The organism is Limosilactobacillus avium (assembly GCF_947381485.1).
Classification (GTDB): Bacteria; Bacillota; Bacilli; order Lactobacillales; family Lactobacillaceae; genus Limosilactobacillus; species Limosilactobacillus avium.
Genome location: NZ_CANCWN010000001.1, coordinates 57,672 through 114,389 on the forward strand (window position 1 = coordinate 57,672; position 56,718 = coordinate 114,389).

66 protein-coding genes and 2 pseudogenes (2 of these 68 running past the window's edge) are annotated in these 56,718 nt (G+C 44.2%); 59 read left to right on the forward strand and 9 right to left on the reverse strand.

Annotated elements, in window-relative coordinates:
- The 4 genes from QOS01_RS00265 to QOS01_RS00280 form a co-directional block, all read right to left on the reverse strand.
- Window positions 1-1,079, reverse strand: partial view of a tyrosine-type recombinase/integrase gene (locus QOS01_RS00265; protein ID WP_283620569.1) — the 5' portion only. 85 nt of this gene lie to the left of the window's left edge; only the first 1,079 of its 1,164 coding nucleotides appear in the window; it begins with the start codon at window positions 1,077-1,079; its stop codon lies off the left edge, out of view.
- A gap of 217 nt (window positions 1,080-1,296) precedes the next feature.
- Window positions 1,297-2,202 (reverse strand): DUF5067 domain-containing protein, encoded by a 906-nt coding sequence (locus QOS01_RS00270; protein WP_283620570.1) that lies wholly within the window; start codon window positions 2,200-2,202, stop codon window positions 1,297-1,299.
- 9 nt (window positions 2,203-2,211) lie between these two features.
- Complete coding sequence (locus QOS01_RS00275; protein ID WP_283620571.1) at window positions 2,212-2,568, reverse strand: hypothetical protein; 357 nt, start codon at window positions 2,566-2,568, stop codon at window positions 2,212-2,214.
- Window positions 2,569-2,614: 46 nt separating this feature from the next.
- Complete coding sequence (locus QOS01_RS00280; protein ID WP_283620572.1) at window positions 2,615-3,259, reverse strand: LexA family protein; 645 nt, start codon at window positions 3,257-3,259, stop codon at window positions 2,615-2,617.
- Between the two features lie 150 nt (window positions 3,260-3,409).
- Between QOS01_RS00280 and QOS01_RS00285 the strand changes: the two genes are divergently transcribed.
- Window positions 3,410-3,613, forward strand: coding sequence for a helix-turn-helix transcriptional regulator (locus QOS01_RS00285; RefSeq protein ID WP_283620573.1), 204 nt, complete (start codon window positions 3,410-3,412; stop codon window positions 3,611-3,613).
- Window positions 3,614-3,715: 102 nt separating this feature from the next.
- On the opposite strand, the gene QOS01_RS00290 is transcribed toward QOS01_RS00285, so the two are convergent.
- Entirely contained in the window at window positions 3,716-3,940 is a 225-nt protein-coding gene (locus tag QOS01_RS00290) for a hypothetical protein (protein WP_283620574.1), read from the reverse strand.
- 148 nt (window positions 3,941-4,088) lie between these two features.
- On the opposite strand from QOS01_RS00290, the gene QOS01_RS00295 reads away from it, so the two are divergent.
- From QOS01_RS00295 to QOS01_RS00545, 51 genes and pseudogenes are all read left to right on the forward strand, one after another.
- Window positions 4,089-4,364, forward strand: coding sequence for a hypothetical protein (locus QOS01_RS00295; protein WP_283620575.1), 276 nt, complete (start codon window positions 4,089-4,091; stop codon window positions 4,362-4,364).
- 100 nt (window positions 4,365-4,464) lie between these two features.
- Entirely contained in the window at window positions 4,465-4,641 is a 177-nt protein-coding gene (locus QOS01_RS00300; RefSeq protein WP_283620576.1) for a hypothetical protein, read from the forward strand.
- A gap of 64 nt (window positions 4,642-4,705) precedes the next feature.
- Window positions 4,706-4,930, forward strand: a complete 225-nt coding sequence (locus QOS01_RS00305) for a hypothetical protein (protein ID WP_283620577.1) — start codon at window positions 4,706-4,708, stop codon at window positions 4,928-4,930.
- The gene (locus tag QOS01_RS00310; protein ID WP_283620578.1) at window positions 4,923-5,057 is read left to right on the forward strand and encodes a hypothetical protein; all 135 of its coding nucleotides are present in this window, start codon (window positions 4,923-4,925) and stop codon (window positions 5,055-5,057) included. Before QOS01_RS00305 ends, QOS01_RS00310 begins: the two co-directional genes overlap by 8 nt.
- Entirely contained in the window at window positions 5,057-5,545 is a 489-nt protein-coding gene (locus QOS01_RS00315) for a host-nuclease inhibitor Gam family protein (RefSeq protein ID WP_283620579.1), read from the forward strand. The genes QOS01_RS00310 and QOS01_RS00315 overlap by 1 nt, the downstream gene beginning before the upstream one ends.
- On the forward strand, window positions 5,545-6,045 hold the full coding sequence (locus QOS01_RS00320) for an ERF family protein (protein WP_283620580.1): 501 nt from the start codon (window positions 5,545-5,547) through the stop codon (window positions 6,043-6,045). Before QOS01_RS00315 ends, QOS01_RS00320 begins: the two co-directional genes overlap by 1 nt.
- Window positions 6,042-6,578, forward strand: a complete 537-nt coding sequence (locus QOS01_RS00325) for a single-stranded DNA-binding protein (protein WP_283620581.1) — start codon at window positions 6,042-6,044, stop codon at window positions 6,576-6,578. The genes QOS01_RS00320 and QOS01_RS00325 overlap by 4 nt, the downstream gene beginning before the upstream one ends.
- 42 nt (window positions 6,579-6,620) lie before the next feature.
- Entirely contained in the window at window positions 6,621-7,274 is a 654-nt protein-coding gene (locus QOS01_RS00330; protein WP_283620582.1) for a putative HNHc nuclease, read from the forward strand.
- Window positions 7,267-7,806 carry a hypothetical protein gene (locus QOS01_RS00335; protein ID WP_283620583.1) on the forward strand — a complete coding sequence of 180 codons (540 nt, stop codon included), beginning with the start codon at window positions 7,267-7,269 and terminating at the stop codon, window positions 7,804-7,806. The genes QOS01_RS00330 and QOS01_RS00335 overlap by 8 nt, the downstream gene beginning before the upstream one ends.
- A gap of 26 nt (window positions 7,807-7,832) precedes the next feature.
- On the forward strand, window positions 7,833-8,561 hold the full coding sequence (locus QOS01_RS00340) for a conserved phage C-terminal domain-containing protein (protein WP_283620584.1): 729 nt from the start codon (window positions 7,833-7,835) through the stop codon (window positions 8,559-8,561).
- A 5-nt stretch (window positions 8,562-8,566) separates the two neighbouring features.
- The gene (locus QOS01_RS00345) at window positions 8,567-9,346 is read left to right on the forward strand and encodes an ATP-binding protein (RefSeq protein WP_283620585.1); all 780 of its coding nucleotides are present in this window, start codon (window positions 8,567-8,569) and stop codon (window positions 9,344-9,346) included.
- A gap of 1 nt (window position 9,347) precedes the next feature.
- On the forward strand, window positions 9,348-9,857 hold the full coding sequence (locus QOS01_RS00350; protein ID WP_283620586.1) for a DUF1064 domain-containing protein: 510 nt from the start codon (window positions 9,348-9,350) through the stop codon (window positions 9,855-9,857).
- Window positions 9,858-9,870: 13 nt separating this feature from the next.
- Window positions 9,871-10,125, forward strand: a complete 255-nt coding sequence (locus tag QOS01_RS00355) for a hypothetical protein (RefSeq protein ID WP_283620587.1) — start codon at window positions 9,871-9,873, stop codon at window positions 10,123-10,125.
- The gene (locus QOS01_RS00360; protein ID WP_283620588.1) at window positions 10,103-10,636 is read left to right on the forward strand and encodes an HNH endonuclease signature motif containing protein; all 534 of its coding nucleotides are present in this window, start codon (window positions 10,103-10,105) and stop codon (window positions 10,634-10,636) included. The genes QOS01_RS00355 and QOS01_RS00360 overlap by 23 nt, the downstream gene beginning before the upstream one ends.
- 257 nt (window positions 10,637-10,893) lie before the next feature.
- Entirely contained in the window at window positions 10,894-11,358 is a 465-nt protein-coding gene (locus QOS01_RS00365; protein WP_283620589.1) for a helix-turn-helix domain-containing protein, read from the forward strand.
- The gene (locus QOS01_RS00370; protein ID WP_283620590.1) at window positions 11,355-11,552 is read left to right on the forward strand and encodes a hypothetical protein; all 198 of its coding nucleotides are present in this window, start codon (window positions 11,355-11,357) and stop codon (window positions 11,550-11,552) included. The genes QOS01_RS00365 and QOS01_RS00370 overlap by 4 nt, the downstream gene beginning before the upstream one ends.
- A gap of 330 nt (window positions 11,553-11,882) precedes the next feature.
- A complete protein-coding gene (locus tag QOS01_RS00375; protein WP_283620591.1) occupies window positions 11,883-12,200 on the forward strand; it encodes a hypothetical protein in 318 nt (105 codons plus the stop codon).
- A 656-nt stretch (window positions 12,201-12,856) separates the two neighbouring features.
- The gene (locus tag QOS01_RS00380; RefSeq protein ID WP_283620592.1) at window positions 12,857-13,678 is read left to right on the forward strand and encodes a hypothetical protein; all 822 of its coding nucleotides are present in this window, start codon (window positions 12,857-12,859) and stop codon (window positions 13,676-13,678) included.
- A 304-nt stretch (window positions 13,679-13,982) separates the two neighbouring features.
- Window positions 13,983-14,126, forward strand: coding sequence for a hypothetical protein (locus QOS01_RS00385; RefSeq protein ID WP_283620593.1), 144 nt, complete (start codon window positions 13,983-13,985; stop codon window positions 14,124-14,126).
- Window positions 14,127-14,265: 139 nt separating this feature from the next.
- A complete protein-coding gene (locus QOS01_RS00390; protein ID WP_283620594.1) occupies window positions 14,266-14,439 on the forward strand; it encodes a hypothetical protein in 174 nt (57 codons plus the stop codon).
- Window positions 14,439-14,975 carry an HNH endonuclease gene (locus QOS01_RS00395; protein WP_283620595.1) on the forward strand — a complete coding sequence of 179 codons (537 nt, stop codon included), beginning with the start codon at window positions 14,439-14,441 and terminating at the stop codon, window positions 14,973-14,975. The genes QOS01_RS00390 and QOS01_RS00395 overlap by 1 nt, the downstream gene beginning before the upstream one ends.
- Window positions 14,976-15,098: 123 nt before the next feature.
- The gene (locus tag QOS01_RS00400) at window positions 15,099-15,551 is read left to right on the forward strand and encodes a phage terminase small subunit P27 family (RefSeq protein ID WP_283620596.1); all 453 of its coding nucleotides are present in this window, start codon (window positions 15,099-15,101) and stop codon (window positions 15,549-15,551) included.
- A 148-nt stretch (window positions 15,552-15,699) separates the two neighbouring features.
- Window positions 15,700-17,577: pseudogene (locus tag QOS01_RS00405) on the forward strand (terminase large subunit).
- A complete protein-coding gene (locus tag QOS01_RS00410) occupies window positions 17,558-17,749 on the forward strand; it encodes a DUF1056 family protein (protein WP_283620597.1) in 192 nt (63 codons plus the stop codon). Before QOS01_RS00405 ends, QOS01_RS00410 begins: the two are co-directional and overlap by 20 nt.
- A 16-nt stretch (window positions 17,750-17,765) precedes the next feature.
- Window positions 17,766-18,935 (forward strand): phage portal protein, encoded by a 1,170-nt coding sequence (locus tag QOS01_RS00415; RefSeq protein ID WP_283620598.1) that lies wholly within the window; start codon window positions 17,766-17,768, stop codon window positions 18,933-18,935.
- Window positions 18,922-19,644, forward strand: coding sequence for a head maturation protease, ClpP-related (locus QOS01_RS00420; protein WP_456298552.1), 723 nt, complete (start codon window positions 18,922-18,924; stop codon window positions 19,642-19,644). Before QOS01_RS00415 ends, QOS01_RS00420 begins: the two co-directional genes overlap by 14 nt.
- Before the next feature lie 5 nt (window positions 19,645-19,649).
- Window positions 19,650-20,825 (forward strand): phage major capsid protein, encoded by a 1,176-nt coding sequence (locus QOS01_RS00425; RefSeq protein WP_283620600.1) that lies wholly within the window; start codon window positions 19,650-19,652, stop codon window positions 20,823-20,825.
- 14 nt (window positions 20,826-20,839) lie between these two features.
- Window positions 20,840-21,193: a head-tail connector protein gene (locus QOS01_RS00430; protein WP_283620601.1), complete on the forward strand. Its 354-nt coding sequence runs from the start codon at window positions 20,840-20,842 to the stop codon at window positions 21,191-21,193.
- Window positions 21,180-21,557 (forward strand): phage head closure protein, encoded by a 378-nt coding sequence (locus tag QOS01_RS00435; RefSeq protein ID WP_283620602.1) that lies wholly within the window; start codon window positions 21,180-21,182, stop codon window positions 21,555-21,557. The genes QOS01_RS00430 and QOS01_RS00435 overlap by 14 nt, the downstream gene beginning before the upstream one ends.
- Window positions 21,541-21,978 carry a hypothetical protein gene (locus QOS01_RS00440; protein WP_283620603.1) on the forward strand — a complete coding sequence of 146 codons (438 nt, stop codon included), beginning with the start codon at window positions 21,541-21,543 and terminating at the stop codon, window positions 21,976-21,978. The genes QOS01_RS00435 and QOS01_RS00440 overlap by 17 nt, the downstream gene beginning before the upstream one ends.
- Window positions 21,978-22,352, forward strand: coding sequence for a DUF806 family protein (locus QOS01_RS00445; protein WP_283620604.1), 375 nt, complete (start codon window positions 21,978-21,980; stop codon window positions 22,350-22,352). Before QOS01_RS00440 ends, QOS01_RS00445 begins: the two co-directional genes overlap by 1 nt.
- Before the next feature lie 37 nt (window positions 22,353-22,389).
- Window positions 22,390-23,013, forward strand: a complete 624-nt coding sequence (locus tag QOS01_RS00450) for a phage tail protein (protein WP_283620605.1) — start codon at window positions 22,390-22,392, stop codon at window positions 23,011-23,013.
- Window positions 23,014-23,081: 68 nt separating this feature from the next.
- The gene (locus QOS01_RS00455; RefSeq protein WP_283620606.1) at window positions 23,082-23,426 is read left to right on the forward strand and encodes a phage tail tube assembly chaperone; all 345 of its coding nucleotides are present in this window, start codon (window positions 23,082-23,084) and stop codon (window positions 23,424-23,426) included.
- Between the two features lie 230 nt (window positions 23,427-23,656).
- Complete coding sequence (locus QOS01_RS00460) at window positions 23,657-28,240, forward strand: tape measure protein (RefSeq protein WP_283620607.1); 4,584 nt, start codon at window positions 23,657-23,659, stop codon at window positions 28,238-28,240.
- A gap of 12 nt (window positions 28,241-28,252) precedes the next feature.
- Window positions 28,253-29,128, forward strand: a complete 876-nt coding sequence (locus QOS01_RS00465) for a phage tail domain-containing protein (protein WP_283620608.1) — start codon at window positions 28,253-28,255, stop codon at window positions 29,126-29,128.
- 12 nt (window positions 29,129-29,140) lie between these two features.
- Window positions 29,141-31,354, forward strand: a complete 2,214-nt coding sequence (locus QOS01_RS00470; protein ID WP_283620609.1) for a phage tail protein — start codon at window positions 29,141-29,143, stop codon at window positions 31,352-31,354.
- Window positions 31,347-32,705 (forward strand): annotated as a pseudogene (locus QOS01_RS00475) (NlpC/P60 family protein); the annotation flags it as partial. The gene QOS01_RS00470 and the pseudogene QOS01_RS00475, both read left to right, overlap by 8 nt.
- A gap of 178 nt (window positions 32,706-32,883) precedes the next feature.
- Window positions 32,884-36,189: a hypothetical protein gene (locus tag QOS01_RS00480; RefSeq protein WP_283620610.1), complete on the forward strand. Its 3,306-nt coding sequence runs from the start codon at window positions 32,884-32,886 to the stop codon at window positions 36,187-36,189.
- A complete protein-coding gene (locus tag QOS01_RS00485; RefSeq protein ID WP_283620611.1) occupies window positions 36,186-36,341 on the forward strand; it encodes a hypothetical protein in 156 nt (51 codons plus the stop codon). The genes QOS01_RS00480 and QOS01_RS00485 overlap by 4 nt, the downstream gene beginning before the upstream one ends.
- Window positions 36,341-36,604 carry a hypothetical protein gene (locus QOS01_RS00490; protein WP_283620612.1) on the forward strand — a complete coding sequence of 88 codons (264 nt, stop codon included), beginning with the start codon at window positions 36,341-36,343 and terminating at the stop codon, window positions 36,602-36,604. Before QOS01_RS00485 ends, QOS01_RS00490 begins: the two co-directional genes overlap by 1 nt.
- Window positions 36,605-36,617: 13 nt before the next feature.
- Entirely contained in the window at window positions 36,618-37,088 is a 471-nt protein-coding gene (locus QOS01_RS00495) for an alpha-amylase (protein WP_283620613.1), read from the forward strand.
- A gap of 11 nt (window positions 37,089-37,099) precedes the next feature.
- Window positions 37,100-37,285 (forward strand): hypothetical protein, encoded by a 186-nt coding sequence (locus QOS01_RS00500; protein ID WP_283620614.1) that lies wholly within the window; start codon window positions 37,100-37,102, stop codon window positions 37,283-37,285.
- Window positions 37,286-37,299: 14 nt separating this feature from the next.
- Window positions 37,300-37,788: a hypothetical protein gene (locus tag QOS01_RS00505; protein ID WP_283620615.1), complete on the forward strand. Its 489-nt coding sequence runs from the start codon at window positions 37,300-37,302 to the stop codon at window positions 37,786-37,788.
- An 11-nt stretch (window positions 37,789-37,799) separates the two neighbouring features.
- A complete protein-coding gene (locus QOS01_RS00510; RefSeq protein WP_283620616.1) occupies window positions 37,800-38,123 on the forward strand; it encodes a hypothetical protein in 324 nt (107 codons plus the stop codon).
- Window positions 38,124-38,128: 5 nt separating this feature from the next.
- Window positions 38,129-38,521, forward strand: a complete 393-nt coding sequence (locus QOS01_RS00515) for a phage holin, LLH family (protein ID WP_283620617.1) — start codon at window positions 38,129-38,131, stop codon at window positions 38,519-38,521.
- Window positions 38,514-39,959 carry a GH25 family lysozyme gene (locus QOS01_RS00520; RefSeq protein ID WP_283620618.1) on the forward strand — a complete coding sequence of 482 codons (1,446 nt, stop codon included), beginning with the start codon at window positions 38,514-38,516 and terminating at the stop codon, window positions 39,957-39,959. Before QOS01_RS00515 ends, QOS01_RS00520 begins: the two co-directional genes overlap by 8 nt.
- A gap of 12 nt (window positions 39,960-39,971) precedes the next feature.
- A complete protein-coding gene (locus QOS01_RS00525) occupies window positions 39,972-42,185 on the forward strand; it encodes a collagen-like domain-containing protein (RefSeq protein ID WP_283620619.1) in 2,214 nt (737 codons plus the stop codon).
- A 4-nt stretch (window positions 42,186-42,189) separates the two neighbouring features.
- Window positions 42,190-43,143 (forward strand): hypothetical protein, encoded by a 954-nt coding sequence (locus QOS01_RS00530; protein ID WP_283620620.1) that lies wholly within the window; start codon window positions 42,190-42,192, stop codon window positions 43,141-43,143.
- A 478-nt stretch (window positions 43,144-43,621) separates the two neighbouring features.
- Window positions 43,622-43,792, forward strand: coding sequence for a hypothetical protein (locus QOS01_RS00535; RefSeq protein WP_283620621.1), 171 nt, complete (start codon window positions 43,622-43,624; stop codon window positions 43,790-43,792).
- Between the two features lie 159 nt (window positions 43,793-43,951).
- Window positions 43,952-44,206, forward strand: a complete 255-nt coding sequence (locus QOS01_RS00540; RefSeq protein WP_283620622.1) for a hypothetical protein — start codon at window positions 43,952-43,954, stop codon at window positions 44,204-44,206.
- A 25-nt stretch (window positions 44,207-44,231) separates the two neighbouring features.
- The gene (locus tag QOS01_RS00545; protein ID WP_283620623.1) at window positions 44,232-44,441 is read left to right on the forward strand and encodes a hypothetical protein; all 210 of its coding nucleotides are present in this window, start codon (window positions 44,232-44,234) and stop codon (window positions 44,439-44,441) included.
- A gap of 817 nt (window positions 44,442-45,258) precedes the next feature.
- On the opposite strand, the gene QOS01_RS00550 is transcribed toward QOS01_RS00545, so the two are convergent.
- From QOS01_RS00550 to QOS01_RS00560, 3 genes are all read right to left on the reverse strand, one after another.
- Entirely contained in the window at window positions 45,259-46,680 is a 1,422-nt protein-coding gene (locus QOS01_RS00550; RefSeq protein WP_283620624.1) for a C69 family dipeptidase, read from the reverse strand.
- Window positions 46,681-46,784: 104 nt separating this feature from the next.
- Entirely contained in the window at window positions 46,785-47,885 is a 1,101-nt protein-coding gene (locus QOS01_RS00555; protein WP_283620625.1) for a M24 family metallopeptidase, read from the reverse strand.
- Window positions 47,886-47,998: 113 nt separating this feature from the next.
- Window positions 47,999-48,958: an L-lactate dehydrogenase gene (locus QOS01_RS00560; protein ID WP_047770466.1), complete on the reverse strand. Its 960-nt coding sequence runs from the start codon at window positions 48,956-48,958 to the stop codon at window positions 47,999-48,001.
- Window positions 48,959-49,302: 344 nt separating this feature from the next.
- Between QOS01_RS00560 and QOS01_RS00565 the strand changes: the two genes are divergently transcribed.
- The 6 genes from QOS01_RS00565 (at window position 49,303) to dtd (ending at window position 54,494) form a co-directional block, all read left to right on the forward strand.
- A complete protein-coding gene (locus QOS01_RS00565) occupies window positions 49,303-49,605 on the forward strand; it encodes a hypothetical protein (protein WP_047770464.1) in 303 nt (100 codons plus the stop codon).
- Window positions 49,606-49,672: 67 nt separating this feature from the next.
- Window positions 49,673-50,632 carry a 50S ribosomal protein L11 methyltransferase gene (gene prmA, locus QOS01_RS00570; RefSeq protein ID WP_283620626.1) on the forward strand — a complete coding sequence of 320 codons (960 nt, stop codon included), beginning with the start codon at window positions 49,673-49,675 and terminating at the stop codon, window positions 50,630-50,632.
- Between the two features lies 1 nt (window position 50,633).
- Window positions 50,634-51,389 (forward strand): 16S rRNA (uracil(1498)-N(3))-methyltransferase, encoded by a 756-nt coding sequence (locus QOS01_RS00575; protein ID WP_283620627.1) that lies wholly within the window; start codon window positions 50,634-50,636, stop codon window positions 51,387-51,389.
- A gap of 66 nt (window positions 51,390-51,455) precedes the next feature.
- Window positions 51,456-51,782, forward strand: a complete 327-nt coding sequence (locus QOS01_RS00580) for a hypothetical protein (protein WP_283620628.1) — start codon at window positions 51,456-51,458, stop codon at window positions 51,780-51,782.
- Between the two features lie 20 nt (window positions 51,783-51,802).
- Window positions 51,803-54,040, forward strand: coding sequence for a RelA/SpoT family protein (locus tag QOS01_RS00585; RefSeq protein ID WP_283620629.1), 2,238 nt, complete (start codon window positions 51,803-51,805; stop codon window positions 54,038-54,040).
- Window positions 54,041-54,056: 16 nt separating this feature from the next.
- Complete coding sequence (gene dtd, locus QOS01_RS00590) at window positions 54,057-54,494, forward strand: D-aminoacyl-tRNA deacylase (RefSeq protein WP_283620630.1); 438 nt, start codon at window positions 54,057-54,059, stop codon at window positions 54,492-54,494.
- A gap of 77 nt (window positions 54,495-54,571) precedes the next feature.
- Here the strand turns inward: dtd and QOS01_RS00595 are convergent, their stop codons facing one another.
- On the reverse strand, window positions 54,572-55,414 hold the full coding sequence (locus QOS01_RS00595; RefSeq protein ID WP_283620631.1) for a fructosamine kinase family protein: 843 nt from the start codon (window positions 55,412-55,414) through the stop codon (window positions 54,572-54,574).
- A gap of 352 nt (window positions 55,415-55,766) precedes the next feature.
- Between QOS01_RS00595 and aspS the strand changes: the two genes are divergently transcribed.
- Window positions 55,767-56,718: the 5' portion of an aspartate--tRNA ligase gene (aspS, locus tag QOS01_RS00600; protein WP_283620632.1), read on the forward strand. The gene runs 836 nt beyond the window's last position; the window shows 952 of its 1,788 coding nt (coding positions 1-952); it begins with the start codon at window positions 55,767-55,769; the stop codon falls past the right edge of the window.

Consider the following 56,718-nt stretch of genomic DNA (forward strand, 5'->3'; position numbering starts at 1 on the left):
GTGGAGATTCTCGAATGTCCTAAGCGTACCTGAACTTCCTTAGGCTTAGCACCTGCCTCTAGCAGCATCGTAGCATGAGTATGGCGCAAACTGTGAAAATTAAAAGGGAATCCCAGTTTCTTTTCAACCAAACTTGAGTAGTATTTAATTGCGTTGGGAGTAATTGGTTTCCCATTATCTTTTGTGCAGACAAAGTCTGAATCGTAGTAGTACTTCCCGTACTTTAATCGATTTTTACTTTGCCTGCTTTTTTCTTTAACAAGAATATCAATGAGCTCCTGACCAATTTCAATAGTGCGATATCCGGCTGCTGTCTTTGGCTTCCCTATACGAACGTCGTGAGCACTATACTGAAGCATCTGTTGGTGTAATTCGATTGAGTACCCATGAAAATCTACATTTTTCCATTCAAGCCCACAAACTTCACCGCGGCGCATACCTGTAAAGAATGCAATCATCATTGGAACGTAAAATGGATGCCCTTCCGGAAATAATGATTGCATCTGTTTAAACTGGTTCATTGAGATAATTTTTAAGTCTTGCTTAGTTTTCTTACCAATCCGGTATTTTGGTAAAGTGACATATAAAGCAGGCGAATTATCAATTACTTGCCAAGGATGAACGGCCTGCTTAAAAGCTTCTTTTACTACCGACAAAATTATTTCTACAGTGTGCTTTGATAAAGTTGTACCATCTTTTTTGTAGGCAGTCGATTTGGCAACTTTATCGATAAACTCTTGCAAAATTTCAGGACCGATTCTTTTCATTTCATATTCACCTAAGTTAGGCAGGATATACTTGTCAAGTATGCCTCGGTAGTTATTCTGGGTATTTGTACTAAGATGTTTCTTGACATAGTTGTTGAACCAGAACTCAAAGAAATCGTTGACTGACGTTTTGTCATTTGAAATAACTTTACCAGTGGACTCATACTTTTCGATAACTTTTCGCAACTTTTTGAGAGCTTCTTGATAAGTTTTTCCTCCATATCGCTCAATTTGATGGCGTTTACCATTTTTCTTAGCGACATCTATTCGGTAGTACCAGTTATTGCCATGTTTTCTAACTGTTCCTTTCATTGTTCTCACCTCCTTTCATCGAATATGTGTTCTCTATGTGTTAAAATAAAAAGGCAAAGATGTTTATGTTTCACGTTCTCAAAGCCCGTCAGCTTAAGAACTTTTTGTTTTGCAAATATTCTTTACCCTTAAAATCATTGGTCGTTACAGTGAATCGGTCGCCAAACTATCTTCACTGCTAACGGCTTTTTTGTTTTGCATTATTTTCCGATGGCTTTTAATTGTTACCATTAGCAGCATCGATTGAGGCCCAACGATTAACGTTGTCTACTTGATAGTCGTATCGTTCTTGTGGTGTGGCATTCTCATAGATGGTGCCTTTCCAAAGGCTATCATTATTGTCGTCAGCCCATACATCTGGGTGATTATCCCAATCCCCAGTTTTCTTATTATTGGAGGAAGATGATGCATCGGCAGCCTGAGCCTTTGAAGCATTACTTGTACCAGTGCTTGAAGAGCCACCATTTGAACTGCCATATCTACTAGCTACCTGTTCATCGTCTGACGACTTAGCTTTAGCTGATGCGTTTTTAGAGGATGCTTTTACTTTAAAACTATACTTGTGTTTACCAATCAGGTTCCCAGAATCATCCTTTGCTTTTAAAAGCACTGGACGTTTAGTGCTTTTAAGGATAGCGATATACTCGCCACGAGCATGACCACCTTTGTTGATCTCTTGATTCATTTCATCACTGATAGAGTCAGGAACATCAACTTCTTCGTCAAGCTGGTTTTGAGTATTTTTATTTGGTTGGTAAGCACTAAACGTTTGAGCCCACATGCCAGAAGCGGACATGTCCTTAGCTGATTTGTTATAAGCAGTATAGTTAAAAACCATACATGTCTTACCGTCATCATTTTTGGTAAGCGATACTTTTGTGATTTTGATAGTCCATTTTGGTAGTTTAGCCGTATGTCCGTCGAAACTGCCGTGTGGTTTTGAAATGTCAGTAATATTATCCGTTGTGCTCGTAGCAGCGCCTGGTGACTTTGTGCTTCTGCCATCGAAGACGGCGGTTATTACTATCCCAAGTATTCCAATAACAAATGCTGCAATAATTACCCAACCCCAGAATTGCTTGTACCAAGGGGTGGGCAGATTCTTATATCTATCTGATCGCATATTGCCACCTTATTTCCTGTTAGTTTCCAACTTGTGCCAAGCAAAAAATACAATTCCAATGATAAAAGCCAACCATGACCAGATAATCAAATCCTTGTAAATACCTGCATTAACGATACCGAGTAGCCAGGCAACTAACATCATAATCATCGAAGCAATGTCAGGGCCAAAATTATCTTTATTACGAGTAACGATATAAACAATTCCAGAAGCAAGATAAAGAATGGCTACGATTAATCCAGCCGTACCAGCATGGCCACCAGATTGAACAAACGCTTCACTCATACCAGCCATTACTGATTGAATAGCGATAAAGAACGCTACAACAATCATGATGATTCCTACTACTAATTTTGTTGTTTTCATTGAAACCTCCCAATAGCTTTTTTCGTCGATCACGTTTGGACGTAGACTATTTAATATCCCAAGATACATGTATAACTTTACCGATAATGCGTCCTGGATTATCCTTATTCAAAATAATAGGTGTATAGTCTTTGTTTTCTGGTAAAAGCATTACCATTCCATTTTGATGCTTAACACGTTTTAACGTCGCTTCGTTATCACCGTCTACTAAAACAGCAGCTATTTCATCGTCTTCAACGTCTGGCTGTGACCGCAGAGTTACAAGGGCACCATTAGGAATAATAGGTTCCATACTGTGACCTTTACAACGCAGGGCGAATAAGGTACCACTGGGGACTGGCTTTTCAAAAGTTTCCTTTGTATAGCCTTCAATATTTTCCTCAGCTGTAATCGGGTCGCCACAAGCTATTGTTCCAATAATTGGAATCGTAACTTGTTCCAATCCGTCGGATAATGGATAAACAATATTAGGAATATCATTGAGATTTCCTTGTGGTTCTTCACCAACAATTTTCGCAATAGGCACATTGAAAATCATCGACATTTTTTGAACTTTATCCATTAAAGGCTTGTTACGGCCTTGTTCCCAGGAGGCAACAGTTGTTGGCTTTACGCCAAGAACATTAGCAAGGCTTGCTTGCGTATAACTGTGGGCTTTTCTTAAAGCCTTTATTTGACTACCAATATCCATAAAAGATGCCTCCATATTTCTAAATATTTAACATCTTAATTGTATAACAAACTACACATGAAAAGTAGTTTTTTACGCAAAAAGGCAAAAAAATGTTGCAACTACGTTTTAAATGTAGTAATATATAGAGCGTAGAGAGGAGGAACAATATTGAAGATTTCCATTAGGGCAGCACGCCAAAACAGCGGACTTACCCAAGAACAAATGGCAAATGCGCTAGGTGTTTCACGTAAGACTTATCAAGACTACGAACATGGTGAAACCGCAATGCGTATTGATAAAGCTCAATTGTTTAGTTCTTTAACCAAAGTCCCTATGGATAACATTATTTTTTTACTCAAAAGCTACGGATAAAATGTAGTTAATAAGGAGTTGATGCAATGGAAAAGCAAAATAAAAAGGAGCCCGTTAAGGCTCCTGTAAAAATTGACGAAAAAGAAGCAAAGGAATCGTTAATTACTTTTCGTCAAAGTCTAAGAAAGTTTCAATCGCGTCCTTGACAAGATTGTTCATTCTCTGTTGCTGGTAGATGTGCTCGTAATTTATCGCTAAGTCTTCTTGCTTTTCAGTATTTTGCACTGCCACGGTTTTCAACTGTTCCATAATTTCGGGGCTGTCAAAATTCTTATTGAACTCACCGATGAATTGCGACCAACGACTTTCAAATTCTTCTTTTGTCATAGGAATTCACCTCCTTTGAGGTGATTATATCAAACAGAAAGTAGGTGAAAGCATGGAACTCATTTTAGTAGACAAACACGAAGAAGTAATTATAGATGATGAACCGAAACGTGAAATTACTGATTTCACTTTGTAAGGAGGTGCGAACATGTCTAGTCGAGAAATTGACTCACCGTTATATTCAGTTCCTGATGCTGCAAAGTATCTTCATACTGATATCAGGCTAGTGCGAAGTGCAATTAAACTCGGATACTTGCCGGTCTTTGATTTTGGGTCAGTTAAAATTTATCGGCCTGAGATGGATAAGTTCATCGTCAAGTACATGGGCGCTGGTAAAGGGTCAAAGCTCAAGCGCCTAATCGACAAAGGTGAGAAAGCACAGAAAACACAGCTAGATGAGGGTGAACGTCAAATCTATGTATGAGGTAATGAAATGTTCACATTTATGTTTAGTTTGCCAACAATCGTGCTCGACCTACTCGGCATTGTCTGGCTCATCAAAAACTTTTTAAGGAGGTGAGAGCATGAAATATTTTGCAGGATTTGCACTCGGTGTTGCGATGACTATCAGCATGATGTACGAGTGCTTCACAGTTTTTTGCATCTGCTTGTTCGTTAGCTTTGTCTTAGCACTTAGCGTATGCAAACCGATGATGGACGACCAAGGCAAAAAGAAAAGCGCTAGTGCCCGCCAGCACTAACGCCTAGAAAAAGCGAATATGAATAACTTTTATGTATCAAGTATACCACAAAGGAGAAACGATTATGAACGACTTAGAAGTAAAAAGGCAAGCTGACCACCTGGCTGACGAGGGGCTAGTCATTATGTCGCTGGGGGAACAGATTCGCCATGCCAGCAATGAAAAAACTTGTAGTGATTTAATTTTTAAGGCGATTACCGAGAGTAGCAAAGCTATTATCGCAGCCATAAAAATGAGAGATGAAATGATTGCTAAGCAGAAGATTGTGGGGGTGGCAGAGAATGATTAATTGGGACGACTTACAACGACAATATGACGAATCAAATCCATATTGTCCATGGATTGAAGATGAACCTAGCTGGTATGACAAGCAACGTGAAAAAGAAGAGTACCAAGCAGATATGGAGGAAGAGTAATGGAAGAAAAAACTAAACGGTTAGAGTCGGAGGAAGACTTATACAAGGCACTTTATTGGCGACACCAAATTGAAATGGAACAACAAAAGGACGACAAGCAGCGGCAAAAAGAAATTGACGAAACAAATAGTTGGTACGAACCGGCACGAGACCAACGTCAAAATACCTTGGGCTATGTCAACTCACTGATTGACGATTTCTTTATGCGCCAGTACGAAAAAAATCCTCACTATCGGTATCGTTCACGTAATGGTTCTGTTTCTAAACGTGAGATTACTACGTTTAATCATGACGATAGCAAGCTCCTAACTCATATTCCTAATAAGTTCATTGCAACAAACCCAAAGGTTAAATGGGGCGAATACAAGAAGACATTAACGGCCACCGACGATGGGCGTGCTGTTAACGAAGATGGCGAAATCGTTGACGGTGTGACTACCACTAAAGGTATCAAAGTAATTATTAAATCACCGGAGGAAGAAAGGTAATGGTAGAAGCCGCTAAATCAACCGAGACCGATAAGCAGGAGCTTTTTAAGGCACTAGCTCAGTTTCACCAGAATTTAAAGCAACCTAGTAAGGACGCTAAAAACCCTTATTTTAATAATGACTATGTATCACTAGAAGGAGTACAAAAAGCTGTCGATGAAGCCTGCAAAGGCACAGGACTGACCTATACACAACTGGTCTTTGATGACCCTAAAGGAACCGGAAAATCGGTTATGACAGTAGTCCTTCATTCAAGTGGTCAGTCATTGAAAAGTGGAGCTTTAACTCTAGTACCACAAAAGAAAGACTCACAAGGATATGGGTCGGCAATCACATACGCTAAGCGTTATCAGCTGGCGGCTATCTTTGGGATTAGTTCAGAACTTGACGATGACGGTAATGAGAGCTCTCAAACCGCTCAAAAGGTTATGCAACAACGTAATTATCAGCAACGTGAATACCAGCAAAACAGATACAACAACGGAGGCAATAATCGATGATTTACACAGCATTTAACGGACGTTTAACTCGCAACCCAGAACAAGGACAAACCCAACGAGGCACTCAATATGTGACCGTGAACGTTGCCACAGATAGTTCTCGTCGTGACCAGAACGGTGAATACCTTACTACGTTTGTACGTGTCACGGTATGGGGACAACGTGGTGACTTCGTTCTACAACACTTTGTAAAAGGTGACCCTATCTTTGTAGCAGGTGAGCTTGTTCTCACCACCTACCAGACACGGGAAGGAGAACAACGGTCTTCACTAGAGCTAACGGCTGACAACGTTGGTTTCGTGCCACAGGCTCCTAAGAACCGTGCTCCACAAGCACCACAACAAACACCACAAATGATTAATAGTCAGGCCCAACGTCCACAGCAGAATGCACCACAAGCTCCGCAAGGACAAAATATGAACTATCAACAAGCACCACAGCAAAATAACCAACCGCAGGGGCAACCTAACAACGCTGGCACACAATACGACCAGCAATCTTTAGACAACTTAGAACAGAATCTACCATTCTAGCTTATGTTACCCGGTAAAGCATACTACCAAGACGGACGCTGGGTGATTCTCTTAGACGAGGAACCCAACTTTGACAGGGTACGCACGCTCAATGATGGCAAAAGTAATGGTGCCCCGGTGCAAGTAGAGTTTACTGACCCTCGTAAGGCTCGCCCCAAACAACGGGCACTCTTCTTTGCCTTGCTTGGTGATATTAGCAAGTGGTCAGGTGTTCCGGTTAAGTGGTTGAAAGAATACTTCTACACACGATACACGGTAAAAACTGCTGGTAAGGAAATTAGTCTAGCAAATGATACTCAAAGTACGGTAACGGACGCTACTGTACTTCTCGACGACGTAATCAGATATGTATTTGAGTTTGATGTACCTATTAATGAGGCTTACTTGCTACTGCCTAAAGACGAGAACGTCTTTCAATACGAATGTATCAAGCACCGTGATTGCCTTATCTGTGGCCGTCACGCAGACATACACCACTTAGAAGACGTTGCGGGTAATAACGTTGGAATGGGCCGAAACCGTCGCTATATGGACCATACGAAGTCTAGACTGGTTGCTTTATGCAGGAAGCACCACAACGAGATTCACCAAGTAGGTACAACCAAGTTTTGCCAGATACACCATTTAACGAATATTGGAATCAAAGTTGATGCAGCAACGCTTAAAAGAATAGGAGTACAAGGAAACTATGAATGAAACAAAGAAAATTATTGAAAACAGAAAATTTTTACTAAGCATGTACGATGTAGTTGATTGTGACTTCAAAGAAAATATTAATTCTAATTCACCTATCAAGTTTCTAGAGTTATCAGATAAAGAACAGGAAGCACTTGTTAATTATTGTCTTGCAGCATTTGTTCCGTCTGACCGCGTCTTAAAAAGTCGATCGTCTTATGGAATGAAACATGTCTTTGAAAACGAACCATATGGTTTTTACACCTATAACGGTCAGTTCAAAGGTGCGATGCTGATTGCTGGTTTTCTTCCTGTTAACCCTCATGAGATGAATTGGCAATACAGAGTGGATAAAGGTTGCTTTGGCGCCGGAGGTTCATTTGCGCGCAACAGAAACATTTCACGTCAAACGGTATCTTTACGAGAGATATTTGATTTGCTCAAATGTATCCCAAAATCAGAAAGAAAAAAGGCTTTTAAGACTCATTTAACTGGAAGAGCAATTAGCGAATTTAACTATGACTTAAATAATGGCGGGCAAGCTTTTAAGTAGTTTCTAGGACATAAAGGAAGTGCACTATGGTAAAGATTAGGCGTGACAAATCAAACCATGTAACGATACTTGACCAGCAACTAGTTCGTGACAGTCGACTATCTTGGAAGGCACGAGGAATTTTTGCCTACTTATGGTCACAGGCGGACGAATGGGAGTTTAGTGAAGTTGAAGTATCCCGACACGCTAAAGACGGCAGAGATTCATTGCGCTCCGGTTTAAACGAGCTTGAACAATATGGATATTTAGATAGAAAACGTGTCAGGAACAACGCGGGCCAAGTAAGTTCTTCCAAGTGGATTTTGCACGAGAAACCTATGTTGGGAAATCACACACAGGAAAATCCTACACAGGAAAACGGCACACAAAGATACCATCAAGAGAAGATAACATCAAAGAAAGATAACATCAAAAGAAGTAATAGTCAGGCAGGGCCTGACAACACCTCCCACATTCGTAAAGAAGTCATTGAGTATCTCAATCAGAAGCTAGGAACTAGCTATAAATCAAACGCTTCTAAAAATAAGACAGTTATCAATGCACGGGTTAACGAAGGCTACACAGTAGAAGACTTTAAAACCGTTATTAATAACAAGGTCAACGATTGGGGCAGTGATTCTAAAATGTCTAAATATCTTAGACCAGAGACACTGTTCGGAACGAAGTTTGATTCTTATCTAAACGAAAAACAAATCAACAGTCAGCAACCTACTCACCAAGGAAAGGATTGGTTCGCTGGTTTTAATAGGGAGTGATAGATATGGAAGCTATTGGTTCCTTTATCAATATGAAACAGGTACGTGAGCTTGCTAAGCGTAATGGAGCTAACGTAGACGACCCTAACCTAACCGATAACGTTAAAGATTATAGGCAGGGTATTTATCAAACGTGGGTTAAGTCTGCTAAGCAGAATAAGAATGACTACTACAACTCACTATCACTATATGACGGTGGGCAGAAGGTGTCGTTTGAATTCTCACGGTGGAAACCAGAGCTGCAAGCAAACGTCCAGAAAGCAAAAGACGTTGGCAATCAGGCGTTCATGTTGGCTAAGCAAATGCTAGAGAAACCAATGAAGGTTGTTATGGTTGGTGGCCCCGGAGTAGGGAAGACGTCGCTAGCTTTAGCAATGCTAAGCACTCTAAAAGAACATGGCAAAAGCACGCTGTTTGTATCAAGCGCAGAGTACACAACTATGTACAGTGAACGATACGACTACCCAGATATTAAAAAACGTCTAGAGAGTGTCTCTAAGGCAATGAAAGAGGTAGATATATTAGTTATCGATGACTTCGGTACGGAAGGCGGTGTGCGCTCTGAGAGGGCTGTTAGACGTGACGTTATGTCTGAATTAGAGCACGTCGCCAATGCCCGCTTTGACATTCAGAACAATCGTACACTAAAGAGTACCATCGTGACGACAAACAACAACATTCAGGAGCTACAAAACATTTACAGTCCCAAGATGATTAGCCGGTTAATGCCACACAAGGCAGCTAATCAAATCATCTTTGACGGGCTAGAAGATATGAGGGAATGACGTGGAACATTTTGGAAAGAAAGTAAAGTTGGACGGGTACACCTTTGATTCACAGAAAGAAGCACAGTTCTATCAAAGGTTTATCAAGGACTGCGGACATAGGTATAAAGTCCACCCGTCTTATCCGCTACTAGATAAGTGTTTGGTTGGTGGTTATGACATGAAAGCACATGGCTACCGACCAGACTTTGTTGTCTACGACGGTGAAGAGGTAGCACACGTCTATGACGTTAAGACGTCGCTGGATAATCGTGCAGTAGACGATTCGGCAAAATTACGCTTTGCAATTTTTGCCCGGCGTTATGGTGTACCGGTTGAAGTGGTTGTCCCTCGAAAGAACGACTTCAAAACGAAACTATTTGATTACTCGAATGCGAAGATTCAAAAGGCACACGCTAAAAGAGATGTGCACGGTAACGTAAAGACCTATAAAAACGGGCACGTTAAATACGCCTACTATGACGTGCATAAGAACGTTGAGTACGACATTCACGACACGATTGGATTTTAGAAGGAGAAAAAATATGGCAAGTAATAATTTGAATGATTTAAAAAATGTACTGTTTAACGAGTTAATGCGGTTAGATGACGACGACATTGAGCCAGATAAGTTAGCAATGGAAATTACCCGGTCAGAAGCAATGGCAAAGACGGGCGAGGTGATTGTCAAAATTGCTGACACTCAATTAAAGGCGTCAAACATCAAGGACGGGTTTAACGGATTTAACTCTACAATTCCATCAATGATTGGGCTTCATGAAAAGAAGCGCAGGATTTAAAGCGGCTCCGATTGGCAGCTTCAGAAAAAACAGTTGTGGCTACACGATGATTAAGGTTTCTAACAAAGGAAAAACTGCGGAACGTTGGAGACCTTATCATAGGTATCTATGGGAAAAGCATTACGGTAGGAAACTACCAAAGGGAATGATACTGATTTTCCTTGACGGCAATAAAAACAATTTCGATATAAAAAATATTGCTGCTATTACACGGGCTGAATCACTATATCTTACCGACTATCATTTATGGTTCGAAGATGCAGAACTGTCGAAAGCTGGTACGTTGATTGCTAAGGTTGCTGTCAAAGCTAAGGAGAAATCTAGGGACGTGAAAAAGAAAGTAATAATCTATATGGATAATGGTCAAACCGCTGTCTTACACGATTGCACTTTGAAAAAATTCATGGATTCGTTTAAGAAAAATCATTTTGAACAATTCATGATTACAAGCCAAGCAATGATAAACATGAATCATGTTGTAAACGTTGTTGAACAGGCAAACGACGATTGAAGACCATTGACGAGGAATTAGTAGGATATGGATTTAAGAAATAAATATAACATGCAATATTACATTTGCTTGAGAAATGTTCCGGGTTCACTTAGGCCACTAAATTTTCCTGGGCCACCGGCACATTTAAAGATTAAGCGAACTAGAAAACGTCAAATTGAACGGGCTAAATTGATGATGATTCAACGTGACCATACTTGTTATGAATGGTCACAATGGTGGCCCAAGAAGGCTAGAAAACCTAAGAGGTGGAAGCAATGAACAAAGCAAAACTAGGAAAGAGAATTAAAAACTGCCGGTTAAAACTAGGCCTAACCATGGAAGAATTTATAGAGCGTATAGATAATAAACCGGGTCGTGGTAGAAGCGGAACCGTTAATAACTGGGAAAAAGGGAAAAATGTTCCTAATAAACAACGCTTAAAGAAAATTGCCAAACTATGTGACACAACTGTACAAGAATTAGTTGGGAGCGGCCCTATGTTAACCGAAAAACAAAAGAACTGTCCGTACTGTCACCCTGGAAGCAAGATTAACGGTATTGAGGCTTGGTATAACGGTGAATTGGCTTTAGGACAAGTGTTAGACGCTGGCGACTATATCGATCTTTACTTTGACCCAGTTAATCAGTATTTAGATGCTGAAGGTGAGGATTCTCTCTTTGTTGATGTGAAGTTTTGTCCTTGGTGCGGGCGTCCATTAAACGAGGAGAAAAAACAATGACGATTGAAGAAGCCATTAATGCTATGGAAAACAAACAACCGGTCTATTACATGGGTGACTGCTACGACATCATTTACTGCAAGCAGAGCACGACAGGTGATGTTGCAATAGTACAGCGGCGGTCACTCAGTAATCGTTATGGCCCGGTTGAAATTGAACCAAGGTATTTAAGTTTGGGGGCGAATCATGTTTGAGAAAATCATGATTATAACGATAGTTACGCTGTGGGCAGTAATGCTTATTGGAGTTGCCAGTGCATTTATAGCATGGCTAATAAACTTTATTTTGCATTTAGTTTTTATGGTTGTGTGAAGCAACAAAAAAGCGCTCACAATGGAGCGCCCTTGAGGTAAAAATAATAACAAATTAATTATACCACAAGGGAGCGAGAAGCGTTGGTAGACAGTGTATTTGGTAATCTTGATCGAGAAAAAACGACCGAAGCTTTTAAGGGGTATCTAAAGGAATGGAAAAAGTGGAAGCTTAAAGCTCTACAGCGTTTCCCAGGTATTAAGTCACCTAGTATGGACGGACAACCGAATGACGGTACACCACATGACCCGGACGGAAAGTTCGTTGGCTTTGCTAGTGCTGACTATGAGTACAAGACACGAGTCAAGTGCTGCACGGTTTTGATGAGTGTGGGCGAAGAGGAGGAGATCTTAGGCGACATCTTACTGCATCGCTTTATCAAGGGCTGGTCAGCTGCTAAGACGATGATGTACATCAACGATCACTACAACGAATACCTAGACGACAGGACATTTCGGCGTAAGCAAGAGCAAGCACTATGGGAAGGTGCTTTGATGTGTCCGGACGATGCTGTCCGCATTCAAAAGTGAAGTTGTCCGGTTTTTGTCCGCTTTTTGCCGGTATTTGACCGGTTTTAGGCGAAATAGGGGGTTAATATGATATTGTTCGATAATTTAATTGAACTCACGATTACTAAATACACGACCTGAGCAAGGCGTTAAAGGGCTCTTACGTGTAAGTGAGACGTCTTAAGTATATTTACACAGTCAACTCAGATCTCGCTATACGCAGCCGAACCGGGTCAGCCGGCATCATAGGTGCAAGTCCTATACTTCGGCTTTGGTACTTGCTACTCTCTCCTTTAGAAATGCTAATAGATAATTAAGTATAATAAAATGAAAGTTCAACCAATCAATTCCAATTTATATTCGGTGATTTAGTGACAAAATGCATCGTAGTAGCAAGTATCAGATACATAGCTGGCGCAAAATCTTAAAGCGAGGTGAAAATGCCCCTCGTCTTATTTCGTAGTCAAGCGCCGGCATTTCGTGGAAAGACGGTCATGGCTCCTGTCTTGAGCGGTTCAGGCTATCGAGGTTCGAGTCCTCGTTTCCACATAAGGCCAGAAAATATATATAAAGGAGCTGAAAAGCACCTACTTTACATTTTTAGCACACTGGCCGAAATATCACCCAAGCCTAGTTATTTGACTAGGCTTTTTGTATTATTGTTTTGGGTGATATATATGGATAAAAAAGAAGAACTTAAAGCAATAATGGAGCATCCTGAGTATATGCTAATTGCTGAAAATAAGACATTAAAGCAGAGAATTAATTCTAAAAAGATAGGAAAGGAGGATGTCAAAAAAGCCGTGGCAGTAACAGCTAAAAATAAAGGTAAATCTTTAGTTTCGGATGTATTGAATGGTAAATGGTTCGATCTAGTATATGACTTTGTAAATACAGGTGAGCAATTAAGAGATAAGCTAGATGATGCTAAAAAAATGCGTTTAATTGGTGAATGTTTGCAAAAGTCAGATAACCATGAAAAAATGTTGAACAGCCTTGTTGATTTGATTACTAATCCATATGGACTGACGTTATATTTGAAAATAGTTAACTTACTTTCAGAAGCTCCAGTAGACGGCGATATGCTTGATATACTGTCCGATTATTTAAGTAATCTTGCAAAGGAAGATAACTTAGAAAAGGCATTTTCAAGAAACAAAACAATTCTAAACTTGATTGATAAGTGTTCCCCTCAGGCGTTAATTCTTTTAAGAAGGGCTGATGAATGGCCTTTGGTAAAAGGAGTAAAGGTTTTAGAAATAAATAACGGCTATGTTCAAGGGGACAATAGTCGGCCAATTGCTAAATCTTTTGTAGAAGCTAAGCAATTTAGTTCAATACCAGTTGATGATATGCAAATGGCCATTATTGATTTAGATACAAATGGATTAGCTAAATTAGTATATGGTACTATGATGTCCAATCCATCAAGGAAAATTACAGTTGAACAGTTAACTGATTTAGGTAGGATTGTTAGAGAAGCAATAACGAGAAAGTAGATAATCATTAATTGAAGTCAGCCTAGCGCTGGCTTTTTTGTTTGGAGGAATACATATGACATGCAAACGAATTCTATTAAAACAGTATCGCCAATTGCCTGGTCATTTTTGGTGTGTTCACCCTCGCCCACAATGGCGGAAAATTCGTAGATATGATCATTACAAGCGACACGTACCAGAAGGGCTGTTGGAGTATAAGCCATTAACGGTTAGCGGAGGTAATACATATGATTGCTAAGATTATTCTATTCATCTTCTTGATGGTTATTTGTTACTTCATCTACAAAACGTGGAGTGAACGCTGATGAAATATACTAAACGCTTTGGCCTGGTATCAAGCTGGCAGGAGTATCAGATGTTGTGCCGTGCTGAAAGACATATGAAACAAAAGAAAAAGTCGACAGGTCAACACTTGTCGGCTTTTAAAGTACATAAAAAGGGTGTGTAATGTTATGGAAATAAACATAATTGATGTTCAACTGATGCAAGCTTTTCATGATCACGATATTGAGACAATTAAAAGACTTCAGAGTACAAAGCTTAACTTAGATAATAACTAATCATCTTTTATTATGGAGGTAATGCACATGCAATGGTTAGCGATTATACTAACGGCCCTATTTGTGGCTGCTAAGTTGGTGGGCATCGTTACATGGAGCTGGTGGCTAGTGTTCTTGCCAGCATTAATCTACTTAGGTATCTGGCTGCTGTTCTTTGTAGTAGCACTGGTGGTAGCTATCATGCAAAGCGGTGACTACTGATGCCTAGGTATCGAAGATGTAGACAGCCTGGTTGTCATGCAATGGTTAAGTATCCTAATCACTACTGTGCTAAACACTTTGAGCATGAAGCAGAGTACCTAGCTAATCGGCAGCGATGGGCACGTAAGCATGCTGAGCAGTATCAACATCATGAGCAGCACTACAATCACCATTACAATGTCGTCACTCGTAATCGTAGTGAAGAACGTAGTGATCAGTATAAGTTCTATCGTAGTAAGCAATGGGTTGACCTAAGGCAATCAGTGTTAGACCGTGACCATTACCTTTGTCAATACTGCAAGGCATGTGGCAAGCTAACACCAAACAGCAAAACGGTTGACCACATTGTACCGATTGCTTATGACAGTTCGATAATGGCAAGCAAAGACAACCTTGCAACAATCTGTCGAGAATGCCACAGGCTTAAGACACAGTGGGAACAAGACTACTACGGTACCGGCCAAGGCATGAAAAAGAAAGAAGCCCCGGAAATACACGACATCCACCGGATATCAATTTTGATGCGAGAAAAATAATTTATCCCCCCCGGTGGTATAGACCAGAGAAGAGCGGCACACAGAGTCGACGTCGTGCACGCGGGCAACATTTTTCAAAATTTTACCCCGGGGGGGTAGTCTGACTTGAAAGGAGGGCATTTGATGGCTAAAAAGGTCTATTATCAGCAGAACGACGGGCATTTACCAGCTACACCGCCGCATTATTTAGGGACTCTAGCTAGTGCCTGTTGGCGCAAAATCGTGCCCTTTTTAGAATCAACCGGACGGGTTGAACGAATCGATGTTGGTTTAGTCGAACAATACTGTGCCAACTATGAAATCTACCGGAATGCTTACCAGGATATTCAAGATAACGGTATCCAGGCTAAGATCTTTACTTCATTACAAGATTCGACCGGAAAAATCGTTGGTAAGGACTTCGCAGGCTTTAGGAAGAACCCGGCGGTGGCCACGATGAAAGATGCACTCAATCAGCTCAATTCAGTCGGTATTCAGCTTGGACTATCGCCTAAGAGTCGGCAGGAACTGATGAGTATTGCTAGCCACAAGAAAAAAGATGATACAATGAGCGCAATGAAGAAATTCTTTTCTTAAGGAGTGCTGCACTGTGCGTAAAAAGACTGATAAGGAATTCAAAGCACAAGTTTATAAGTTGGTTGGAAATAAATATACTGAAAATGTTAATAGCGTTTTGGAGCAGGTTTTGTAATAACCTGCTTTTTTATTGAAAGGGGGTGATGCTATGAATATTGACCTTACTCAATCGCACGATGTACTTGGCGTATATCACAGCATTGACTATTCAGAGATTCGCAAACAATATACTGATACTGGGACACAATATTGCTTTGATGTCCTTGATGGCAAAATAAAGACAGGTTATTTAATCAAGCTTGCTTGTTTTCGCCATTTACAAGACCTCACGAGGCAGGACACGGTAGACTTTCCTTATCATTACTCAATTGATGAAGCTAATAAGCTATTAAAATTTGCTAGTGTTTGCCCCGATGTTGATACCGGTGAGCCAGCTAAATTAATGGATTGGCAGGAGTTCATTTTTTCTCAACTAATTGGTTGGCGTAACAATGAAGGCGGTAAAAGATTTAGCCGCGCAATTGTTTCAATTTCTCGTGGGCAAGGGAAAACATTTTTGATGGCTATTTTGATGTGCTATTCATATTTGATTGAATCTATGGGGCTATCTAATCAAGATTACCTAGTTACATCAATCAACTTTAAGCAAACCAACAAGATTTTTGGCTATATCAAATCAATGATGCGGCAAGTGTCTTCAATTGGGCCATTTAAGCAGCTGGCAAAAGAAACAGACCTGCGCCTACAAAATGACCAGATTATTGAAAAGAAAACTAACAATATATTGCGTGCCATATCTCATGAATCTGGTCAATATGACTAGCTAGGCTCATTTCACTTTACAACCGCCATTTTTGATGAAATTGGTGAAGTCACGAGCCGTGAGAAAATTAGTAAAATCATTTCTGGTCAGGTTAAGGTAAAAAACCGTCAGTTCATTCAAATCTCAACCGCTTATCCAGACCCATCGGTTCCATATCATGAGGACGAAAAGATGATTGAAGAACTAATGGAAAAAGATAGTGACCGTGATGGTGATACTTATCTGGGGCTAATTTGGAGCCAGGATAGTTTGGACGAAACATTTAAACCGGACACCTGGATAAAAAGCAATCCGCTTTTGGGGCTTGAGAGTCAAAGAGAAGTGCTAATGCAGGGGCTACAAGATAAACGGGACTCCGATATGCTTGCTGGTACAGTTGACGACTTTCAAAATAAGAACCTCAATCTTTGGTTACAGGAAGCTACTAATAGCTATTTAAAGCTATCCGACATTGAACGGGCTATCGTTCCTAGCTTCGATATTCGAGGCCGGGACGTTTATATTGGCTTTGACTACTCGATGTTTAGCGATAATACGGCGATTGCTTTTGTTTATCCCTACCAGGACGGCGATGGTCGGCAGAAATGGCACATTGAGCAGCATAGCTTTATCCCGTGGGAAAAGGCCGGTTCTATCCAGGCTAAGGAAAAGCAAGATGGGATTGACTACCGGCAGTTAGCTAAAAAGGGCTTCTGCACGATTACCAGTCACCCACAAGGCTTAATCAATGACGACCAGGTATATAACTGGCTGCTAAGCTACGTCGAAGAAAACAATCTGCACGTGATCTTCTTTGGCTATGATGCTTGGGGTGCTACGAATGCGATTAAGCAAATGGACATCAACACCGATTTTCCTTTGGAAGCAATCCGTCAGCGAACCAGTGAGCTGAAAGATCCAACAAAGTTCCTTCAAAAGATCTTCGTTGAGGGTAACTGTAGTCGTCTGGACGACAAGATTATGGAAAAGGCTCTGATTAACGCTGAAATCTACGAGGATAAGATTGGTATTCAGGTCGACAAGGCAAAGGCAACTCTAAAGATTGATGTGGTCGATGCAATTATTGACGCGCTCTATCAAGGTATGTATCACTTCGAGGACTTTGGGATTGCTAACGATAAGAGCCAGCAAGTCGACCGCATGACGGCTGAACAGGTTAAGAAATGGTTTGAAAGCGAGGATAGTGGTTTACTTGATAACTAACATTTTTAAATTTATCTGGAAATACTTTGACGTTATCTGCTTCCTAGCTGCGATTATCTTTGCAGTGTGGGGCTTTTTCCTTCTTAGCTTCACAGCTGGTATTTTTAGCGTTGCTGTTAGCCTTGTCGTACTTGGTTTTCTAGTAGAGCGGATTGCGTCCACACTCCAATGAAAGGAGGTGAATGTAATTGCCGTTATTTAATCAGAAGGTTAGCCCGGGACTAACGATTGCGGATGATACTGATATTCTGCACTTTCTCAACCCGGACGATAACGATAAGTATATCGACGCTCGAACGGCGTTAAAGAATTCGGATATTTACTCGATTATTTTTCAATTGAGTGCAGACCTAGCAAACGGAAAGCTAAAGGCGGACGCACCACGCGCCCAAGGAATTCTTAATAATCCTACACAGACGAGTAATGCGCATGCTTTTTGGCAATCGATGTTTGCACAGCTACTGCTGGGTGGTGAGGCGTTTGCTTACCGGTGGCGTAATCAAAACGGAACAGACATGACATGGGAGTACCTGCGACCTTCGCAAGTTACTCCTTTTTTGTTAGAGGACGGTTCTGGACTGATTTACAACGTCACTTTTGACGAGCCTGAGGTTGGCGTTATGGAAGCAATCCCGCAGTCTGACATGATTCATATCCGCTTACTTAGTCAGAACGGTGGGAAGACTGGTATGAGTCCGCTCTATGCACTGACCAATGAACTACAAATTAAAGACCAGTCAAATAAGCTCACATTAAGCGCTCTGGGGCGTTCTATCGTTGCCCCAGGTATTTTATCGATTAAGCACGGAGGATTGCTCAGCGACGAAGACAAGGCGTCTCGTTCGCGGAAATTCATGAAGCAAACGTCTGAATCTAAGAATGGGCCAATCGTGCTTGATGATTTGGAAGAATACACACCGCTAGAGATTAAATCTAACGTCGCTCAACTGCTTAACCAGGTTAACTGGACAGGGGCACAAATCGCGAAGGTTTACGGCGTATCTGACAGTATTATCAACGGTCAAGGTGACCAGCAATCATCAATTCAGATGATGGGCAATGCTTACGTTAAGTCATTATCCCGGTATGCTAAGGCAGTCACGGGAGAGCTTAATAACAAGCTAAACGCAAACATTAAACTCGACTTGCGTCCGTCTGTTGACCCGTTAGGCGATAATTATGCAACTGCTGTTTCTAATTTACGCAAAAATGGAACAATTGCCGCTAACCAGGCTTCGTGGTTACTCAAAGAAGCGGATTACTTCCCGGCTGATATGCCTAAGGCAAGTGAACCGCCTAAGCCTATCTCTACTAGGGATAAACCAACGGAAGGAGGTGATAACGATGAACAAGATTAAGGTCAAGGGCGCCGTTGTATCTAACGACGATGCTGAGATTTACGACTGGCTGGGATATGACTGTGTTAGTCCTAACCAGGTCGAAAACGCACTGGACAACGCCGACGGTGATGTTGAAGTTGATATTGCCAGTGGCGGTGGTTCTGTTTTTGCTGCTTCTGAAATTTACAGCATGCTAAAGAGCTACTCTGGCAAGATTGTGGTTAACATTCAAGGCTTAGCCGCCAGTGCCGCTAGTGTTATCGCAATGGCCGGCGACGAAGTTAACATGTCACCAACTAGTCAAATGATGATTCATAAGGCTTCAACGGTTTCAGTTGGTAACGCCGATGATTTTGCACACGATTCAAAGATGCTTGACGTTACCGACCAATCAATCGTAAACGCCTATGAAGCTAAGACTGGAATGAGCCGTGATGACATTTTGCAACTGATGTCTAACGAGACCTGGATGACTGCCCAAGATGCAGTTGACAAGGGATTTGCCGACAATGTTTCTGTTGGTTCTCAGCAACCAGCACAGGTTATCAACGCTGTTTCAGCACCGGTTTTAAGCAGTGATGCAATTAATAAGATTAAAAATACTTTGGCTAAAGTACGTAGTGCCAAGCCGAAAAACAAGGTGGAAACGCCTGTAAATAAAGAAGAAAAGCCAACTCCTAGTCTGCGTGACCAGAAACTGGCTATTTTATTTGGAAAGAAGGATTAAAACCTATGAATGTAAATCAATTAAACGATGCTTGGATTAGTGCCGGTCAAAAGGTGTCTGATTTAAACGCAAAGTTAAACACTGCCGTTTTAGACGACAATTTCGCTAAGGACGAATTCGCAAAGTTAAAGGAACAACGTGATAACGCCGTTGCACAACGTGACGCTATCAAGGACCAACTTGACGAAGCACGTGCCTTGGAAGTTAAGAACATGGATAAGAAGGATAAGAAGCCTTTAAACAAGAAGGAAATTGATATTAAGGACCAATTTGTACGGGAATTTAAGGACATGGTTACCTCTACTAAGGAAGGTCAAGGTAACGGTGGCCTGACTATTCCAGAAGATATCCAATACACTATTCGGACATTGGTTCGTCAATTCGCAACTCTGCAAAACTTGGTTAACGTTGAATCTGTTACGACTACTTCTGGTTCACGGAACTATGAAAAGCTGTCTAATATTACCCCATTGGCTGACTTAGACGATGAATCCGCCAAGATTGGTGACAACGACGACCCAGAATTGACTCTTATCAAGTACGCTATCCACCGTTACGCTGGTATCACTACTGTTACTAACAGTCTGCTTAAGGACACCGTGGAAAACATTATGGCATGGTTGTCAACTTGGATTGCTCGTAAGGTTGCTGTTACTCGTAACCTTAAGATTATTGACGCAATGGGTAAGCCAGCTAAGAAGCCAACCATTACTAAGTTTGACGACATTAAGGACTTAGAAAATAACACCCTTGACCCTGCCATTATGGCTTCGTCTAGCTTCGTTACTAACCAATCTGGTTACAATATCCTTTCTAAGGTTAAGGACGCCGAAGGCCGTTACATGCTTCAACGTGACGTTACTCAACCAGACACATACCGCTTAGACGGTAAGACTATTACTGTGGTAGCTGATAAGTGGTTGCCTGACATCTCTGGTGCTCACCCACTTTACTTTGGTGACTTGAAGCAAGGTATTACCCTGTTTGACCGTGAACACATGTCATTGCTGTCTACTAACATTGGTGGCGGCGCATTTGAACAAGACTTGACTAAGATTCGTGTCATTGACCGGTTCGATGTGGAAGTCATTGATGATGGTGCATGGGCCGCCGCCTCATTTAAGACCGTTGCTAACCAACCTGCTACTACTACAGAAGCTTCTGGTGTTGCCGGTAAGTAATGAGGTGAGTGGCAATGAGCGGTGAACAACAACTAGACCCGTTAGTACCTCGGGTTCGTGACATGCTTTATCTTGATGATGATAGCGACGACCAATTACTCGATTCATATATTAAAGCCGCTCAAGCCTTTATCCACAATGCCATTGGCGATGACATTAATGGCTTCTATGCTGATAATCATGTGTCATCGTTGGTTACTTTAGCTGTCATGTCACTGGCGGGTACTTACTATCAGAACCGATTGGCCTTATCAGATGTGCAGTCGTATCGAGTCGACCTGACGATGAACAGTATTATCGGTCAACTACGCGCTTTACGTAACACTTTTGAAGAAAAGAAAGAGGGTAACGATAATGGCAAAGACTAGTTATCGCTATCCTCTTTATCGTATGCGGCATAAGGCTCATTTTGGTTCAATCAAGAGTCACCAGAACAAAATGGGCGTAAATGTTAGTGGATTCGTCGAAGAATTCATTTTGCACTATGCAAAAATCAATTTGAGCATTTCCCAACGCTATGGGACTGCCGGTTCTACACTTGAGCACTCAACAATCATCGCAATTAGACATAACGACAAGGTTAGAGAACCGATGCTTGTCAAATTAGCTGATGGAATTACTTACTCAATCACTAATATTTCAACTAACCGCGATAACTATATTTCGTACGATTTATTAACGCTGCAAAAGTACACAAAAGGCGGGGGTGGTGCTGATGGCAGACGGAATTGAGATGGACGAATTCCTTCAAAAGTGGCTTAAGCAAGTCAAAAGCATTAGCACTGAACTAACCCCTAAAGAAAAAGAGCGTATCACTGCTGCTGGTGGTCAAGTGCTTAAAGAAAAGCTACATAATGTGACTAAAGAAAAACACTTCTCTACTCATAACGATAAGAAGTATGGTCACGCGGCTAATAACATTGACATGATGAAATCAGATGTTGATGGTGACCATAATGGTTCTATTACGGTGGGCTGGAATAATCACTATCATGCCATGAACATGATGCGACTTAACGACGGGTACAAAGGCTATACGGCCGACCATTTCGTTACTAATCTAATTCAAGATAACGCTGTTTCAAATGCTGTCTTGAAAGCAGAATCTGACGAATATCAGAAAATGCTGGATGAGAAGGGCGGCGATGATTAATGTTGGCTGTTTTGCGTGCGCAAAAGTTACTGCAGGGGATGAAAGATAGCCTGCTTGATGCGGTATATACGAGTAATTTGCCAGTTGAAGAGGTTGATGATTCATCACGTTCGGTGGCACTTATCACCGATGTGCGTTCTGACTTAGCACTTCCTGGTAATAGTGACTTTCATGCACAAGATAAGCAAGTCGAGGTTCAAATCTACTACAAGCTAGATGGCGATGACCCCGATACTTTTGAGACGAAACTAAAACACCTGTTTATTCAAAATGGGTGGGTGATGCTTGATGATCGTGGCCACACTGTTGACCCTAACACTCAACAGCTAACGGCTACGTTTTATTTTGACTATTTTGAAATTGAGACTGCTTAGGCGGTCTTTTTTATTTTAAACAGAAAGAAGGATATACATGTTAATTCACGGTATTAAGAAGGCCTGGATTGCTCTTAAAACTTCAGATGGTAAAAACCTACTAACTGATGATAAGGGGCTTTCCCAAAACGGTATTTATGAGTTAGACCACAACGTTTTAGGTGTGGCCAGTTCTGAATTGAAGGGGCTTGATGGTTCAAAACTGGAAAAAATCAGTGGTAACAACATCGTTCAGTACAGTTACGCTGACCCGCTGAACCCACAAGCAACACTGTCTATCAACAACTTGCCAATGGAAATTTTGGCTAAGCTGGTTGGTATGGAAAAGCAAGGCACTGGTTGGCAGATGGCCGACACAAAGCCAGTTGGTGCTTTTATCGTTGAAGCACCATCAATGACTACTAATGACGCTGTTTACTTTGCCTTCCCGTCCGGTAACTTCCTGATGGGCGATAAGAAGCTGGATACGGATACTGATTCTAAGAAGACACCGGTAACTGACCAACTGACTTTTGCTGCCATTGATGACCCGAATATCAACGATCTGTATCGGATTTATGCAACGACCGACTCCGATTGGAAGGATGAGGAAACGATGTTCAAGGAATTGTTCCCTGATTACAAAGGTGCTTCATCTGTTTCAGCTGGAGGTACTCACTAATAGCGCAAAAATTGTCGCCTAAGAAATTAACAGTACGAAAGGGCGGCTTTTAGAAAGGAACTACGAAAATGGAGATTTACGTAAAACTTTTTGATAAGAAATTCAATGTAAATGTGACCAATAAAGTCTTTCGTGAAACGATGCTAGCGCAAAAGGCTTTCGCTGAAATGAATAACACTGCAGGAAAGAGCGATGCAGAAATCTTTGATACTAGCATTGCGGCAAACAAGCAAGCTGTGAACTATCTCAAGGACACCTTGAAGCTGACAAAAAAGCAAACAGATGCCCTTGATAACATGGACTTTGATGAAACGATGTCAACAGCTAATTATGTTTGCTATCGGGCAATGGGTATGTCCGATGAACAAATTGAAGCGGAAAAAGAAAAGGTGGCCGAAGACCCAAAAAAGTAAATTGGAAAGCACGCGAGTGGGAATTAAAAAATCGACTAGAAGACTTTGATTTTGCTGAAAAGCAAGCAATTTCAAGATTTGGCTGGTCGATTGATACCTTTGATAAAACGGACTACTACCGGATGTTAGAAATAATGTCTGCTAAGGATCAAAAAGATCGTGCAGTTGACCCACTTAGTGCAATCATGGGTATTCGTGCTGCGCAATCAAAGAGGAAAGGAGGTAAATAAATGCCAAAAGTAAGTAATGTCATGGCGACCAAGATTGCCCTAGATATGGTTCAGGCCAGCACGTCAGTCCGCAATCTAACAACGGTGGTTAATAGTGCTACTCAAGCATGGAAAGCCAATGTAGCTAATATGCGTGCAGCTGGTGACTATGCTGGTGCGGCTAAGGCTAAGTACGAAGGCTTAGGCAATGCTATCAGTGCTCAACGCGATAAGATTGAAGCCCTTGAGCGTAAGCAATCTGAGATGAATACGATTGATAAGGAAGCTGCCGATCAATACCTTGAATTACGGTCGAAGCTCAACGAATACCGTGAAGAGATGGACAAGCTCGATACCACTACTGAAAAAGGAAAGGCACGGTATAAAGAACTTGACGAAGCGATTACACGTACTAAGCAAGAGCTTGATAGTCTCGACACCGGGACGGTTAAGTCCGCCGAACAGTTTCTTAAGTATGGTCAAGAGGTTGACCGTGCTAAGGCTAAGCTGGCAAGCTTACAAGCTCAACGGCAACGAGCTGCCCAGCAAGTTGACCTAGAAAATAGTGGTGTCATTCGTTTGAACGCCACCATGCGAGCTCAGGGTGCATTGGCTTCTGCAACTGCTGAACGGTTACGTTCAGAAGGGCAGAACTACCAGGCAATGACTGTGGAGATTAATAACCTGCGGTCACGATTGGATACTTTGCGGACAATTCAACGATCGGAAGTCCAACTGCTTGATTCTACCAGGTCGCGAATGGGTGAAACCTCAGCAGAATATCTACGACAAGCCACTCGGGTTCAAGAGCTGGGTACCAAGATTCAGGATACTCGTAACCAGATCAATCAACTGAACGAAACCATGCGGCGTACACCAACGGGCTGGCTTGGTAACGTTGCTTCACGTCTTGACAGTATTCAAGGCAGAGCCGACCGGGTATCGACTACCTTTGGTCGAATTTTCGGTGCTACTGCCGCCGCTAACCTTTTCACCAACGCTTTAGGTTCAATTAGCGCTCGTATGGGTGACTTAATTAAGTCCGGTGTTGAATATAACGTTGAACAAAACAAGATGGTATCAACCTGGACAACCTTGACTGGTTCTGCTTCTAAGGCTAAACCGATGATCGACTCAATTAATAGTATGTCGAAGGCAACTGGGCAGAACGTTGATGTTGTTAATGAGCTGGAACAAGGGTTTTACCACCTGAATTCGAGTAAGTCACAAGCCGACGGAATGACTAGTTCTCTACTTAATATGGCCGACGCCGTTGGCTTGAATGGTGAGCAGATTAAGGCCGTTGAGCAGGATATGGTTCACGGTATGGCCACCGGTAAGATTACCCAAGGCGAATTGAACCAGATTGGTCAATACTTCCCGATGATTGATGAGGCGATGGCTAAGCACTTCCATACTACCGTTAAGGGTATGCGGCAGATGGCTAAGGCCGGTAAGATCACGTCGAAGGACTTGCAGGATGTCTTTGAATCATTAGGGAATGGCAAGTACAAGAAAGCCGCCGAGAACATGATGAACTCATATTTCGGTGTTTTCCGTACTATTCGGGCTCGTACACCACAGCTGATTGGTGACGTTACTCGTCCATTTATGAAGATTAGTAATCCGTTCTTACAATCGGTAAGACGGTGGATCAATGACAAGTCGACCGATACCGAATTTCAACGACTCGGTAATCAGATGGCTAGGTCAATGAACCAAATCATCAAGGCGTTCGGTGGCAACAATATCAGTGCTACTAAGCTGATGGACAACGCCATTCGTGGCTTGACGTCTGGTGTGCGTCAGTTTGGTGATATTGTAGCTGCTCACCATACCCAGATTGCTAACTTTTTCAGTGCCTTTAAGACTGGTTCTGCTGCTCAAGCAAAGCTGTTTGCGGCGGTCTTTGTTGATCTGTCTAAGGTAATGCTACCAGTGCTTAACCTGATGGCGCGGTTCCCTAAGACAAGTGCGGCTTTGATCACTAGCTTCTTACTAGCTTCCCGTGCTGTTAGGACACTACAAGCGGGGATTAAGGGATTTAAAACTCTTAAAATTGCTAGTCAGGCAATCCAAACATTTTCAGGTAAGCTCCGTCAAATTCCAACCAGGAAGACTACGCGGATTCAGGTTGATGGTGCACAGTCGACACGAGATTTGCAGTCTTACAGTAATCGCTTAGACCGCTTACCTAAGCAAAAAACGACTAGAGTTTCTGCTAACACTGCACAAGCTGACCGAAACCTCAACGCAGTTCAGCGTCAAGCACGGCAAGTCCCTAAAAATGTAAATGTTCGGGCTACTGCTAACACAGCTCAAGCAACGGCCAACCTTACACGACTTGGTACTAGTGCTATGACTAGTGGGACAACCGCTCTGCGTGGAATGTCACTTGTAGCACGTGGTGCAAGTATTGCCCGTGCTGGTCTTGCAATCCTAGGTGGCCCAGCAGGTGCAATTTCTTTGGTAGTTACTGGATTGCAATTGCTTTATCAGCATAATGCCAAGTTCAGACGATTTTGCAATAATCTTGCAACTAGTGCACGATCCATGGCTGGAAAAGTTGGCCGTTGGTTTGGTAGTATGGCCCGGACAGCTGGACGACATATTTCAACGATGACTCGAAATTGGCAACGTGGTCATCAAAACATGGAGCGCCAGCAACAACGTTCTGCTCGTCAGCAACAGCGTGCTAACCAACGAATGTGGAACCAGTTGAGTCGAAATACTCAACGTGGTTTAAGCCGGGTTGCTCGCCAACATCAACAAGCTACTCGTCGCCAGCTTAGGCTTCAACAACAGTCTGCTCGTCAACAACAACGGGTTGCGCAACAGCTGTGGCGGCGGCTGGGTCGAACGATTCAACAAGGCTGGAACCGTAGCCTACGTTTTGCCCGTCGAGGGATTCAACGTGAACGGCGAGAACACCAGCGTTTCACTCAGCAAGTCAATCGACTTCATTCACGCTTGTGGAGAAATCTGGCTCGTTATGTAACTCAAGGCTGGAACCGGAGTAATCAGTTAACTCGTCACGGGGTACAGCTTCAATTGCGTCAGCACCAGACAATGTCCAGTCGGATTGCTAAGTTCAATGCTGATATGTGGAAGAACATCTTAAACACTTCTACTAACGGGACATCTGCTCACTTCCAAATTCATAAAATTGGCTTAAACAACATCAACGGTGGTTGGACCAGCATGTGGAACAGCCTGAAAGACTTTTTCGCTAAGATTTGGGATGCTATCAAGAAAATTGCTGGCGATGGTATGAATGCTGCCATTGACATTATTAATGGTGGTATCGGCGCTATCGATAAGGTCTGGAATTTCTTCACTGGTCATAGCTCTGGCATGGGAAAAATTGGAAAGATTCACTTCGCCCAAGGTGGTGTTGTTCATCGTTCCTTAGCCGTTGTTAATGACGGCCCTGGTAGTAACTGGAAGGAATTAATGCAATTTCCTGACGGTTCCTGGGGAATGAGTCAGGAGCGGAATGCAACCTTAATGCTCCCGGTTGGTACCCGTGTTTATAACGGGGAAGAAACCAAAGGAATCATGAACGCTGCTGGTGTTGAACATTACGCCGATGGTGGTCTTGTCGGCATTCAACACTTTGCTGGTGGCGGTTTTGTTCGCGCACTTGAAAATTGGGTTGCTGGTATCGGTGACGCTATCGGCGGTCTTGGTGAAAAGTTCCGGTCAATGGAAGATTACCTTGAGACACCTGTGCAGAAAATGAAGAACCTTATCCAAAACGCCGTTGGTGGCGACTATGGTCAAATTGGCCACTGGGGTGAATTAGCCCACGGTGAATGGGACAAGATTACCGATGGTATGACGCACTGGGTACGTCACACCATCACTGATTTCCTCTACTCATTTGAGAACCAATCTTTATCTCGTGACATGATGCGGGCTGCTGCTACTATCAACAAACTGAAACCTAGTGATGGCTTCTTTGGCTTGCTGTGGCAAGTAATTATGAGTGAATCTGGCGGGCGTAATATCATGCAACAGATTCACGATGTTAACTCCGGTGGTAACGAGGCCGGTGGTATCTTGCAATATACGCCTGGTACCTTTGCTAAATATGCTTTACCTGGGCACGGCGAACGTATGAATGACTTCAACCAGTTGCTGGCTTTCTTTAACAACAGCGATTGGCTTAACTCGATTGGTTCGACCATTATTCGTGGTGTAAGCAAGATCGACTGGTTACACTCTGGCCCACAGGGTGGCCGGCGTGATAATTTCTGGCCGCACTTTGCCAATGGTGGTCTTGCTACTCAGCCGTCCATCTTTGGTGAAGCAGGGGCTGAAATGGCTATTCCACTGGACACAATGAAGTCCTCACGAGCATGGCAATTAATGCGGCAGGTGGTTAACTACTACGCTGGTTCGACTGAGACAGCCTCACAGAGTGAACCAACCGACTTATCAAGACTAGAGAAAAAGTTTGATTCTCTTTTATCACAGAACCAAGCTATGATCAGTCTACTTGATAAGCTGATTGGGGTTACTGCTACGGCTACAGACCCTAACGCACGGTACAAACGTACTCAACGTGACATTAACTTAGCCCACGCCCAGTCATTCGTATAGGAGGTGACGTGATTGGCGGGAAAAGATTTAGACATCTCACATATCCGGTATAACTGGCCGAAGTTATTCATTAAGCCGCCGGATGGTGATGAGATTGACGCAGAAGATATTACCAGCGGGTTGCGTTATCTCGATGATGACTCAGACCCGATTCTTACTAACACTTACGCACAAGATGCGGTTACGGACGGTCAAGCGTACTCATATTCACAGATCGGTATGAATACGATCAACAGCCGTTTTTTCTTGAAGTATAGTGACTGGTACGACTACAAAATGAAGAAGCACGAGATTGCTCGCTTCTTCATGCAAAAGGGATTATATCGGATCAGAACCGATGCAGAACCCGGGATCGTTAAATTCGTTCGTGCTGGTAACTTTGAGATTAAAAATCCAGAGGATGGCACACACATCGTGCAGTTTACAATCCCGTTCGATAATCCATCTGGTGTCAAGTGGTCGTACGCATATAGTGACGAGTTAATGGAATACGACAAGAATCTTTGGCAGTACGGTATGAACTTACCGAACGGCCAAGACTTGCAATATCACTTCATTAATACACACAACTTCGACATCTACAACGCTAGCGACATTGACCTGGATCCACGTGAGAAGTACCCAGTACAAATTATTGTGACGGGCTTTCATGGGAAGTTTGACATGATTAACGAAACCACTGGGGACGAGATTATCTACACCGAACCACTAGCCCCCGAAGACACGCTCGTTTGGGATAAACTATCTGTCTTCAAAAACGGCAAACTTGATAATGGTGCAACTAATCTTGCTTGGGTTCGCTTAAAACGGAAGTGGAACCACTTTAAAATCTACGGTTATGACAACGTGGATATCCGGTTCCATTTCCGCTTTGTTTACTTGAATTAAGGAGGTGTGACTATGATTTCACCACTAGAAGCTTTAGAAAATTATCGCTATACCTACTTTGGATTCATGTCACACCCGACAGAGAAGAATCCCTGGCAGGCGACACCGATGATGGCAGTATCTAATAATCTTACTCAATGGGAAGAGGTTACTGGTTTCGACCAATTAGAGGGGCTGCGTGATGGCTTTCTAAAGAAGATTGGCGACTACTATTACATCATTGGTACGGGTGGTTTTTATAAGACTAATGACTTCATTACTTTTACGCCGCTCAAGGGACTGGATAAAGGCAGTTACAAAAACCTATGGGCACCTGAAATATTTCAGGATAATGACGGTGCATATCATATTGTCTACTGTGCAGGTGATATGGATAAAGGTACCTTTGATGTCTTAATTGCCAACTTCGATCCTAAAACCGATGAAATTACTGTACAGAATCAGCCAGTCAGCTTTTACGTTGATGACATCGACAACACTTGGCGGATTGACCCCGACATCACAGTAATTCATGGGATTTACTATCTTACAATTGCTGGGAACTATATTTTTAGCTCGAATGATTACATAGGGCCTTATCAAAAATTTCCAGTTAATTTTGCGCCAACACCGCAAAAGTTTGGGCCACATGATAGCTTGATTGACGGTTGGGTTGAAGGCCCAAGCATGTTTGTAGATGGTGATGCTGTACGATTATTTGCTGACCAAACGGACGGTAATGGGCTGGTATTTCGGTCTGCTACGGTTGACGATATGTTCGACTGGACAGGAATGGAAAAGACCCACTGCTCATTTAAGATGCGGCACGGTTCTATCGTTGTTAACGATTCAGTTAATGCAAGCGTTGATACAGAGGTCGATGATGCGCCTAAAATTGATGATAAATTGACTATTAAAGGGCTACACGATAAGCACGAGGTAGCCCTTACTTGCTTTATGAAAAATTCCTTCCAATGGCAATATGAAAACAATCAGACTAATCAAATTCAGTTTGTTGCCTATGATGACGGCTCGCCGTCCTTCTCGTGCATTGCGATTGAATCAATAATTGTCTTTAATAACGACTTATTTATTATCAAAAACATTGAAGAAGACGACAACGGGTCGGAGTTATATACGGTTACGGCCATGCAATATGTCAATTCTGAAATTGGACGGGTACGTCAACGAAATGTCAGAAATGGTACGTTAACGTACACGGTTGACGCCGTTTTAGATTACTTTCTTAACGACAAGAAGGCTAATCCCTTTGGCTTCACGTATCACGTGTTTGGTGACTTTGATAAACAGCAAATCGAAAACCTTGGTGCCTGTTCGGGTAAGGATATGATTTCAAAAATCATTGAAACCTGGCCGGGCACTATTGTTTATCCCAAGGGTATGACTATTAACGTTTATGCGCCGGGTAGCTTTAAAAAGAATTACGGTCGTCGAATGGTTTACAAGTACCACTCAACTGATATGAAGCTTACTGAAGATTCTACTAATATCGTTAATCAAGTCCTGGCTATCGGTGCTACTAAAGACGACAACGATAACCAAGCTGATAATCAAAACGGTGGTAGTAGCAACAGTGGTACTGGTAGCACTACGAACAATAATAATGGTGGCGGCAACGCAGGCGGGAATACCGGTGGGAATACTGGTAATCAGCAACCTACACAGAAACCACAGCAGCCGGGCGTTACCCCAGGTGCTTCATTGGCTAGTGCCGAAGCCTTTGCTAAATCACCTATCAATTCTGATTTTGGTGTTAATAAAGACGCTATGCTTAGGGACTTTGCCGCACGTGACCACCGTGTCCATGCTTGGGGTGTTGACGTTAATCGTCTTTACGACACCGTTAAAGGACAAGGTATCAGTCCTGAGTGGTTCTTTGCTTACGACTTAACCGAACAAGACCCGATGGCCTGGTCGTGGTTGAACCACTTTGCTAATCACTTAGCTGACCCTTATCAAGACGCCATTCGTGTATGTAACTGGATAAAACAGTGGGCCTACAGTGATGGTTTTACTCCTGCTAGTGGTTTTGGTGCCTGGACTTCCCCGCAAATGCGGGCCCAATGGAATGCCGAATTCCACAAGGGTACGATTGGTCGACTTTACTTACAAGGTACGGCCGCCGCTGTTATGGAACTAGCACACGAGAACCCAGGACGGTATGGCCGGCCTATGGCTTGGTGTGTCAGCATGATTAAAGGCTGGGGGGGACGTGCCAATGGCTAATTTAGGCTGGGGCTGGCCGTTCCCTAATATCCCGGCTAATGGTCGACCAAGAGTTACCTTAAATGGTCAGCAATACGGACATACTGGCTGGATTCGTCCGGGTTCTACTAACGATTATCATGATGGTTTTGACTTTGGCGCTGGTCTTTACAACGGTAATTGCTTGGCTGTTCACCCTGGTACTGTTTATCAGATTGGTTCTTATACCTATTGGTGGTTTATCTGGATTAAATCCCCGGATGGTTACAACATCATATATCAGGAAGGCTTCAGACGTAGCGATATTTATGTCAATGTTGGTCAACAGGTTAATGTTGGTACACCTTTAGCGAGAGTAACCCAAGACCACACGCATATTGGTATTAGTAACAAGCCAATTGCGGTTGCATATCAGCACGCCTTTATGGACGACGGAACCTGGTTAAATCCAGTTGACGTTATTGCCAACGGTATTGCTAGTGGTGGTACTAATGTACCTGACCAACCACAACCAAGCGATCCACAGCAAAAGCAGGAAACCAAAGTTATTACTGAGGATAACAGTGCTCAATTTATTGCGGACGCCAAAAAATATCTTGGTGTTCCGTATGTCTGGGGTGGGCACAATAAAGCTAACCCTTGGGCAGGTATGGACTGTTCCGGATATGTAAGCCAGGTCTATCACGACTATGGGATTGAGATTCCGGCCTACACGATTGCGATGGAACATAACTTCAGAGAGATACCTTACTCAGAGGTTACAACCGGTGATGTTGCCTTTTTCGGCCCTCATGGTGGTACACACCACATTGAACTAATGCTGGATCATAACACTTGTATCTATGAGCCACAACCGGGTGAGGTTTGCAAAATGGAACCAATTAGTTGGAATTGGGGAACCTGGTACGGCCGTAATGACGCTATTCACAACAAGATATTCCCTACTAAGACGGTGACAACAACAGTTACGACTAAGCAAGATGATTCCTCATCATCTGACCAAGTGTCCTACTACTTCCAGCCCTTTACCGTGCAAGACGACCATTCGATTGAAATGTGGGGCCTGCACCCTGGTGAAGACGTACAAGACGACCGGTTTAAAGACCCTGATTCGATGAGAAAGTACGCACTAACTCAGCTGGTACCTGACCCGGTTATCAGTGTGGAAGTTATCACTGAGACGAATCTAGTACCAGTACCTGGCGAAGAGGTTTACCTAACCATTCCCGAGAAGGGCAGTTTAGTAGAACAATCAGATAAAACAACCCAGACGTCGTATAACACGACGGTAACGGTTGTCGGATTTACGCTATACCCGTTTGACCCAAGTCAGGGTACTGATATCACGTATGACAACTTGCAAGCGTCTATCCTTCATGCGCAGACCTATAGCTCTGACTTAAAGCGAATGGAGCAACTTGCCAACGCCATGCTGGATAGAATGCCTGAGGTCTACTACACCAAAAAAGACCCTACTAGTGGCCACACGGTTAAACCCGGCGCTATATGGGCCAATCCATATAGTAGTAAGGAACTAAAAGAAAAAGGGGGTGACAACAACGGCGGAAAGCACGACTCCGGAACAACCAACAACTCCGGTACAACCGACAACACCAGCAAGCCAAGCACCGGCGGACAGTCAGGCTCAACAACCAGTCCTTCAAGCGCACACTAATACCGCGGTGCCTCATGCGATTGCTGATTATGATACCGACTTAATTCAGTTGAACGTGTGGACAGGTACTAAGTGGGTCAATATCTTTGATGGTAACGATATGAATAACCTGAGTATTGACCTACACCGAGTAGCAAAGGTGGTTGACGACCAGGTTATCCAGATTAAAGACGCTGTTAAACGTGCCGATGATGCGGTTAAACAGGCTGGTAAGGCGGTCGATGATTCTGCTACTAATAAGCAGGCTATTGAAGATGTTAATAAAGCAGTCGATGAGGCTAAGCAAAGTGCTAGCGATGCGCTAGATAGGATTAAGAATCTTGCCACTGGTAGTGCAATTCAGGATATCCAAAACAGTATCAAGCAAACGACCGATGATGTCACCAAACTGAGAGACGACCAGGTTGCCCAATTAAAAAACGTCACTGGTCAAATTAACAACGCAGTAGCTAAAGCTAAAGCCGCCGCTGATTCACTTAATGCGAAGACGGAAGCCTTACAATCAGCCGTTAAAAACGTCCAGAGCGACGCAACGGTTGCTACTCAAACGGCCAGCGAGGCTAATATCACGGCTATCGATGCTAAAGGTGACGCCGCTGTTGCGATGACTACGGCTAAGCAAGTCACTGTTGACATGAAGAATGTACAAAACGATATCTTAGCTGCTAAAGCTACGGCTAGTGAAGCTACTATCACCGCTGGCAATGCTGCTAGTGATGCAATCACTGCAAAGACAACGGCTAGCGCGGCTTCTGTTACAGCTACCGACGCAAAAAGTGACGTAGCAGAGGTTAAGGCAACAGCTCAGTCAATCTCATCTCGTATGAGTGCGGTTGAGTCTGATACTGATAAAAGGATTGCCGCTAATAGTACAGCGATTGAACAAAACAAAAGTGCTATTACCCTTAAGGCTGACCAGTCATCAATCGACAAGCTCGATGGTGAAATGAGCAGTGCGACTGCTCAACTAGAAGTGCAAGCCGGTCAGATTAGTAGTAAGGCCGAATCAACAGAACTAAAAAAGGTATCTGATAAGGCCGACAGTGCGCAGTCGGACGCCCAAGCCGCTTCGACTAAGGCAGATAGTGCGATAGCTTCGATTGCTAAGAACACGACGGCGATTGACCAGAACAGTAAGGCAATTGCCCTAAAGGCTGACCAGACAACCGTTGATAAGATTAATAAAACCGCTACTGATAATTCGGCAGCGGTTAATGTTTTAAATAACGAGATTAAGTTGAAGGTCGATAGTACGACGGTTAATAAGATGATTGACGACAAGGGATTTACAACGGCTAAGCAAGCCCAAGCCTTAGTCGACCAATCTGCTACTAAGCTTAGTAGTACCATCACTGAGTTAAAGACGACCGTTGATAAAAACGGTAACTTGATTAACTCGACTAACGACAGGTTAACCAATGTCACTCAAGCCGTCGATGGTTTACAGACTACTGTTAAGGATAAAGCCAATCAATCACAGATAACTCAGTTAGCTAACGCCTTACAAGTCAAGTTATCTGGTTCAATCATTGCCCAAGCAACTGACGTTACTCTTACTTACACAGGCAAGGAAAACGAGTACCCTCCTGTCGCTCCTTTAGTTGGTATGAAGGACGTAGATAAGGGTTCAACGCTGATACTGTCATTTGACTATGTTGCCAGCGACGATACGAAACTGACTCCACAACTAGACGGTGACCCTTGGGTTCCTTGGGGAACCATTGTTAACGCCACTCCTGCCGCTAAAGGTAAGAAGGGCAGCTATAGTATGACGATAACTGTCAATGATGATTCCTGGCAAAAGGGTAACGCTAAGAACCTATGTATTCGTTGTGACGGTTTCAAAGGCACGATTGAGATTACTAACCTGGTCCTTAAATATGCTGATACGACTTTGCATGACGTCCAAAGTAGTTTTGATATGCTTCGTGACGACATTAATTTACGTGTTACTAAAGGTAAGTTAATCAGCCAAATCAACCTCGAAGCCGGTCGGACACTGATTCAGTCTAGCAAGATTTTCCTGGACGCTGACTCAGTAGTCTTCGGTGGAACGGCGTTTATTCCTTCTGCGGCAATTGTAGATATTGCGGCGGATAAGATTACGTCGGGAACACTGGACGCCGGTAACATTCGAGTGATTAACCTCACCGCTGACAATATCCACGGTGGGACACTTGACGTGGGTAATATGCACGTTAAAAACTTCTCAGCCAATGATATTGAAGCTGGTTTGCTATCAGGGGTTACCTTTCGTTCGGGAACCAAAAGCCGGTTTTTTCAGACTTCAAAAGATAATATCTATTGGTTTAAGGACCTTAGTGCCCCTCTCGATGCCGGTGGTAGCTCAATGATTGGGGCTGATACCTATATCAACCCAGCCGGTGGTTTAACAGTTGCGGACACCAAGTTAATTCAACTTACGACATGGGGCGGTGGGAATCTCAACCCCGATGGAACCGTTACTGGGGTATCAGGTACGATGGGACACCCGAAATTAATGGTTGATTTAGATGGTGTTTTTAACCCCATGGACGAATTCGGTAACGATTATGTTAATGGAGGAGCAAAAACATCTTCAATTTACCAATGGGTAAGTGACCATGAATTTACAAGGCTATCACAGCATTTTGGTTTCCAAGTTTACCTTAACAGTAAGATTGACCATTCCGAATTTGACGTTCAAAAGGACGACAAAATGGGTGCTTATTTTGGAAAAGGCAATAACGGTAATGAGATTGAATTTGTGCTTGCCGGTAATGGCGCTGCGTTTAATGTCAACGCCCCATTAAATGTTAACGGTCTGCGTGTAACTGGTGCAAAAAATTCAGTGGTTAAGACTTCCCAAGGCTATGTTGGTATCAATGCTTATGAAACTGCTGAGTATTACTTCGGCGATATTGGAGAAGCGGATACTGGTGAAAATGGTCAAGTAGTAATTGGTATCGACAAAATCTTTAGTGAAACGATTAATACGAAAGTTACATATCAAGTATTTATTACACCATATAGCGATTGTCACGTCTGGGTAGACCAGCGGTTTGGCAATCGCTTTGTTGTTAAATCGGATAAGCCCAACGCCCAATTCGGTTGGGAGCTAAAGGCTAAGCGTAAAGGGTATGAGAATTACCGTTTACGCCATGTTGACGGTATTAAAGAAAAAGGAGAATTCAAAGTATGAATGAAAAAGTAGATGCAAACGAAGTTATTGCAGAATTGCAAAGTGACATTGCTGAAAAGGCACTACAAATTGCCTTGCTAAAGGCACAATTAAAGGCTGCTAAGAAGGTAGAAGCAAAGCCAGAAGAACCAGCACAAGGAGATGAACAATAATGAACATTTACATGAATAAGTTTACCTACAACTACGATGCTGACGGTAATATTTCCGATGCTCAAGTTGGTTTGTACGGTAATGATTCTGACGGTGAATACGTTAGTTGTAATTTGACTATCAAGACTGACGAATTGGGTAAGGATAAGACCTTTGATAACGTCACGATTAGCGATGTGCTGAATCTGGCTAAGGCTAAGGCACTTAAGTACCTGCAACCTGATGATAAGAAAGCTGCAGATACAACTAGCACAACTGTATAAGGAGGCGGTCTAAATGGCTGATTCAATGCCTGACTTAGATATCTGGTACGAACCGTCGCCGTTCCAAAACTCACAAGCTTACGAACAGAAGAACCACAACTGGTCGGTGCTTGCCAACTACGGTAAGTACTTAGGTAACTACCTGAAAGGCATTACGGACGGTTGGGAAGTTCGTTTTGCCGCCCAACTTAACCAAATCCCACAGCCAAATGAAGTAATTGATGCGCGCGTAGATATCGAGAACCACACGTTCCCGGATTTACACGCGCATTTGATTAACATCGAAAAAACACGGGTCAAGTTTGAAGAATCTGACTATGAAGGCGCTGGTTCTAATTCACTGGCTATCAACCTTAAGATTCGTGACCTAGGAACGGATTCGGCTGGTATGTCCTACTCACCGCAAGGAACGGTGCAGGAAGACACACCCCGTATGGGATATACGGAATGTCAAATTAAAGACTTATCGATTGTGCCAGGTTAGGAGGCTAGATTATGAGTTTTAACCCACACGTAAAACTGTTCGTTGAAGATGACGAAGGCAATAAGCGGCAGGTCTACCCCGAGACTGATATCGAATCACTGATTGGCTTCGGTGATAAGAACGGTGACTTGGTAGACCGAATTGCAAAACTAGAAAAGAAAGTGGACAACCTGGATAACCTTGTCCGCTACCACTAAAAGGAGGAATGAATATGGTTGAAGCTACTAAAGCTTATTTACGAGATAAAGATAATAAGAACCTACTGGTCGGCTCTGATTGGTCAATCATTCAGAACAAGCCTAAAAATCTGGCCACGACTGATCAATTGGGGAAACTATCAGATTGGAAACGTGATGGTATTCAATACGAGAACGGTGCTTACGACTGGGATCACGTCAACAACGGGTACAACTGTGCCTATCGTGTCGCTGATTTTGGGAGCTTTAAGCTGGTTGAAGTCCGGCTGGCGTTCGGTGTAAATAAGGACATCGTGCAAGAAGTTGAATGTATCAAGATGCCAGCCGCAATTCGTCCCGATGGAAACGAAGAATTCCTAATGGCCACCGGTACTCGTGGTGTCATGATCCACACTAAGCCTGATATGACAGTCGGCGTATACTGCCAGCAATTCGGCAGCGGTGATAAGTACACCGCTAATAGTCTGCTAACTTTCCACAACGTCTATCTCACTACTCTATAGGAGGCGGTCGCATGCACCATTTTTTGGGATATTCACTCGATGAGTGGATGGCGATAACCACTATTGTTTCAATTGCCGGTGGCATTCTGATTTGGCTTCTTAACGTAGCAATAAAGAATGGAACCGAGAAGCTATCTAACTCAGTTAAAACGTTAATTAATCAGATGGATAATTTAAGCCATTCTCTTGATTCGATTGGATCCTCAAGCCGACGTACCGAAAATCGTGTTGATCGACTCGAGGATAAATTTGAGGAGCACATTGGTGAGGCAAAGGTGAGGAATACGCGGATTAAGAACCTCGAACAAGAGGTTTTTAAGCGGAAGGAGAAATAACGAACATGATGAAAACCATTAATGACATCGTTAACTGGCTTATTTCTAGCGGCGCTCTATCAGCGCTTTTTATTTTTGCCTGGAAATACCTTAAGCCGGTAATGATCGAAAAACAAAAGCACGCTAAGACCGTGCAGGAACGGGAATTAATCGAATTGCTTAACCAGCTAGCTGATAACGCCGTTAACAGCCTAGTAAGTAATAACGAAGCCACCGGACATGATAAGTTTAAACAAGCTACCTCACTAGTAGGCGGTGCCCTTGCTGACAAGGGTTTTGACGTTAAGCGGGAAACGGTTGAGCAAGCCGTCCAATCAGCTTATGAAAAGAGTGATTTAACGCCGACAGTTGACCCTAACGCTAAGCCTCAGACCGGGGTGGTGGTACACAATGGCTAATTACGGATATGTACTAGACGTATCTGCCTTCCAGCCAGCAGCCGTTTACTATAGTTTCTGGCAACGTTGGAAGGCACGGGGTGTCAAAGGTGGAATCGTAAAACTGTCAGAAGGAACGGGCTGGACGAACGGCTACGGCGCTGGTCAGATTGCTGCTATTCGACACGAAGGATTAATGGCAAGCGGTTATCACTTTAGCCGGTTCCGTGGTAATTCCTACCAAGCCGTCCAGGAAGCTAACCTTGCGATTGCCTGTGCCCGTCAAATGGGACTACCACAAGGTTCACCGTTGGTACTGGATTATGAAGAACGACTGGGCTATCGGGGTCCTAACACTCAGGCAGCAATTGCCTTCCTTAAGTGTGTTAAGGCAGCCGGTTATGTACCCGTGTTCTATTCATATTCCGGTATGGCTAGCCTGTGGGATTGTGACGCTATCTATAACGCCACTGGAGCAGTAGTTTGGATTGCGGCTTATCCTACGATGGGGCCAGTAACCGCGCCTTATATGAACTACTTCCCTGGTATCTCTAACCACATTGGCGCATGGCAATTTACGGATAACTTCTTTGGTGAACACATCGACGGTTCTATTGATTTAACGGGGGTGTTTACACGAATGGCACAAACAAAGATTACACAAGGTGGACACCTTGACGGGTACCGCTTTGAAAATAACAAGTTAGTAGTAGATGGTTGGTTTGCCAGTGAGAAGACACAGGGCAAGCCATTTTCTTATGTCATTATTACCGATAATAATGGTCATGAATTTGCGCGGGCAGCAGTTAACCTGACTGACCGGCCGGACGTATCTAAGACTTTTCCTGATATTCCAGGGGCTGGTAAATCCGGTTTTAGTGCAAGTTTTGACTATGTATCTGGTATGGCTGGCAAGACCTTAAAGGTTATCTTCCGCTACACCGATGATAAGGACGGCAATGGTAACTTCCTTGACTACACCGCACCGATTACGCTTAATAAATCGGAAGCCTTCTTAGACAGCAAGTCGGTCACAGTCGACACTAATGACCTTTATGTATCCGGCTGGTTCACCAGTGATTACGCATTGGGTAAGAAGAGCCAGTACCTTATCTTGTATGACGTTAATGCAAAGAAGGAACTACAACGAATCAAGACAACACCTATCGAACGGAAGGACGTAGCCGCACAGCATGCTGATATTTACGGTTCTGCTGTATCTGGCTTCGGCGGTCGGTTCAAGTATGACGGTAATCTGGTAGGACGTAAGCTACAGGTCATTGCCCGTTGGTCAGATGACGACAAATTTGGTGAAGGCCAGCACGTTGACTACTGGTTTGAACCATTTAATGGACCAGCAATGCCGATGTTAAATGGCGACACGTCTATCACGATTCGTTGCCATGACTTCTCCGCCAAGCGTTTTGACGACGACACAATTGAAGTAACTATGAAGTAAGGAGGCGAAACAATGCCATTAAAAGGAACCGCAATTGAAGGCGTTGATATCGATGTCAGTGCTTTTAAGCACGGCGATACGACCGTTGACTTTCATATCAACTTAAGTAACATTTATGGTGATCCGGTGCGGGCTAACACATTGCATACCTTCACCGCTAAGGTGGCTAATAATTCAGGATATATTGGTGACTACCCATGTACGATCGATGGGGTAAACCTGTTAATCGATAGTAATGAGTTTTTCCAATTGCCACCGGATAACTACTCAATGGAAATTTGGGAAACATGGACTAACCTTGATGGGACTAAGGACACGGCAATCTATCCATCACCATCAAAGGTCCTTCAATTCACGATTAACGAAAATATCAAGGATAAGACCGGTGAAATTGTTAAGCGATTTGACTTTCAAGAAGCGGTTGAAAATACGGTTAAGAGCTTCCTGAAGAATCACCCAGGTAGTGGCGATGTTGATCTTCGGGATTATGCAAAAAAGAGCGACATTCAACGTCAACTTGGGGACTATGCTAAGAAAACCGAACTGCCCAAGATCGTTCTGGATGAAAGGAGCCGGGTACTAGACATTAATGGCCAGGAACTCACTATTCCAGAAAGCGTTGATCTGTCTGGATATGCTAAAAAGGGTGAGGTCCCACAAGTCACTTATGATGCCGAGCATCGGTCACTGACCGTCAACGGGGTAGCGGTTGATCTCCCGGCCAGTGTGGACTTATCAAACTATTACACTAAGGCTGAAATGGATAACAAACTCAGCAAGGCCGCCACTGGTGGGACAGTAGATTTGACTGGCTACTTGAAAGTTGCGGACGCTGACAAGAAGTATGCCACAAAAGCAGAGGTGCCAAGCATTGAGGGGTTGGCAAAAGAGTCTGACATTCCCAAGGTTGTCTTGGATGTAGTCAAACGTACTCTTACTATTAACGGTCAAACTGTTGATATTCCAGATAGCGTTGATTTGTCGCACTTCTACACTAAGGACGAAGTTGATAAGAAGCTGACTGACATCGCTTCTGGCGGTAAAGTCGATCTTACTGGATACCTTACTAAAGTTGATGCGGACAGTGATTACTTAGCCAAAGGTAGCATAACTCTGGACACTAGCAAGCGAGTCTTAACCATTAGCGGCCAGACGATCAATATTCCAACAGCTTCACAAGGCCCTGCTGGTCACGATGGAAAAAATGGTAGTGATGGAACTACCCCTCACGTTGACACTGCCACTGGAGACTGGTTCTTAGGTGACAAAGATACCGGTGTCCACGCCCAAGGTGAGCAAGGTAAAACCGGCCAAACTGGTGAAGATGGGATTACCCCGCACATTGATAAAACCACCGGCAACTGGTTTGTCGGCGATAATGACACTGGGATTCACGCTCAGGGTGCTACTGGGAAGACTGGTCAAGATGGTAAAGACGGGGTTACTCCACACATCGGCGATAACGGCGACTGGTTTATCGGCGATCAGGACACCAATCTTCCATCTCGTGGAGTACAAGGACCACAGGGGGAACCCGGCAAAGATGGTGATCGAGGACCCAAAGGTGACCCTGGTACACCCGGTCAGCAAGGCGCTGACGGCAAGGATGGTAAGGATGGGAAAGCTTTTGCCATTGCCAAGACTTTTACGTCAAAGACTGATATGTCCAGTGACGGTTTGACTGACGGTGATTTCGTCATGATCGCTTCAGAAGTCGGTGACCCAGACAACGCTTCAATGTACTTGTGGAATGGTACTGAGTTTAAGTTCATTGCTGACTTCTCCGGTGCCCAAGGGGTTCGAGGGCCTAAAGGTGAAGATGGTAAACAAGGCCCACAAGGCGATCCTGGGCAACCCGGCCGGCAGGGTGCTCCCGGTGCGCCAGGGAAAGATGGAATAACTCCGCATATCGGTAGCAATGGCAACTGGTATCTTGGTGATCAAGATACTGGGAAACCTTCCCGGGGTACGCAAGGCCCACAGGGGGAACCAGGTAAAGATGGCCAGCCAGGTGTTCCCGGTGCATCAGGTAAGGACGGAGATACTCCTTATATCGGATCAAATGGCAACTGGTATCTTGGCTCAAGAGACACTGGAAATCCTTCACAAGGCAGAGCTGGTAATGATGGCAAGACTCCGATTCGTGGCACTGACTATTGGACCGATGCGGATAAAGCCGAGATTAAAAAGTGGGTTGAGGACGCAATCCTAAACGGGGAGTGGTGATCAAATGTCATTAGACGACAAGATGACAGAGCTGGCTGACGCTATTAGGAGTAAAACTGGAAAAACCGGCAAATTGTCAATTCATCAGATGGTTAGTGCACTGACTCCAAGTGGAAACGTATACTGGAATGGTAACTTATTAGGCGACTTAGACGACGCAAATATACACTTGTTTGCTAAGCCCATTCCTGCCCATACCAAGATTAGTGACATTATTATCACTTCTGATAAGCCTACCGATGCAGGTGCCGGAACCATTATCTTAAAGTTTGAGAATCCAGATAAAGTTAATATGGCATATGTTGATTATACAAATGGATGGTGGTTTATTCATGTTAGTGCACCTGGTGAATATGAAGACGTAACCGAGCTGCCTGATGACCTAATTGGGATTAGCACATTTGCAACAATCAACAATCTGAAAATAGTCGTTAAGGGAACTGGTATTAGTGAATTACCTACGTATACAAATGTTCTTCAGGCTTATACGGGACTTGCTAATGCCATTAAAAAGAGTACCGGTACTTCTGGGAAATTAACCATTGAAAAAATGATTAATTTATTAGGCGGTACGACATCAAAAGACGATACCCCAGCTACTCCTTCCCAGCCAGTTACTCCTTCTCAACCAGCTACTCCTTCCAAGACAGTCACCGTTTTTGAAAATTTACAAATTTCGACCTTCGGTGGGGGCTCGTATGATTTCACGAGTCCTGTGCCGTTAGGAGATACGAGATTAGAAGTAACATTGCAAGTAGTTAATAGCGGTACGGGTTCTGTTACAATTTCAATCCCAGGAACATCAATCAGTAAAACGATTGCGTCAGGAGGATGGGGGTACCATACTCTTACTGCAACACTTGATATACCTAGTGGAATGGCAAACTCCATTAAAGCAATAAATGTAGATGTTGGTCGTCGAAATGCACTAAAACAGCTAACTGTTGTAGCCAAATAATTTAATAGTAAAAATAAATAGTATATTATAGTACAAAAAAGAGGTGAAAATTCCTCTTTCAGTTTAACCGTGACCCGGAGGCGTGTGGAAAGCGTCTGCCGGGTCTTTTTTATTTACAAAAAATATTGCTTTATCTATGTTAATAAGGTATAATATAATTGTAGTCAAGGAAAGGAGTCGCGACCTTACCAAGGCTACAGCGTTCCGGAAGTGATTCCCTGAATCCGGAAAGGGGATGATACTGATGGAAACAAAAGTCAACCGGAAAGAGAGGCTGCCATGTTATCGCACTGACAATTTGGTTGTTGTCGGTAGCCGCGATTAACTTCGCTAAGGCTTATGCGATAATAAAAAAAGCTAATCGCAAATAGCGGTTAGCTGGTTAGTCTAATTTCCGGAACGCAAGAAGTCAAGAGATGGAGCCTCTTGGCTTTTTGCATATTCAGTATACCATATTAACGTGAGAAGGTCGATACAGATGGTTAGTGATGCCCAGAAAAGAGCCAAACAAAAATGGGATAGTAAAAACAAAGATAAGAACCGAGTGTATCGCTATCGTTCTTACGCTCGTAAATTTATCCGTGATTTAGCAACCGATGATGACTTACGAGAACTACAAAAAATGATAGACAAGCGATTTAGTGAGTAATTAAAAAATGAACTATTCATCATTGGAATGGTTGGTCTTTGTATTATATTTGTCGTATAATATAATTAATCATAAAGCTTACTGGAGTCAGCCGTGGAAAAGGCTGGCTCTTTTTCGTATACTTTAAATATGCAGGCTTTATGATTCGAGGTAAGTTTTATGAATGTCATTAAAGAGATAGATGAAATGATGGTTACACTATCAATAATAGCAACAGCAATCTATATATTAGTTGAGCATACTAAGAAATGGCCTTCTACAATTGTTTTGGCAGTTTTTCTAGTTATCTGGGTTCAACTCGTGTATCATCTTTTCAAAATAGTAAGATTGAATAATAAAGGGATTGCATTTGGTAGTAGTTTTACTGAAAATGATAGTAATGATCTAGTGAAAAGACTCAACAAAAAAAGTTGAAGAGCTAAGTAATTATGATAAAGAATTGCAAAACAGAATTGAAAAAACTCATCGACAATTAGTAGAGCTAAAAAAGAATGAGGCAGGTTTACAAGAACAAATAAAGACCATTAATGAAAGCGTGGATACCATAAATAAAGAAATATCAGAAGTGCCAAAATTAACAATCCAAAGGGTACCAACGGCAGAATTACTTGAAACGTTTTATTTTACTAATGGCGGTGAAGTCAAATAATAATCAAGTGCAAAGAATGAAAAAATCGGTGCAAAATCATGACGTTTTGCACCGATTTTCTTACCACAAAATTACCACCTCGTTTCCATATGGTTGAATACTCCTTAATCATGATTAATTGTGATACCAATTATTTCTTCCTATAATAAAGCAAAAAAATTACACGCTAAATCAGTTTAATTTATATTAATCCTTGTGAATATTTCCAATCTTATTCGAAGCCTTCATGGCCGTTTTGAAGACCGATGAGGAAACCGACGAGCGTTAAACGTTGATATAGCAGCATTTAACAAAAAGTCATTACCCCAAGCTAGACCAATTTGAGGCCGCTTTTCCCTGAATTTTCCCTTAATTTTATTATTCAGGGAAGGCACTAAGGGAAAGAAAACGAAATTCTAGGCTGATTCAGGGAAGGATTAAAGCTTAGCTATCTTGTCGAAGAGACTTGCAGTTTCACGCTTCTTTCTGTCAGTTAGGTGGACGTAGGTGTTCATCGTAGTTTCGATTTTCGAATGTCACAATTGTTGATGGACTATACTACACAGATAATTAATTGAATTCGGCGTAATTGGTTTTCCGTTTTCTTTAGGGTATGGCAAAATTATTAGCTGCATTCATGCTGTTTTGAAGACCGACAAACTTAAACGTTGATATCATGGTGACGCTTTTTGGAAGTGCATGTGGTCTATTCTTAAGACTCTGTGAAATGGAAGCGGCCCATTAAGGCAATTACTGCGAACATAAAAATGAGTAGGTACAAGACTATTAAGCCTTTGTACCTGCTCATTTTTAAAATAATTTGGGATTTTTACCGTATTTAAAGGTTAGGGTCCATCTTAAATGACATTCGGGAAAGCTCACATCCCTGGGTTAACAGGTCAAAAAGCAGTTCCTTCGTTCGCTGGTTGTAGTGACTAGCAATCGCATGGTTTTGGGCTGTTAAGTAGGCAGTAAGCTCTTCACCAGTCAGTGCCTGGGCCTTTTGATCCACTTCCGCAATCTTACGCCGGCCCCATTCATTTAGCTCTTTTTGATAGTCCTCATCCTGTTCAATGAACTCATTGTAGTGGCTTTCAACGACCTCGGCGAGGGCTTCGTTTAACCAGTATGCACTCTTAAGGTCCATCTTGTTGGGAACGACCCGGTAAGATTCATCAGTATTCGTGGCATTAGCAAAGAATGGCACGTAGGGGTTGAACGCGGGGACCCCGAGTTCCTGCCAGTGAATACTGGTTTGGAACTGCTGAGGGTCGCGCAGCTGAAGAATATGCGATTCAGCAGTCCGGGAAAGTGAGATTGCCCGGTAAGTTTTGCGCTCCGGTGCGGTCCCCATTGGGTCGAACTTGGTCTCATTGAAGTGCGATTTAAGGACGTACTGGACGTCTTCAACCGCAATCTTGAATTCAGCCTTACGGATAAACGGCATGTCGTTATCTTCCGGTTCCTGACCCTTTGCGGCTACCGGGCTGAGGTACCGTTGGGCAAACCATGTTCGGGGAGTGTTGTAGTGGCGGTCCTTTTGGGTACTAGTCCCAAAGATGTGACGGAAATTCCACTTATCTACATCCGGGTTCAGCTGGTGCTGTTCGACGAATTCGCGAATATGCGGGGCCCACATGTAGTTGGCCGGGTTATTAAAGTCGATGTCTTCAATCGCAACCTGGTTGGGGGTTACCGCATAACAATCATCGGGGATGCGAACGGCTACCCACTGGTGACCAGTGACAACTTCCATGTACCAGACCTCATCCTGGTCAGCAAACTGCATCCCGTTGCCTTCTGCTGACCCATACTTTTCAATCAGTTTACCGGTGTAGGAAACACCCTCCCGTGCGGAATGGATGAAGGGGAGGACCAGGGTACAGAGTGAATCCTCGGCCAGCCCACTTTTGATGAAGGGGTCATAGGCTAGTACCCGGTTATTAGCGTAAACACTTTCGGTAAACGAAGCGGCGACGTTAGCCTCATTAATCCCGGCTTCCTCGTTTGGCCCGGCGCTTTGATCAAGACTCGGTAGCGAAGTGTAGCGCATCCCGGCGGTCGGCATTTCCACCGTTAGCTTATTGTAAGGCGAAATATATGTCTCGTCTCGTCCTTGAACAGCGGGTTGGACAATGAACCGCTTGGGTTCGATTGCCTTCACCCGGTCCTCGTTGCGGGAAATGATCGGGGTTCCCTCGAGGGCCGCCTTCTTCCCAACCATAATCGAGGTGCAGGCATCACGATTTTTCTTTTGCATTTCTATCCCTCCAAATAGTAGTTCACTCTTTTATGATACCGCAATTGTGGTGGTTTAAAAAAATAACCAATGATAAAGTCTTATCATGGTTATTTATTGACCCATTAAAGGTTAAATGTTTTGAGTTCCTTGCTGGTGTGGGTGAAGGGTTCACAGCCATTAGCAGTAATATGAACGCAGTCCTCAATCCGGACACCGGCGACACCTGGAATATAAATCCCGGGTTCAATTGAGAAGCACATGCCAGGCTGGAGAACCAGCTTGTTTCCGGCCATGATTGAAGGAAACTCGTGATCACTCATTCCCAGACCGTGTCCCAGGCGGTGGATAAAGTACTCACCATAGCCAGCCTTGGTAATTACGTCCCGGGCCACAGCATCCAGTTCCTCCGCAGTGATTCCCGGATGGGCAGCATCCTGGGCGCTCAGTTGGGCCTCAAGGCAGACCTGGTAGATATCCTTTTGCTTGGTGTTTAACTGACCAACTGCCACGGTGCGGGAAACATCACTGGCGTAGCCCTTAACCATACAGCCGAGGTCAAAGAGGACGAGTTCATTGTTCTGGACCTGATTGCTTGAGGTGGCACCGTGCGGTTCAGCGGCGTGAGCACCCGCTTGAACAAGGGTGTCAAAGCTGGTGTGCATGATACCGTGCTTCTTTAGGGCATACTCGAGGTTAGTTGCAATTTCCTGCTCACTTCGGCCAATAGCGAGGTTTTTAAAGCCCTCTTCGAGCATAAAGTCAGCCCACTTGCCGGCCTGATTAAGCTTTTCAATCTCATCAGGGCTCTTGATTAGTCGCATCCGTTCAATCGTGGGCGTCAGGTTAGTGGTGAATTTAGCATCAGGGAATTGCCCTTTGAGGTGGAGCAAGCGGTCAACGGTCAGGTGACTTTCTTCAATTCCCCACTTGGCGGGGTGGGCGACGCGTTCCTTGACATGTTCGGCAATAATGGCGAAGGGATCTTCATGATCAAGGTAGCCATAAATGTCACCTGACCAACCGGCTCCCTTAGCGGCCTCCACTTCGAGGGCCGGGGTGAAGAAGAACGGCTGGGCATCAGGAAAGATGAGCAGGGCCATTACCCGTTCTAATGGTTCCTCATAGAAACCAGTGAGGTAGCCAATGGTCATCGGGTCGCTGATGTAAGCGACGTCAATGTTAGCTTTGATAATTTGTTCTTGTAGGTCGGTAATTTTTGACAAGGAAAGTCCCTCCTTAAAGATTAGTACCCTTATCATATCCTAACCAGCAAAAAAATGGCAAACAAAAAAGGCCTGAATAGTAACCCAGACCCTTAGAAGTAATAATTTAAATGTTAGTTATTACCTTCCAGCTTAGCCAAACCGTTCTTAGCAACCTTTTCCAGTTCAGCAGCAGAAGCAGCCATAGCCTTCTTTTCACGGTCGTTAAGAGGAACTTCAATAACACGGGCAACACCAGAAGCGTTGACAACGGCTGGGGTACCGATGTAGAGGTCCTTCAAACCGTATTCACCGTTCATTGGAGCACCGATTGGGAGAACAGCGTTTTCATCACGCAGGATGGCACGAGAAATCCGCATCAGGGCAGTAGCAACACCGTAGAAGGTTGCACCCTTGCGGTTAATGATTTCGTAAGCCTTGTTACGAACGTCGTCTTCAATCTTAAGGAGTTCGTCAGTTGAAACGCCTTGTTCCTTAGCGATGTCCAGTAATGGCTTACCACCAATAGTAGCACTGGAGTAAGCAGCAAATTCGGAGTCACCGTGTTCAGCCATGATGTTGGCAGAAACGTCACGTGGGTCAACGTCGAACTTCTTAGCAAGGGCAACCCGCAGACGAGCGGAGTCCAGAGAAGTACCGGAACCAACAACCTTGTTCTTTGGGAAACCAGAGAACTTTTGAACAGCGTAGGTTAAGATATCAACTGGGTTAGCAGCAACCAGGAAGATACCATCAAAGCCGGACTTCATAATTGGTTCAACAACGGACTTGATAATCTTCAGGTTCTTGTCAACTAATTGAAGACGAGTTTCACCAGGCTTTTGTGGAGCACCGGCAGTGATAACGACCAGGTCAGCATCTTTGCAGGTGTCGTAGTCGGCGGAGTAGATGTTCTTTGGAGCAGTGAATGCAGTAGCATCTTCCAGGTCCAAAGCGTCACCTTCAGTACGCTTCTTAACAATATCAACAATGGCGAATTCTTCAGCAATCCCTTGTTGAGCCATTGCAAAGGCATAACTTGAACCAACGGCCCCGTCACCGACGAGGACAACTTTTTGATGATTCTTAGACATAATTAGCAATCTCCCTTTCGTCTTTTGCAATTATCGAGATTAAATCTCCAAAAAATATTATAGCATTCCTTTGTGAAAAATCTATAATATAAGACAATTTTAACATGATAATATTGGCCTTATCACAAAATAACTATTTCACAAACTCTATAAAACTTGCTAATTAGGCTTGCAAAACAAACGTAAATAATATTTATTAAGGGGCAAACTTAATAGTGTTTTAACTTTGGTAGAGTCAGAACATGTGCTAAAATAAAAATACCTACAATTAACTTTCGCGCGAGAAAGTTAATCAAATAATTTCGGAGGAGGTGATTACCATTTTAAATCGCACTAAACAGTTCATGCGTGACAATGATTTAATGTACAAGCGTGAATACATTCGGCCGATGATGACTCCCCAACATGTCTACGTTTTTCGTTTTGGTAAGCATCGGCTTAACAACCGGGTAATCATTCGATACTCCCATACCTGGACGGGACGCCTAAAGATCAATGAAATCGACGTTCGTTTACACCACCAACACCATCCGCGGATTTTCTTAACCGAGTCGGATTTGATTGACTATTTAAAGCACCACATGGAAAAAGAAAAGAAAAAGCGGGCGCGTGAGGAAGAGAATCACCATGTTGATGATGACGAATAATTATTATGAGCAGGAATCGTGACCATCGAAGGGTGGTCACGATTTTCTTAATTTCAAGGAGGAAAAAATGAACTGGACATCAGTAACGGTCGTGACATCTAGTGAGGCAGTTGAAGCAGTTAGCTATATCTTAACGAATGAGGGGGCAGAGGGAATTCAGATTGACGATGCTGCCGATTTCGCCAATCTCCGTCCGGGAAAGTATGGAGAACACGGCGAAATTGTTGACCCGGATGAGATTCCCCACCGGAAACAAGGGGCCGCGGTAACCGGCTACTTTCCGGAGAAAGCCTTTATGCCAGAAATTGTCCCGACAATCAAAATGCGGGTTGCCAAACTAAAGGATTATGGACTGAACCCGGGAAATGATCAGGTAACAGCAGCGACGGTCAATAATAAGGATTGGGCAACTGTCTGGCAAAAGTATTACCACCCGTTACGGGTAACTAATGAACTGACCATCGTTCCCCAGTGGGAGGACTACCAGCCGGCCCAGCAGAGTGAGAAACTGATTTATCTTGACCCGGGAATGGCCTTTGGAACAGGGACCCACCCCACAACCCGTTTAATGATGGAAGCACTCGAAAAAGTTGTCCGCGGGGGCGAGTCAATGATTGACGTCGGAACAGGTTCCGGGGTGCTCAGTATTGCTGCTAAGCAGCTTGGTGTGGGTGCGGTGGCCGCATACGACGTTGACGAAGTTGCGGTCCGTTCGGCAAAGAAAAATATCGCCCTGAACCCAGTTGCTAGTGATATCAAGCTTGGTGTCAATAGCTTGCTGGATGGCATTCATACGCAGGTCGATATTGTAGTCGCAAATATCCTGGCGGAGATTATCGTCCCACTAATTCCACAGGCCTACGAGAACCTCAAGCCTGGTGGCCTGTTCCTAACTTCCGGAATTATTGATGATAAGGCGGAATTGATTCGTCAGAAGCTAACGGCCCAGGGCTTCATTATTGATAGTGAAACTAAGATGAAGGACTGGCACGGTATTATTGCCCACAAACCGGCGGAGGACGAGTAAGATGCAGCGTTATTTCATTGATGAACATGCCCAAAATGGTCGAGTAGTTCTGCCAGCAAAGATTGCCCACCACCTGACGACCGTTTTAAGGGCAGAAGTTGGCACACCGGTTGAGCTTGTCCTCGCTGACCACCAGGTCTACCTAGCGAAGGTTGCGGTGACAGAGCCAGAGACAATTGTCAAGATTGACCACGCTTTAGGTAAAAACAGTGAACTCCCGGTTGACGTGACGATCCTTTGTGGCCTTCCCAAGACTAAGGAAAAGCCAGAGCTGATCGTACAAAAGGCTACTGAACTAGGGGCTAAACGAATCGTCTTCTTTGAAGCCCAGCGGTCGGTTAGCCACTGGACGTCAAAGAAGCAGCAAAAAAAGGTTGCTCGCCTGCAAAAAATTGCGGATGCTGCTGCCGAACAGTCTCACCGCAATTACCAGCCTGTAGTAGCCTACTATTCGAACCTCAAGCAGGCGCTGGCGGCTAACCCGGCTGATTTTCGCCTTGTTGCCTGGGAGGAGTCTGCCAAGCAGGGAGAAAAGAGCGGCCTGGCCCGGTGCCTACAAAAGATCAAGGCTCATCAGTCGCTCCTCGCGGTCTTTGGTCCAGAAGGTGGCCTTACAACAACGGAGGTTGACCAAATGGCTGCGGCAGGTGTCCAGCCGGTTGGCCTCGGTCCCCGGATTTTGCGGACGGAAACGGCCCCCCTGTACTTTTTGGCTGCTGTTTCCTACGCTTGTGAGTTGGCAACCCCGGTTAACTAAGTTTTGTGCTACAATTAAGCAGATAAATTTGGGCATTAAATTGCCAAAGTATAAGGTGTTGAGAGAATGAATTGGATCAAGAAAAATGTTGACATGTTTTTGTGGGGCGGGGGAATCCTCTTTGGGGTCCTAGTACCAGTTTTGGCACTCAAGTTTTTGCCGTTTACCAAGGCAATGTGGGTCGGCTGGGTCCTGGTCGTAATTAATTGCTGTTACTGCGTTTGGTTAGGCAGTTATCTTTACCGTCACGCCGCTCGCTGGTGGACGCTGTTCGTCTTTCCAATCTTATTTTTAGCGGCCGCTTACGTCTGGATGCCAAAGTACACGTATTACTTTGCCGCCGCCTACTTAGCAATCACTTACCTGTCCTGTTCGACGCGTAAGCAAGATTAAGACGAAGGGAGGTTGTTTTCATGTCAGAAACGAAAGAGTTGACCCATGAAGATGTCCACAAGATGGTGGCATCATACATGAACGAGGAACACGTGGCCCTGGTTGAAAAGGCCTACCGGTTTGCCGAAATCTGTCACCATGACCAGCGGCGAAAGTCTGGAGAACCTTACATTATTCACCCAATTCAGGTGGCAGGGATCCTAGCTAACCTTCAGATGGATCCGGAAACGGTTTGCGCTGCTTACCTGCATGATATTGTCGAAGATACCGGGGCAACCCTGGACGACATTAAGGAATTGTTTGGTCCCACGATTGCCATGATTGTCGATGGGGATACCAAACTCGGTAAGATCCAATATAAGTCGAATAAGGAGCAGATGGCTGCTACGCACCGGAAGCTGCTGCTGGCTATGTCAAAGGATATTCGGGTGATGATCGTTAAGCTGGCTGACCGTCTGCACAATATGCGGACCCTTAAGCACCTGCGTCCGGACAAGCAACGGCGGATTTCCAACGAAACCCTGGAAATCTACGCCCCAATTGCTGACCGGCTAGGAATCAGTACTATCAAGTGGGAATTGGAAGACCTTTCTTTGCGCTACTTGAACCCTCAGCAGTACTACCGAATTGTCCACCTAATGAATTCGCGGCGGGACCAACGGGTAGATTCCATCAACCACTCCATCAAGTTGATTAAGAAGGCCATTAGTGACCTCGACCTGGGACCAAATGTCGAAATTTACGGTCGGCCGAAGCATATCTACTCGATCTACCGGAAGATGGTCACCCAGCACAAGCAATTTAGCCAGATTTACGACCTCCTGGCGATCCGGATTGTTGTCGATACAATTAAGGATTGCTATGCCGCTTTGGGGGCAATCCACACGAATTGGAAGCCAATGCCGGGACGGTTTAAGGACTATATTGCGATGCCGAAAGCCAATGGCTACCAGTCGCTGCACACCACAATCATTGGTCCAGAGGGACGGCCACTAGAAGTGCAAATCCGGACCCATCACATGCACCAAGTTGCTGAGTATGGGGTTGCTGCCCACTGGGCTTATAAGGAAGGGAAGACCAACGGCGTTAAGCAGACGAAGGATAGTCAGAAGCTGAACGTCGTTAAGGAAATCCTGGAGATGCGCAGTGAGAGTCACGGAACCGATGAATTTATGCAGGGAATCCAAAGTGATATTTTCACGGATAAGGTTTATGCCTTCACTCCTAAAGGGGATGTAATTGAGATGCCGAAGGGGGCCGGGCCCCTCGATATGGCCTATCAAATCCATACGGAGGTTGGTAACCATACGACTGGGGCCAAGGTTAACGGCCGTATTGTTCCCCTGGATTACGAAATCAAGAACGGTGACATTGTTGATATCCTGACGTCCTCGTCATCGGCAGGACCAAGCCGGGACTGGTTAGAACTGGTATCGACGCGGCGGGCCCGCAACAAGATTCGCTCCTTCTTCCGGGCCCACAACCGGGAAGAAAACATTGAACAGGGGAAGCGGATGCTGGAGAGCCAGCTCCAAGAAGCTGGCTACGTTCCTTCAGAATTGATGACGGAAGAAAAGTGTCAGGAAGTTGCTAGCCACCTGCACTACAAGAGCAGTGATGACATGTTTGCGGCGATTGGCTTTGGTGACCTGGCGCCGGTTGGTGTTCGTAACCGGTTCACTGCCGATATCCGGAAGAAGGCCGAGGATGACCGTAAGGAGGCAGCAGAAAAAGCTGTCTTAGAAGATCACCAGACCCTTCAGGAACCTGACGAACGGGAACGGCAGAAACAGGCGAAGGCATCAAGTGAGGGCGTCGTTGTTGAGGGCGTTGATAACCTCCTTGTCCGGTTAAGCCATTGTTGTAACCCGGTTCCCGGTGATGAGATTACCGGTTACATTACCAAGGGGCGCGGGGTTTCCGTTCACCGGGCAGACTGTCCCAACATCCGGGCAGCCCAAAAGAGTGGTCAGCGGATCGTCAGCGTGTACTGGGCAAATCCCGAGGGGGACAAGACCAACTATAGTGCCGACATTGAAGTCCAGGGCTATAACCGGAACGGCATGTTGAACGACGTCCTGCGTTCCATTAACAATAGCACCCGTTACCTGAACTCCGTTAACGGTAAGGTTGACCATAACAAGATGGTCACAATCAGTCTCACAATTGGGGTGCGGAACCTGACCCAGCTCCAGTTGATTATGGACGCTCTGAAGAATATTCGGGATGTCTACGTGGTTAAGCGGGTAATTCGTTAACGAAAGGAGTCGTCTAATGCGCGTTGTATTACAAAAGGTGAACCATGCCCAGGTGACAATCGATGGCATGGTTGTTGGTAAGATTGGCCGGGGCTTCATGCTCTTGGTTGGCTTTGGCCCTGATGACGGGGATGAGCAGCTTGACTACCTGGTCCATAAGATTGTTAACTTACGGGTATTCGAAGACGAAAATGGCAAGATGAACCGGGGACTGAATGACGTCAACGGCGAAATCCTGTCGATCTCACAGTTCACCCTCTACGCAAATACCCAGAAGGGGAACCGGCCGAGCTTCACGGCGGCGGCTAAGCCAGCCATTGCGGCGCCGTTATACGACCGCTTCAATGCTAAGTTAGCGGCGACCGGTGTCCACGTTGAGACCGGCCAGTTCGGTGCCGATATGAAGGTCGACCTGGAAAACGATGGTCCGACCACCATTATTTTTGAAAAATAAGAATGATATCAAAAATGAGCGCCAGTGTTCGGGAAATCCAAATACTGGCGCTCATTTTATTAGCCTCATTATTGCCTTTAGTAACGGTCTAAAATCCGGTCGACCGCACCCCCATAGCTTTCACCAAATAGGATCAGGTGCATGCACAGGTAGTAGAACTGGTACCAGGGCAGGCGGTCATTAATCCCCGGTGTGAAGGGGTACTTGTCCGTATAGGCGCGGTAAAATTCGTTATCAAAGCCTCCAAAGATGGTCGTCATGGCGATGTCAAACTCACGGTCACCGTAGACGGCATCGGGATCGATGAGGTAGGGCTTATCATTGGCAAACATGAAGTTACCAGCCCACAGGTCACCGTGGAGGAGGCTCGCTCTAACTTCATGGTCGCTGTAATACTGCTGGAACTTCTTAACCATTTGCTGGAAGTGTTCTTCTCGCCAGCGGTTCCAGCGACTTTCCCGCTGGGCCGCCGCAACCTCAGGAACCAGGCGCTGGTTAACGTAAAAGTCTTTCCAGCTATCATTCCAGGTATTGTTCTTCACCAGGACCTTTGTTTGGTGGTTATCAACGAAGCCAAACTGAGAATTGAAGTGTTGGTGGAGGTCAGCAACCGCCCGCCCCAGGTCAGCTTGACTACCGGCACTTTCCGTAAGCCAGTTGAGAACGAGGTAGCCGTGGCCATCAATAGCACCGTTATACAGGGAAGTGGGTGTGTTGACAACTTTGCCCAAGGCATTGAGCCCGTTAATCTCGTGTTTAAAGTAGCTTGCGGGGTGGTTCGGTTGGACCTTAATGAAGTAACTCTTGCCACCGGCTTCGATTCGGTAAGCTTCATTAATGTCACCACCGCTGACCGGCTGAAAACTGGTGATGTTTTTAAGTGGCAACTGGGTAAACCAGCTGTGATTTAGCTTGCTCATTGTATGACTCCCTTCAAAAGTGTTAACCTCATTTTAAAATTGATATCTCAAAAAGCAAGTTTGTCGGGTATTGACTTTCCGGCCGGGGACGAGTAAGGTTAACACTGAAATTAAATATTCGTGACCGAAGATAAAAGAATGCTCGGTGCCTTCAAAGTTATAGCGAGCGGGGATGGTGAAAGCCCGTCGTGCGAAGCGCCGATTGACACTTTTCAGGTTGGGCAATGTCCCCGCTAGGAAGCTAGCGTTATCGTTGAGTAGATACCAAGGTGGTACCGTGCATTAGCACCCTTGTTAAACGACAAGGGTGCTTTTTTTATTTTTGGAAGTGGATAAAAAAGGAAGTTAGAGAATGAAACGTACTAATTACGCTGGTGATACCAGTGAAAAGCAAGTTGGCCAAGAAGTCGTCCTTAAGGGTTGGGTCGCCAAGCGCCGGAACCTCGGGGGCTTGATCTTCATTGACCTCTGGGACCGGGAAGGCATTGTCCAGTTGGTCTTTAACGAAAAGGATAATCCAGAGGTATTCAAGGTTGCCAACGCCGTGCGGGGCCAATACGTTCTGGAGGTTCATGGTAAGGTTCAACTGCGGGCAGAAAAGGAAATTAATCCAGACATGAAGACCGGGAAGGTTGAAGTTGCCGTGGACTACATCAAGGTTCTTGCTAAGTCAGAAACGACACCGTTCGATATTACGGATAACGTTGATGCGACGGAAGAGCTTCGAATGAAGTACCGTTACCTCGACTTGCGGCGTCCCGAAATGATGAAGAACCTGAAGTTACGGAGCAAGGTTGCCTCCATCGTTCACAACTATTACGATGGCGAGGGCTTCCTGGACGTGGAAACGCCAGACTTGACCCGGTCAACGCCAGAAGGGGCCCGGGACTACATCGTTCCTTCCCGGGTTTACCCTGGTCACTTCTACGCCCTGCCACAGTCACCACAACTGTTCAAGCAATTGCTGATGGCTGCAGGGGTAGACAAGTACTACCAGCTGGCCCGGTGCTTCCGTGACGAAGACTTGCGGGGCGATCGTCAACCGGAATTTACCCAGATCGATACGGAAATGAGTTTTGCTACTCCTGAAGACATTCAGACCGAAACAGAAGGCCTGATCAAGCGGGTTATGAAGGAAGTTAAGGGAATTGATGTTAAGACACCGTTCCCCCGGATGGAGTGGCAGGAGTCAATGGATAAGTACGGCTCCGACAAGCCCGACACCCGCTTTGGTATGCTGATTCATGACCTGTCGGACATCGTTAAGGACAGTGCCTTCAAGGTCTTCTCCGGAACGGTAGCCA

Coding starts and splice junctions, on each gene's coding strand:
- QOS01_RS00455 (WP_283620606.1), top strand. CDS start 23,082: ATGGAGATTTACGTAAAACTTTTTGATAAGAAATTCAATGTAAATGTG.
- QOS01_RS00560 (WP_047770466.1), bottom strand. CDS start 48,958: ATGTCTAAGAATCATCAAAAAGTTGTCCTCGTCGGTGACGGGGCCGTT.
- QOS01_RS00460 (WP_283620607.1), top strand. CDS start 23,657: ATGCCAAAAGTAAGTAATGTCATGGCGACCAAGATTGCCCTAGATATG.
- QOS01_RS00295 (WP_283620575.1), top strand. CDS start 4,089: ATGTCTAGTCGAGAAATTGACTCACCGTTATATTCAGTTCCTGATGCT.
- QOS01_RS00575 (WP_283620627.1), top strand. CDS start 50,634: ATGCAGCGTTATTTCATTGATGAACATGCCCAAAATGGTCGAGTAGTT.
- QOS01_RS00335 (WP_283620583.1), top strand. CDS start 7,267: ATGAATGAAACAAAGAAAATTATTGAAAACAGAAAATTTTTACTAAGC.
- QOS01_RS00535 (WP_283620621.1), top strand. CDS start 43,622: ATGGTTAGTGATGCCCAGAAAAGAGCCAAACAAAAATGGGATAGTAAA.
- QOS01_RS00360 (WP_283620588.1), top strand. CDS start 10,103: ATGAAAAGAAGCGCAGGATTTAAAGCGGCTCCGATTGGCAGCTTCAGA.
- QOS01_RS00440 (WP_283620603.1), top strand. CDS start 21,541: ATGGCAGACGGAATTGAGATGGACGAATTCCTTCAAAAGTGGCTTAAG.
- QOS01_RS00445 (WP_283620604.1), top strand. CDS start 21,978: ATGTTGGCTGTTTTGCGTGCGCAAAAGTTACTGCAGGGGATGAAAGAT.
- QOS01_RS00530 (WP_283620620.1), top strand. CDS start 42,190: ATGTCATTAGACGACAAGATGACAGAGCTGGCTGACGCTATTAGGAGT.
- QOS01_RS00325 (WP_283620581.1), top strand. CDS start 6,042: ATGATTTACACAGCATTTAACGGACGTTTAACTCGCAACCCAGAACAA.
- QOS01_RS00275 (WP_283620571.1), bottom strand. CDS start 2,568: ATGAAAACAACAAAATTAGTAGTAGGAATCATCATGATTGTTGTAGCG.
- QOS01_RS00580 (WP_283620628.1), top strand. CDS start 51,456: ATGAATTGGATCAAGAAAAATGTTGACATGTTTTTGTGGGGCGGGGGA.
- QOS01_RS00585 (WP_283620629.1), top strand. CDS start 51,803: ATGTCAGAAACGAAAGAGTTGACCCATGAAGATGTCCACAAGATGGTG.
- QOS01_RS00355 (WP_283620587.1), top strand. CDS start 9,871: ATGGCAAGTAATAATTTGAATGATTTAAAAAATGTACTGTTTAACGAG.
- QOS01_RS00290 (WP_283620574.1), bottom strand. CDS start 3,940: ATGACAAAAGAAGAATTTGAAAGTCGTTGGTCGCAATTCATCGGTGAG.
- QOS01_RS00320 (WP_283620580.1), top strand. CDS start 5,545: ATGGTAGAAGCCGCTAAATCAACCGAGACCGATAAGCAGGAGCTTTTT.
- QOS01_RS00305 (WP_283620577.1), top strand. CDS start 4,706: ATGAACGACTTAGAAGTAAAAAGGCAAGCTGACCACCTGGCTGACGAG.
- QOS01_RS00400 (WP_283620596.1), top strand. CDS start 15,099: ATGGCTAAAAAGGTCTATTATCAGCAGAACGACGGGCATTTACCAGCT.
- QOS01_RS00515 (WP_283620617.1), top strand. CDS start 38,129: ATGATGAAAACCATTAATGACATCGTTAACTGGCTTATTTCTAGCGGC.
- QOS01_RS00550 (WP_283620624.1), bottom strand. CDS start 46,680: ATGCAAAAGAAAAATCGTGATGCCTGCACCTCGATTATGGTTGGGAAG.
- QOS01_RS00505 (WP_283620615.1), top strand. CDS start 37,300: ATGGTTGAAGCTACTAAAGCTTATTTACGAGATAAAGATAATAAGAAC.
- QOS01_RS00525 (WP_283620619.1), top strand. CDS start 39,972: ATGCCATTAAAAGGAACCGCAATTGAAGGCGTTGATATCGATGTCAGT.
- QOS01_RS00425 (WP_283620600.1), top strand. CDS start 19,650: ATGAATGTAAATCAATTAAACGATGCTTGGATTAGTGCCGGTCAAAAG.
- QOS01_RS00370 (WP_283620590.1), top strand. CDS start 11,355: ATGACGATTGAAGAAGCCATTAATGCTATGGAAAACAAACAACCGGTC.
- QOS01_RS00390 (WP_283620594.1), top strand. CDS start 14,266: ATGCAATGGTTAGCGATTATACTAACGGCCCTATTTGTGGCTGCTAAG.
- QOS01_RS00470 (WP_283620609.1), top strand. CDS start 29,141: ATGATTTCACCACTAGAAGCTTTAGAAAATTATCGCTATACCTACTTT.
- QOS01_RS00380 (WP_283620592.1), top strand. CDS start 12,857: ATGGATAAAAAAGAAGAACTTAAAGCAATAATGGAGCATCCTGAGTAT.
- QOS01_RS00495 (WP_283620613.1), top strand. CDS start 36,618: ATGGCTGATTCAATGCCTGACTTAGATATCTGGTACGAACCGTCGCCG.
- QOS01_RS00365 (WP_283620589.1), top strand. CDS start 10,894: ATGAACAAAGCAAAACTAGGAAAGAGAATTAAAAACTGCCGGTTAAAA.
- QOS01_RS00435 (WP_283620602.1), top strand. CDS start 21,180: ATGGCAAAGACTAGTTATCGCTATCCTCTTTATCGTATGCGGCATAAG.
- QOS01_RS00595 (WP_283620631.1), bottom strand. CDS start 55,414: ATGAGCAAGCTAAATCACAGCTGGTTTACCCAGTTGCCACTTAAAAAC.
- QOS01_RS00420 (WP_456298552.1), top strand. CDS start 18,922: ATGAACAAGATTAAGGTCAAGGGCGCCGTTGTATCTAACGACGATGCT.
- QOS01_RS00385 (WP_283620593.1), top strand. CDS start 13,983: ATGAAATATACTAAACGCTTTGGCCTGGTATCAAGCTGGCAGGAGTAT.
- QOS01_RS00300 (WP_283620576.1), top strand. CDS start 4,465: ATGAAATATTTTGCAGGATTTGCACTCGGTGTTGCGATGACTATCAGC.
- QOS01_RS00430 (WP_283620601.1), top strand. CDS start 20,840: ATGAGCGGTGAACAACAACTAGACCCGTTAGTACCTCGGGTTCGTGAC.
- QOS01_RS00490 (WP_283620612.1), top strand. CDS start 36,341: ATGAACATTTACATGAATAAGTTTACCTACAACTACGATGCTGACGGT.
- QOS01_RS00540 (WP_283620622.1), top strand. CDS start 43,952: ATGAATGTCATTAAAGAGATAGATGAAATGATGGTTACACTATCAATA.
- QOS01_RS00565 (WP_047770464.1), top strand. CDS start 49,303: ATGCGTGACAATGATTTAATGTACAAGCGTGAATACATTCGGCCGATG.
- QOS01_RS00315 (WP_283620579.1), top strand. CDS start 5,057: ATGGAAGAAAAAACTAAACGGTTAGAGTCGGAGGAAGACTTATACAAG.
- QOS01_RS00340 (WP_283620584.1), top strand. CDS start 7,833: ATGGTAAAGATTAGGCGTGACAAATCAAACCATGTAACGATACTTGAC.
- prmA (WP_283620626.1), top strand. CDS start 49,673: ATGAACTGGACATCAGTAACGGTCGTGACATCTAGTGAGGCAGTTGAA.
- QOS01_RS00280 (WP_283620572.1), bottom strand. CDS start 3,259: ATGGATATTGGTAGTCAAATAAAGGCTTTAAGAAAAGCCCACAGTTAT.
- QOS01_RS00510 (WP_283620616.1), top strand. CDS start 37,800: ATGCACCATTTTTTGGGATATTCACTCGATGAGTGGATGGCGATAACC.
- QOS01_RS00270 (WP_283620570.1), bottom strand. CDS start 2,202: ATGCGATCAGATAGATATAAGAATCTGCCCACCCCTTGGTACAAGCAA.
- QOS01_RS00520 (WP_283620618.1), top strand. CDS start 38,514: ATGGCTAATTACGGATATGTACTAGACGTATCTGCCTTCCAGCCAGCA.
- QOS01_RS00500 (WP_283620614.1), top strand. CDS start 37,100: ATGAGTTTTAACCCACACGTAAAACTGTTCGTTGAAGATGACGAAGGC.
- QOS01_RS00310 (WP_283620578.1), top strand. CDS start 4,923: ATGATTAATTGGGACGACTTACAACGACAATATGACGAATCAAATCCA.
- QOS01_RS00345 (WP_283620585.1), top strand. CDS start 8,567: ATGGAAGCTATTGGTTCCTTTATCAATATGAAACAGGTACGTGAGCTT.
- QOS01_RS00450 (WP_283620605.1), top strand. CDS start 22,390: ATGTTAATTCACGGTATTAAGAAGGCCTGGATTGCTCTTAAAACTTCA.
- QOS01_RS00375 (WP_283620591.1), top strand. CDS start 11,883: ATGGACGGACAACCGAATGACGGTACACCACATGACCCGGACGGAAAG.
- QOS01_RS00395 (WP_283620595.1), top strand. CDS start 14,439: ATGCCTAGGTATCGAAGATGTAGACAGCCTGGTTGTCATGCAATGGTT.
- QOS01_RS00485 (WP_283620611.1), top strand. CDS start 36,186: ATGAATGAAAAAGTAGATGCAAACGAAGTTATTGCAGAATTGCAAAGT.
- dtd (WP_283620630.1), top strand. CDS start 54,057: ATGCGCGTTGTATTACAAAAGGTGAACCATGCCCAGGTGACAATCGAT.